Annotated in this window: 49 protein-coding genes and 2 tRNA genes (2 of these 51 running past the window's edge); 35 read left to right on the top strand and 16 right to left on the bottom strand. The window is 46.8% G+C overall.

Translation table 11 applies throughout. From position 1 onward, the window contains the following. Positions 1–665 carry the 3' portion of an AraC family transcriptional regulator gene (locus QFZ51_RS29770; protein WP_429051102.1) on the top strand. Its footprint begins 175 nt before the window's first position, so only the last 665 of its 840 coding nucleotides appear in the window; its start codon lies beyond the left edge, outside the window; the stop codon is at positions 663–665. A gap of 68 nt (positions 666–733) precedes the next feature. Here the strand turns inward: QFZ51_RS29770 and QFZ51_RS29765 are convergent, their stop codons facing one another. Then, on the bottom strand, positions 734–1,834 hold the full coding sequence (locus QFZ51_RS29765) for a fatty acid desaturase family protein (protein ID WP_370912216.1): 1,101 nt from the start codon (positions 1,832–1,834) through the stop codon (positions 734–736). Between the two features lie 185 nt (positions 1,835–2,019). Between QFZ51_RS29765 and QFZ51_RS29760 the strand changes: the two genes are divergently transcribed. Both QFZ51_RS29760 and QFZ51_RS29755 read left to right on the top strand, forming a co-directional pair. Continuing rightward, positions 2,020–2,817 (top strand): TerC family protein, encoded by a 798-nt coding sequence (locus QFZ51_RS29760; RefSeq protein WP_429051100.1) that lies wholly within the window; start codon positions 2,020–2,022, stop codon positions 2,815–2,817. Positions 2,818–2,869: 52 nt separating this feature from the next. Continuing rightward, entirely contained in the window at positions 2,870–3,262 is a 393-nt protein-coding gene (locus tag QFZ51_RS29755) for an acyl-CoA thioesterase (protein WP_370912218.1), read from the top strand. 2 nt (positions 3,263–3,264) lie between these two features. Here the strand turns inward: QFZ51_RS29755 and QFZ51_RS29750 are convergent, their stop codons facing one another. From QFZ51_RS29750 to QFZ51_RS29740, 3 genes are read right to left on the bottom strand one after another with little or no spacing between them, the layout of a single operon-like run. After that, positions 3,265–3,660, bottom strand: a complete 396-nt coding sequence (locus tag QFZ51_RS29750) for a DUF1634 domain-containing protein (protein WP_429051099.1) — start codon at positions 3,658–3,660, stop codon at positions 3,265–3,267. Positions 3,661–3,670: 10 nt separating this feature from the next. After that, on the bottom strand, positions 3,671–4,504 hold the full coding sequence (locus tag QFZ51_RS29745) for a sulfite exporter TauE/SafE family protein (protein WP_429051098.1): 834 nt from the start codon (positions 4,502–4,504) through the stop codon (positions 3,671–3,673). A gap of 10 nt (positions 4,505–4,514) precedes the next feature. Then, positions 4,515–5,168 (bottom strand): FadR/GntR family transcriptional regulator, encoded by a 654-nt coding sequence (locus tag QFZ51_RS29740; protein ID WP_429051096.1) that lies wholly within the window; start codon positions 5,166–5,168, stop codon positions 4,515–4,517. A 244-nt stretch (positions 5,169–5,412) separates the two neighbouring features. Here QFZ51_RS29740 and QFZ51_RS29735 point away from each other — a divergent pair, with 244 nt between their 5' ends. The 9 genes from QFZ51_RS29735 to QFZ51_RS29695 all read left to right on the top strand — a co-directional run bounded on the left by QFZ51_RS29735 (position 5,413) and on the right by QFZ51_RS29695 (position 18,893). After that, positions 5,413–7,056, top strand: a complete 1,644-nt coding sequence (locus QFZ51_RS29735) for an FAD-dependent oxidoreductase (protein ID WP_429051094.1) — start codon at positions 5,413–5,415, stop codon at positions 7,054–7,056. 94 nt (positions 7,057–7,150) lie between these two features. Beyond that, entirely contained in the window at positions 7,151–7,627 is a 477-nt protein-coding gene (locus QFZ51_RS29730) for a DUF4126 family protein (protein ID WP_429051093.1), read from the top strand. Between the two features lie 50 nt (positions 7,628–7,677). Further along, positions 7,678–7,748: transfer RNA gene (locus QFZ51_RS29725), tRNA-Gln, on the top strand. 361 nt (positions 7,749–8,109) lie between these two features. Continuing rightward, a complete protein-coding gene (locus QFZ51_RS29720) occupies positions 8,110–10,560 on the top strand; it encodes a gliding motility-associated C-terminal domain-containing protein (RefSeq protein WP_429051091.1) in 2,451 nt (816 codons plus the stop codon). A 127-nt stretch (positions 10,561–10,687) separates the two neighbouring features. Next, complete coding sequence (locus QFZ51_RS29715) at positions 10,688–11,260, top strand: RNA polymerase sigma-70 factor (RefSeq protein ID WP_429051089.1); 573 nt, start codon at positions 10,688–10,690, stop codon at positions 11,258–11,260. Between the two features lie 60 nt (positions 11,261–11,320). Beyond that, positions 11,321–12,298 (top strand): FecR family protein, encoded by a 978-nt coding sequence (locus QFZ51_RS29710; RefSeq protein WP_429051087.1) that lies wholly within the window; start codon positions 11,321–11,323, stop codon positions 12,296–12,298. Positions 12,299–12,461: 163 nt separating this feature from the next. Then, positions 12,462–15,803 (top strand): SusC/RagA family TonB-linked outer membrane protein, encoded by a 3,342-nt coding sequence (locus tag QFZ51_RS29705; RefSeq protein ID WP_429051086.1) that lies wholly within the window; start codon positions 12,462–12,464, stop codon positions 15,801–15,803. 29 nt (positions 15,804–15,832) lie between these two features. Then, positions 15,833–17,458 (top strand): RagB/SusD family nutrient uptake outer membrane protein, encoded by a 1,626-nt coding sequence (locus QFZ51_RS29700; RefSeq protein WP_429051084.1) that lies wholly within the window; start codon positions 15,833–15,835, stop codon positions 17,456–17,458. A gap of 37 nt (positions 17,459–17,495) precedes the next feature. Next, entirely contained in the window at positions 17,496–18,893 is a 1,398-nt protein-coding gene (locus tag QFZ51_RS29695; RefSeq protein ID WP_429051083.1) for an alpha-L-fucosidase, read from the top strand. Between the two features lie 65 nt (positions 18,894–18,958). Here QFZ51_RS29695 and QFZ51_RS29690 read toward each other — a convergent pair whose 3' ends face one another. The 4 genes from QFZ51_RS29690 to QFZ51_RS29675 form a co-directional block, all read right to left on the bottom strand. Continuing rightward, complete coding sequence (locus QFZ51_RS29690) at positions 18,959–20,560, bottom strand: NAD(P)/FAD-dependent oxidoreductase (protein WP_429051081.1); 1,602 nt, start codon at positions 20,558–20,560, stop codon at positions 18,959–18,961. A 289-nt stretch (positions 20,561–20,849) separates the two neighbouring features. After that, positions 20,850–21,698 (bottom strand): hypothetical protein, encoded by an 849-nt coding sequence (locus tag QFZ51_RS29685; protein WP_429051079.1) that lies wholly within the window; start codon positions 21,696–21,698, stop codon positions 20,850–20,852. 352 nt (positions 21,699–22,050) lie between these two features. Beyond that, on the bottom strand, positions 22,051–22,476 hold the full coding sequence (locus QFZ51_RS29680) for a hypothetical protein (protein ID WP_429051077.1): 426 nt from the start codon (positions 22,474–22,476) through the stop codon (positions 22,051–22,053). A gap of 24 nt (positions 22,477–22,500) precedes the next feature. Next, positions 22,501–22,740 carry a hypothetical protein gene (locus tag QFZ51_RS29675; protein ID WP_429051075.1) on the bottom strand — a complete coding sequence of 80 codons (240 nt, stop codon included), beginning with the start codon at positions 22,738–22,740 and terminating at the stop codon, positions 22,501–22,503. 216 nt (positions 22,741–22,956) lie between these two features. Between QFZ51_RS29675 and QFZ51_RS29670 the strand changes: the two genes are divergently transcribed. The 6 genes from QFZ51_RS29670 (at position 22,957) to QFZ51_RS29645 (ending at position 29,026) form a co-directional block, all read left to right on the top strand. After that, the gene (locus tag QFZ51_RS29670) at positions 22,957–25,791 is read left to right on the top strand and encodes a SusC/RagA family TonB-linked outer membrane protein (protein WP_429051074.1); all 2,835 of its coding nucleotides are present in this window, start codon (positions 22,957–22,959) and stop codon (positions 25,789–25,791) included. Further along, positions 25,758–26,153: a hypothetical protein gene (locus tag QFZ51_RS29665; protein ID WP_429051073.1), complete on the top strand. Its 396-nt coding sequence runs from the start codon at positions 25,758–25,760 to the stop codon at positions 26,151–26,153. Before QFZ51_RS29670 ends, QFZ51_RS29665 begins: the two co-directional genes overlap by 34 nt. A gap of 103 nt (positions 26,154–26,256) precedes the next feature. Then, positions 26,257–27,597: a SusD/RagB family nutrient-binding outer membrane lipoprotein gene (locus QFZ51_RS29660; RefSeq protein WP_429051610.1), complete on the top strand. Its 1,341-nt coding sequence runs from the start codon at positions 26,257–26,259 to the stop codon at positions 27,595–27,597. 209 nt (positions 27,598–27,806) lie between these two features. Beyond that, the gene (locus tag QFZ51_RS29655; protein ID WP_429051071.1) at positions 27,807–28,172 is read left to right on the top strand and encodes a DUF6088 family protein; all 366 of its coding nucleotides are present in this window, start codon (positions 27,807–27,809) and stop codon (positions 28,170–28,172) included. A 1-nt stretch (position 28,173) separates the two neighbouring features. Beyond that, the gene (locus tag QFZ51_RS29650) at positions 28,174–28,563 is read left to right on the top strand and encodes a nucleotidyl transferase AbiEii/AbiGii toxin family protein (protein WP_429051070.1); all 390 of its coding nucleotides are present in this window, start codon (positions 28,174–28,176) and stop codon (positions 28,561–28,563) included. A 28-nt stretch (positions 28,564–28,591) separates the two neighbouring features. Beyond that, positions 28,592–29,026: a nucleotidyl transferase AbiEii/AbiGii toxin family protein gene (locus tag QFZ51_RS29645; RefSeq protein ID WP_429051069.1), complete on the top strand. Its 435-nt coding sequence runs from the start codon at positions 28,592–28,594 to the stop codon at positions 29,024–29,026. Between the two features lie 307 nt (positions 29,027–29,333). On the opposite strand, the gene QFZ51_RS29640 is transcribed toward QFZ51_RS29645, so the two are convergent. Both QFZ51_RS29640 and QFZ51_RS29635 read right to left on the bottom strand, forming a co-directional pair. Beyond that, positions 29,334–29,930, bottom strand: coding sequence for an RICIN domain-containing protein (locus tag QFZ51_RS29640; protein WP_429051068.1), 597 nt, complete (start codon positions 29,928–29,930; stop codon positions 29,334–29,336). Positions 29,931–30,376: 446 nt separating this feature from the next. Then, positions 30,377–30,447: transfer RNA gene (locus QFZ51_RS29635), tRNA-Gln, on the bottom strand. 167 nt (positions 30,448–30,614) lie between these two features. On the opposite strand from QFZ51_RS29635, the gene QFZ51_RS29630 reads away from it, so the two are divergent. The 8 genes from QFZ51_RS29630 (at position 30,615) to QFZ51_RS29595 (ending at position 43,985) form a co-directional block, all read left to right on the top strand. Continuing rightward, on the top strand, positions 30,615–32,153 hold the full coding sequence (locus tag QFZ51_RS29630; RefSeq protein ID WP_429051066.1) for a hypothetical protein: 1,539 nt from the start codon (positions 30,615–30,617) through the stop codon (positions 32,151–32,153). An 83-nt stretch (positions 32,154–32,236) separates the two neighbouring features. Then, the gene (locus QFZ51_RS29625) at positions 32,237–35,281 is read left to right on the top strand and encodes a S41 family peptidase (protein WP_429051064.1); all 3,045 of its coding nucleotides are present in this window, start codon (positions 32,237–32,239) and stop codon (positions 35,279–35,281) included. Positions 35,282–35,294: 13 nt separating this feature from the next. After that, positions 35,295–35,846: an RNA polymerase sigma factor gene (locus QFZ51_RS29620; RefSeq protein WP_429051063.1), complete on the top strand. Its 552-nt coding sequence runs from the start codon at positions 35,295–35,297 to the stop codon at positions 35,844–35,846. 92 nt (positions 35,847–35,938) lie between these two features. Beyond that, on the top strand, positions 35,939–37,024 hold the full coding sequence (locus tag QFZ51_RS29615; protein WP_429051062.1) for a FecR family protein: 1,086 nt from the start codon (positions 35,939–35,941) through the stop codon (positions 37,022–37,024). A gap of 108 nt (positions 37,025–37,132) precedes the next feature. Then, the gene (locus QFZ51_RS29610) at positions 37,133–40,486 is read left to right on the top strand and encodes a TonB-dependent receptor (RefSeq protein WP_429051061.1); all 3,354 of its coding nucleotides are present in this window, start codon (positions 37,133–37,135) and stop codon (positions 40,484–40,486) included. 12 nt (positions 40,487–40,498) lie between these two features. Next, complete coding sequence (locus tag QFZ51_RS29605; protein ID WP_429051060.1) at positions 40,499–41,896, top strand: RagB/SusD family nutrient uptake outer membrane protein; 1,398 nt, start codon at positions 40,499–40,501, stop codon at positions 41,894–41,896. Between the two features lie 56 nt (positions 41,897–41,952). Then, complete coding sequence (locus tag QFZ51_RS29600; protein ID WP_429051059.1) at positions 41,953–42,930, top strand: cyanophycinase; 978 nt, start codon at positions 41,953–41,955, stop codon at positions 42,928–42,930. 23 nt (positions 42,931–42,953) lie between these two features. Beyond that, the gene (locus QFZ51_RS29595; RefSeq protein ID WP_429051057.1) at positions 42,954–43,985 is read left to right on the top strand and encodes an isoaspartyl peptidase/L-asparaginase family protein; all 1,032 of its coding nucleotides are present in this window, start codon (positions 42,954–42,956) and stop codon (positions 43,983–43,985) included. A gap of 52 nt (positions 43,986–44,037) precedes the next feature. On the opposite strand, the gene QFZ51_RS29590 is transcribed toward QFZ51_RS29595, so the two are convergent. The 4 genes from QFZ51_RS29590 to QFZ51_RS29575 form a co-directional block, all read right to left on the bottom strand. Next, on the bottom strand, positions 44,038–44,307 hold the full coding sequence (locus tag QFZ51_RS29590) for a hypothetical protein (RefSeq protein ID WP_429051055.1): 270 nt from the start codon (positions 44,305–44,307) through the stop codon (positions 44,038–44,040). A gap of 105 nt (positions 44,308–44,412) precedes the next feature. After that, a complete protein-coding gene (locus QFZ51_RS29585; protein ID WP_429051054.1) occupies positions 44,413–45,381 on the bottom strand; it encodes a hypothetical protein in 969 nt (322 codons plus the stop codon). Between the two features lie 120 nt (positions 45,382–45,501). Then, positions 45,502–45,975, bottom strand: coding sequence for a PRC-barrel domain-containing protein (locus QFZ51_RS29580; protein WP_429051052.1), 474 nt, complete (start codon positions 45,973–45,975; stop codon positions 45,502–45,504). Between the two features lie 36 nt (positions 45,976–46,011). Next, positions 46,012–46,215, bottom strand: coding sequence for a hypothetical protein (locus QFZ51_RS29575; protein ID WP_429051050.1), 204 nt, complete (start codon positions 46,213–46,215; stop codon positions 46,012–46,014). Positions 46,216–46,671: 456 nt separating this feature from the next. On the opposite strand from QFZ51_RS29575, the gene QFZ51_RS29570 reads away from it, so the two are divergent. Then, on the top strand, positions 46,672–48,009 hold the full coding sequence (locus QFZ51_RS29570; protein ID WP_429051048.1) for an alkaline phosphatase family protein: 1,338 nt from the start codon (positions 46,672–46,674) through the stop codon (positions 48,007–48,009). A 77-nt stretch (positions 48,010–48,086) separates the two neighbouring features. Here the strand turns inward: QFZ51_RS29570 and QFZ51_RS29565 are convergent, their stop codons facing one another. Further along, positions 48,087–48,839: an SOS response-associated peptidase gene (locus QFZ51_RS29565; RefSeq protein ID WP_429051047.1), complete on the bottom strand. Its 753-nt coding sequence runs from the start codon at positions 48,837–48,839 to the stop codon at positions 48,087–48,089. Between the two features lie 63 nt (positions 48,840–48,902). Beyond that, complete coding sequence (locus QFZ51_RS29560; protein ID WP_429051045.1) at positions 48,903–49,322, bottom strand: LexA family protein; 420 nt, start codon at positions 49,320–49,322, stop codon at positions 48,903–48,905. A gap of 380 nt (positions 49,323–49,702) precedes the next feature. Between QFZ51_RS29560 and QFZ51_RS29555 the strand changes: the two genes are divergently transcribed. The 8 genes from QFZ51_RS29555 to trpD form a co-directional block, all read left to right on the top strand. Then, a complete protein-coding gene (locus QFZ51_RS29555; protein WP_429051043.1) occupies positions 49,703–50,383 on the top strand; it encodes a hypothetical protein in 681 nt (226 codons plus the stop codon). 285 nt (positions 50,384–50,668) lie between these two features. Further along, a complete protein-coding gene (gene hisG, locus QFZ51_RS29550; protein WP_370912255.1) occupies positions 50,669–51,523 on the top strand; it encodes an ATP phosphoribosyltransferase in 855 nt (284 codons plus the stop codon). Positions 51,524–51,538: 15 nt separating this feature from the next. After that, positions 51,539–52,831 carry a histidinol dehydrogenase gene (gene hisD / locus QFZ51_RS29545; RefSeq protein ID WP_429051041.1) on the top strand — a complete coding sequence of 431 codons (1,293 nt, stop codon included), beginning with the start codon at positions 51,539–51,541 and terminating at the stop codon, positions 52,829–52,831. Between the two features lie 10 nt (positions 52,832–52,841). Beyond that, on the top strand, positions 52,842–53,915 hold the full coding sequence (gene hisC, locus QFZ51_RS29540; RefSeq protein WP_429051040.1) for a histidinol-phosphate transaminase: 1,074 nt from the start codon (positions 52,842–52,844) through the stop codon (positions 53,913–53,915). After that, complete coding sequence (hisB, locus tag QFZ51_RS29535) at positions 53,912–55,048, top strand: bifunctional histidinol-phosphatase/imidazoleglycerol-phosphate dehydratase HisB (protein WP_429051039.1); 1,137 nt, start codon at positions 53,912–53,914, stop codon at positions 55,046–55,048. The genes hisC and hisB overlap by 4 nt, the downstream gene beginning before the upstream one ends. Positions 55,049–55,536: 488 nt before the next feature. Continuing rightward, positions 55,537–56,949 (top strand): anthranilate synthase component I family protein, encoded by a 1,413-nt coding sequence (locus QFZ51_RS29530; protein WP_429051038.1) that lies wholly within the window; start codon positions 55,537–55,539, stop codon positions 56,947–56,949. A gap of 1 nt (position 56,950) precedes the next feature. Next, entirely contained in the window at positions 56,951–57,520 is a 570-nt protein-coding gene (locus QFZ51_RS29525) for an anthranilate synthase component II (RefSeq protein ID WP_370912260.1), read from the top strand. A 60-nt stretch (positions 57,521–57,580) separates the two neighbouring features. Then, positions 57,581–57,671: the start of an anthranilate phosphoribosyltransferase gene (trpD, locus tag QFZ51_RS29520; protein WP_370912261.1), read on the top strand. Its footprint extends 905 nt past the window's final position; only the first 91 of its 996 coding nucleotides appear in the window; it begins with the start codon at positions 57,581–57,583; the stop codon falls past the right edge of the window.

The raw sequence follows: 57,671 nt of genomic DNA, 5'->3' as shown, positions 1-57,671 counted from the left end.
TGGCGCCCTGTGATGCACATCATTTTGAGATTACCGTGCCTACGGAGTTTACCTTTATCAAATTTACCAATGTGTACCTGCATGGCGCCGGCAATATGCGGCTGCAGCAAAGCTGGAACCAGGAGCTGGATCAGTTGTTATTGCAGGCACGGCAAAAGAAAATGATGAAGACAGGTATTCAGCGTATGGAGCCATTGATACAGCTGGTGGCGGCAGAGTGGAAAGCTGCCGGGCAGGAAAGCAGTGATACTGTTTTCTTTTTGTTGCAGGCGTTGTTTACCATGATCAAACAGGTGGCGGATCACGAATTGTTGGAGGCAGGCCCGAAAAGCGGTGCGCGGGTAACGCATATCCTGAACTATATTCACGAGCATATTCACCAGGCGGATGATATCCAGGTAGAGCAACTGGCGGAGTTGTTTGGGTTTTCCAAACATTACCTGGGGGCTTTTTTTAAGGAGCAAACCGGCACTACGCTGCGGGATTATGTGAACCAGTATAAATTACAATTGCTGGAAAACAGGTTGCATTACAGTGTTTTTTCTTTGAAAGAAATCAGTTATGAACTGGGATTTAACGATCAGAGTCATCTGAATAAATTTTTCAGGAGATATCATGACATGAGTCCTTCTGCTTACCGCGAACAGGTACAGGGGCTGGCGTAATAGGAATATAAATAAAATGGGGAGTACCGGTGGCGGTGCTCCCCATTTTATATTTAATGATGGCATATTTAATGACGGCCCAGTTTTTTGAGCATGCGGGCATGTTCCCACAGGGCGCGTATAAAGGTAGGTTGAACCTGGTAAGGTATGTTAAAGGCTGCCGCCTGTTCTTTAACAATAGGCGCCAGTTTCCGGTAATGCACGTGGCAGATGCCGGAAAACAGGTGATGTTCTATCTGGTAGTTTAGTCCACCGATACACCAGGATAATACACGGCTGCGCGGTGCATAGTTGGTGGTGTTTTCCATTTCATGAATGGCCCAGCTGTCTTTCATTTTCCTGTCTGCATCGGGAGCGGCATACCCGGAAGAGCTCATAACATGCGCCGGCTGGAAGATACAGGCAAGCAGTAATCCGGCGGTGAAATGCATGAGGAAGAATCCTGCCAGCACCCAATACCAGGGCATTCCGGAAAATATTAACGGCAACACCAGGATATATCCGTAGTAAAATACTTTGAATACGGAGATCCTGAACATGGCCTGTTTTAACGTAACTTTTTGTTTTGAGAGCAGACCATGACTTTTATAGCGCAGTACCTGCAGGTAATCTTTTGCTGTCATCCAGAAAAGGGTCATGAGCATGTAAAAGCCCCATGCGTACATGTGCTGGTAACGGTGATACCAGGCGCGTGGCTGATTAGGGGAAAAGCGCAGCAGTTTAATACTGTCTATATCTTCATCCAGACCGGACACATTGGTATACGTGTGGTGGAGCACGTTGTGCTGTATTTTCCAGGTAGGCGCATATCCGCCAATAATTTCCAGGATATGTCCCATCATATTGTTGATGCTCTTTTTGGGAGAGAAGGAGCCGTGATTGGCGTCATGCATAATGGATGCGCCGATGCCTGTAACACCCAGACCACTGAGCAGCCACAAACCGAGGTACAGCCATACGCTTCCTGCGCCGAGGCCCACCACCATCAATGTATAGGGTACAAAATATAAGGCGAGCATTACGATCGTTTTAATCCACATTTCCCTGTTGGCATACACAGAGATGTTGTTAGCGGAAAAATAATCCTGTACTGCGGCCTTAGCAGATTCAATAAAGCTGTTGTTACCGCGCGAAGCAAAGCGCACTATATGCCATTCCTCTTTTTTCATATTATTATTTTAATCAGAAAACGTGTTGTGATACAGAAAACGAGCAGGAGGGGAGAAGTGCTGATCAGTGTATGTACCTGCAATTTACGACAAATGTTTTTAGCACGTGTTTAGCAGATTTCATCACTATCAAAAAAGGAAGTATATTCGGGTTTGCACATACATAATCTATATAACTGTCAATTATGGAACACCTGCTTACCGTTGACTCGCTCGTCAGCCTGTTAACGTTAACCGCCCTGGAAATAGTGTTGGGGATCGATAACATTGTGTTTATTTCTATCCTGGCGGGGAAACTGCCGGAAAATAAACAAAAGAAGGCCCGTCGCCTCGGGCTGGGACTTGCCATGTTTGTACGTATTTTATTGCTGCTGTCGATCAGCTGGATTATGTCGCTGACAAAACCGCTTTTTAATATCGGCGACTGGATTGGTGTGCAGAATACGGAGTGGCTTGGAAAGCTGGCCATTTCAGGTCGTGACCTTATTTTACTGGTAGGAGGTTTATTCCTTATTTATAAAAGTACTGCGGAGATCCATGAGAAACTGGAAGGAGATGAACACGGCGTCGCCAACGCCAAACCTATGAGGTTTGGACAGGTGATTGTGCAGATCCTGTTACTGGATATTGTGTTTTCGCTGGATTCGGTGATTACAGCGGTGGGAATGGCAGATCATGTTGAGATCATGATTGCTGCGGTAGTGGTATCAGTAGGCGTCATGCTGCTGGCATCAGAATCTATCAGCCGTTTTGTGAACACGCATCCTACGGTGAAAATGCTGGCATTGTCGTTCCTGTTGCTCATAGGCGTTTCGCTTTTAGCGGAAAGCTTCGATCAGCATATTCCGAAAGGGTATATTTATTTTGCTATGGCATTCTCTGTATTTATCGAGGTGCTGAACCTGAAGGTAAAATCGCGTTCCGAGAAACCAGTGAAGCTGCATAATGAGGCTGAAATGCCTCCGAAGGGGGAAATAAAATAACGTTATCATCTTCCAAAAAAATAAGAGAGAAAGATATAAAATTATACGGGTCATGAATTTTTATACACGGAAATGGGTAAAGCCGGAGGATCTGAATGCGCACGGCACTTTATTTGGCGGCAGTTTGCTGCGTTGGATCGATGAAGAAGCTGCTATTTATTCCATCATCCAGTTAGGCACCAACCGATGTGTAACCAAGTACATGTCTGAAATTAATTTTATCAATTCTGCCCGTCAGGGTGATATTGTGGAATTGGGTATTAAGGCCACGCATTTTGGCAGAACATCTCTTACACTTACCTGCCAGGTGCGGAATAAGATTACACAAAAAACCATTCTTACGGTGGATAAAATGGTATTTGTAAGTGTGGATGAACTGGGAAAGCCGGTTCCCCATGGCAGAACAGCCATTACGTATACCGATGAACGGTTGAGAGAAGAATAGTATTATATTTTCAGTCCGCCGAACATACTGAACAAAATAATCCCCAGCACCAACGTAGTAATAAACACATACAGCCTGTCTTTTTCCACGGCAAACGCTATCAGTGAAAAAAAGATGCGGAGGATAGGTGTGGCCAACAGCACCAGTACACCCAGTTGTATAAACTCGGTGGCGCTGCCCGTAGCTACCCCGTGAAAAATTCCCCGGAAAGAAGTGTATTCCGCGTCTTCTCCTTTAAAGTGCGAATAGTCAGGTACGCTGGCAGCGCCCTGTTGCACGAGGTAAAAGATGCCTCCCAGCAATGCAATGCAGCTGGCGGTAATTACCCCGGTTCTCAGTTGTTTACCGATGAGTAATTCGATATCGCGGTCGCCGAGCATTTTCTTAAATATATTCATAACATCCTCATTAAAACTGGTGATTTAATCCGTTATAGATCATTTCCAGCGCAACAAATGTGATGGCTGCGCAGAAGATGATCCGTAGCGTGCGTGCGTTGATGAAGGTAAGCAAACGGGCGCCGGTAAAGGCTCCGCCCAATACGCCCAGTACCACCGGGAAGGCCATACCGGGATCGATATAGCCCCGTTGAAGGTATACCACCGCACTGGCTGCGGCGGTAACGCCGATCATAAAATTGCTGGTAGTGGTACTTACTTTGAAAGGAATGCGCATGGTGCTATCCATGGCCAGTACTTTTAATGCACCTGATCCGATGCCCAGCAGGCCTGATAACACACCTGCTATCAGCATGATACTAAAGCCACCGGCTACATTTTTAAGTTTGTAACTCACTTCCCCGGTGGGTGTTGGATAACTGCTGTTTAGTTTTAAGAGATAAGATAATTTACTGCCCGTTTGCTCCGCATGTTCATGCTTTTTCCGGATGGTCATAGCGGCGGAAAATATCAGCACTACCCCAAGCAAGATGGCAATAGTATTTACGGGAGTGAATATTGCCAGCAGCGCACCTCCCACCGCGCCCGCCGTGGTGGCTATTTCCAGGAACATGCCCAGCCGGATATTGGTGATGCCTTCTTTTATGTATGCCGTGGCTGCGCCGGAAGAATTAGCGATAGAGGCCAGCAGGGCTGCGCCGATGGCATAGCGGATATCTACATGAAATACGAGGGTGAGTAATGGAATCAATATCACGCCGCCGCCCAGGCCGGTGAGGGAGCCTAAAAGCCCGGCCACGTAGGCGCCCGCCAGGAGTATTAAGCTAAAGATCAGGATATTCATCTGTTGATATTTAATAATTATTGTCCAGTATGTCTTCCATTACCTGCCGGGATAATTTGGCGTTGCCACTTTTAATGGCTTTGTATAATTGTTCATGCAGGTGGTGGCTGATGGCAAAGTGACTGATACTTTGCGTATCGCGTTTAGTGAAAAAGTCGCGGATTACAGCAGTGAAGCTGCGAAAGAGATCGGCCAGCACATTATTACCTGAAGCGTTTGCTATAGCGGTGTGAAAGGCGATGTCGGCATCCAGGCATTGCTGGTACTGTTGTTCCAGGATGGCCTTTTTGCGTTGTTCCAGTAATGATTTCAGCTGGTGGAGATCTTCTTTGGTATGGTTTTCTGCGGCCAGTTTCACCATTTCATAGTCGAGCATGCGCCTTACCTGGTTAATTTCTTCGAAGTCGGCCCGCCTGAGCCGCTGGTCCAGCGATTCCGCCTGCACGGTTTCATTAACAAACGTACCCGCGCCCTGCTGCACCCGCAGGATGCCCATCATGGCGAGTGTTTTAATGGCTTCACGAACGGTAGAGCGGCCTACCGCGTATTGTACCATCAGCTCGGGTTCTGCAGGTATTTTCTGGCCGGGTTTATATTTCCCCTGGGAGATATCTTTCTGGATGGCGTTGATCACGCGGTCCGACAATTTGGATGGTTGCTCCATAAATTTATATTTACCCTACAAAGGTATGATGTTTATTTAAACATCTGATGTTTTATTTTTTTCGTCATGATAATTTAGCTGGTTGCAGGGTACAGCGTGAAATTGTAAATTTAGCTTTGCCGTTTACTTTCCACGCGAGTTGGATTCCACGTGAAGAAATTATAATACAGTGGTTATTTGTTGCCATTCCGCGTTTAGTATCAGGAAAGAAAAGTTATCCCGCATATCTTAAAAAATTTATGACATGAGAAAAATAGTCCTGTTAGCAACGATCCTGGTGATCCCTTATTTATTTTCCCGGGCAGGAGCGCCGGTGGATAAGGCCGACGTAATTATTTATGGCGGCACTTCGGCCGCGATTGTGGCTGCGGTGCAGGCGCATAAAATGGGTAAGACGGTGATCGTGGTATCGCCGGATAAACATGTGGGCGGTCTTTCGGCCGGCGGACTTGGTTTTACCGATACCGGCAATAAATCAGTCATCGGGGGGCTGGCCCGCGACTTTTACCACCGCATCTGGCTGCACTACCAGCAACCTGCCGCCTGGAACTGGCAACAGCAGGCGGAGTATGGCAATAAAGGCCAGGGCACGCCGGCAATGGATGGTACGGAGCGCACCATGTGGATCTTTGAACCGCATGTAGCAGAACAGGTATTTGAAGATTATATCCGGGAGAATAATATTAAGATTTACCGCGACGAATGGCTGGATCGCCAGCAGGGCGTAAAAAAGGAAGGAGGAAAGATAACGGCGATTACTACCCTGAGCGGGCATACCTATAGCGGTAAAGTATTTATTGATGCCACCTATGAAGGCGACCTGATGGCGGCTGCCGGCGTAAGCTACACGGTAGGACGCGAAGCAGTAGCCACTTATGGCGAAAGCTGGAACGGCGTGCAAACCGGTGTGTTACATCACGGGCATCATTTCAAGCAAAACATTAGTCCGTACCGCATTCCCGGTGATGCGAAAAGTGGATTACTGCCCCGTGTTTCCGGCGAAGACCCCGGTGAAAAAGGAGCGGCAGATAAAAAGATCCAGGCATATTGTTTCCGTATGTGCCTGACCGACAAACCTGCCAACCGCATTCCTTTTCCAAAGCCGGAGGGATATGATGCCACGCAGTATGAATTACTCATCCGTGTGCTGGACAGCGGTTGGAACGAAGTATTCAATAAGTTTGATCCCATCCCCAACCATAAAACAGATGTGAACAATCACGGTCCCTTTAGTTTTGATAACATTGGCATGAACTACGATTATCCTGAAGCTACGTATGAACGCCGGAAGGAGATTATCCATGAGCATGAAGTGTATCAGCAGGGCTTATTATATTTCCTTGCACACGATGCCCGTGTGCCGGCCGCTATTCAGCAACGCATGCAAACATGGGGATTGTCGGCCGATGAATTCCGTGACAACAAGAACTGGCCGCACCAGTTGTATGTGCGCGAGGCAAGGCGGATGAAAGGCATGCATGTGATGACGCAGCAATCGGTACTTGGTGAAAGTCCTGTGCCGCAATCGATCGGGATGGGTTCCTATACCCTGGATGCGCATAATGCGCAACGTTATGTGAAAAAAGACGGGTATGTGCAGAATGAAGGCGACATCGGTGTGGATATTAAGGAGCCTTACCAGGTATCTTACGGATCCATACTTCCGCAGCGGGAAGAGTGCAGTAACCTGCTGGTGCCGGTATGTATGTCGGCGTCACATATTGCCTATGGCTCTATCCGGATGGAGCCGGTGTTTATGATCCTGGGTCAGAGTGCTGCCACGGCGGCGGTATTGGCCATTAACGGAAACAAGGCGGTACAGGAAGTGGATTATGCGCAGTTGAAGGCACAACTGGAGAAAGACCATCAGCGCTTATCAGCGCGATAGCTTACTATTTCAATGGCCATCCATGCCGCAGCGGGCAGAAGCAAAGCGGCATGGATGGCACAATGATTGCGGCTGCTGCGGTATGAAAAAAGCTATGATACCTACTATTTGCCGGGCTATTGGCCTGGGTATTGTTACCGGAATGCGCGGCGCGATGGGCCCCGCTTTTGCCAGTTATTTTGTTAGCCGGCAACCTTCGGAAAAGCTGCGTAAGTCGCCTTTGGGGTTTATGCAAAAAAACGTGACTTCCCGTTATTTACAAACCATGGCCGCCGGGGAACTGGTGATAGATAAAGCACCGGGTACACCAAATCGTATAGCCGCTACCGGTATTACGGGCAGGGCGCTTTCCGGTGCATTGGCAGGAGCTACTATATACCAGGCGCGAGGTGAGAAAGCCTGGAAAGGGGCGTTGATTGGCGGCGTGACAGCAGTAGTCGCAGCATACGCATTTTTCTATTTACGCAAGGCTACCGGCAGGAAACTCCATATACGGGATGCAGCGGTGGGCGGGCTGGAAGATGCTGTAGCAGTGGGTATCGCGGCATTGTCTATCAGGAGGAAAAGATAAATACTTGTTTTCATAGAGAAAAAAACTACATTTGCATCCCCATTGAACAATGCCTAATAGTATAATGGTAGTACGACAGATTTTGGTTCTGTTTGTCTAGGTTCGAATCCTGGTTGGGCAACAATAATTGAAAGCCGCTACAATTTGTAGTGGCTTTTTTATGTTTGGGATTACGGTGATATGATCACATGGTTTTTAGAGCGGGCTTTTTTTATTCAGAAAGGTTGAGTAGCTTGAGTTAAATTTAGCCCAATAGTTTGATGCGTATATCCCTGTATTTTTTTTGTATCATAGTTTTTAACCTGATAACCAATCAATTATTTGGCCAGGCCAGTTTCACTGCGCCGGATACCGTTTGTGTAAATATGCCCGTCAAGATAACTAACACTTCTGTTGGAGGAAATACTTTTCTATGGAATTTCTGTTCAGGCGGGTTATATAATCCACCACAGGTTACAAATCTGGGAAATATTGGAGGGCTAATGAATTTACCTGTGTTTTTGGTGACTGCGAAAGAGGGGCCTAACTACTATGCTTTTTACACCAATAACATTGGTAATTTGGTGAGGCTATCGTTTGGTACCAGTCTGCTGAATACGCCGGTTTCACAAAATCTTGGAACTTTTGGAGGATTGCTGACCAATACTACCGAAGGATTGCAGGTGGTGAAAGATGCTACTGGCTGGCATATAATAATAGTAGGAGGCAATGATCCCAGCACGGCAAAAATCGTAAAACTGGATTTAGGTAACTCACTGGCTAACGCGGTGACTGGCCAGACAGATTGGGGAAATATAGGTTCGCTGAATTACCCGGTTGACTTGTATATCACACAGGAAAATGGAAACTGGTACGGATTTACAGTAAATTATTATAACAATACGGTTACCAGGTTTGAATTTGGTACTTCATTCAGTAATATACCGGTGGCTACTAATTTTGGTAATCTTGGTGTAATGGATCATCCCACCGGCATTTTTGCCATGAAAGAAAACGGAGAGTGGCATTTGTTTGTTACCAATGAAGGATCTTCCTCCATTACCAGGCTGGATTTGGGTACTTCCCTTTCCAATACTCCCACCGGGATAAATCTTGGTAATCCCGACAATGTACTGAATAGTCCCCGCGATCTGTCCCTCATCCATGATTGTGGTAATATATTCGCGCTTGCAGTAAACAGGGGAGACAACAGTATGGTAAGAATTGATTTCAAAGATGGAATCAATAGCCAGCTGCCGTTCGGATTAACCGGAACATCCATCGCCGCCAATGGAAATTTCAGTTTCCCCCATTCGATTTCTACCGTTTTCCGGGAAGGAAACAACCTGTATGCTTTTATTACCAATGCCTATAACAATACCTTGTCCAGGCTGGTATTCAGTAATTGTAATAATTCCAGCATTCCCTCTGCCAATACAAAACAGCCTCCGGTGTTCTCCTATAACCAGCCCGGTACCTACACCATTAATCTGCTAAAGGATGAATTTACGCTAACAGAAAGCGCCTTTTGTAAAAATATAGTAGTATTGCCAGTGCCGGTAGTCAATCTGGGTGCCGACAAATTAGTGTGTGACGGCACAGTGGTAGAGTTAGATGGCGGCGCCGGATTTTCTTCCTATAAATGGAATACCGGTGAAACCAGCCAGAAAATTTCAGTTGATCAACCCGGTGTTTATGAAGTGGAAGTAAGTAACGGGGGATGCACCGCGAAAGACCAGGTACAGGTAGACGTTTATAAGATAGCTGTTAGCGGCACTATTACAGATATTGATTGTAATGAGAAGCAGGGCGCAATAAAACTGGCCGCCACCGGAGGAACAGCCCCTTATACATTTTCCATTGATGGCGCCACTCCGGGAACAGACCCTCTTTTTGATCAATTGCAACAGGGTAGTTATACTTTTAAGGTAACGGATAAAAACGGTTGTGCTACTACCAGCACCTTAGCGGTTAATATAGCGGAAGACAGACTACTCAAAACAACAGCTTCCTCCACACCACCCACCTGCAATGGCACAACAGACGGCACTATTACCATAAATGTACAAAAAGGAGTACCGCCTTTTGAGTATGCTATCAAGGGGCAACCTTTTCAATCGCAACCTGTTTTAACGGACATGGCTCCCGGTAATTACATGGTGTATACCCGCAACGGGATTTGTTTGGATAGTGCCTACCTGGAGATAGTGGCTCCCGGGGTAATAGATTTGAAGGTACTGACAGAGGATGACCTTTGCGACAGGAAGATAGGAAAGGTACTAACTGACATAAAAGGCGGCACACCTCCATATGATTTGTACTGGGAGGGTATGCAAACAACGGCTCCTATTGAAAACTTAGGCGCCGGCAGTTATGATTTAAAGATCCTGGATGTTAATAAATGCAGTATGGACACCATCATCAACCTGGTGAATAATATATATCCGCGTGTGCAGATCCTTAATAACGATATAGCCATAAATATGGGAGAAACGATTTCGCTTACTGCGGTAAATGCGCCCGATTATGAATGGACGCCCGCGGAAAGTTTAAGTTGTGCTACCTGCCCCAATCCAATTGCAATGCCTTTACAGAATACCACCTACATTGTAACCACCAAAACAGGGCTGAATTGCATTAAATCAGATACCTTGAATGTAACGGTATCCAATATAAGAACCTTATACGTTCCCAATGCCTTTACACCTAATAATGACGGAATAAATGATGTTTTCAGGCCAAGAATAAATGGAGTAGCCAAATATCACCTGGCCGTTTATAACCGCTGGGGTGAAATGATATTTGAAACGAATAATACCAAAACTGGTTGGGATGGGCGTTACAAAAGTATATTGCAGCCAATAGGTGCATATGTATATTTTATTCAGTATTCGTATTATGGTTTTGAAAACCAAATGCTTCTGCAAAAAGGCGCCTTTACGCTTTTGAAATAGTCCGCATAATTAAAAATGCCCCAGCCGGCGCGAAATAACCACTCATCTTTTTTGCCCAAAGCATAATCATTTAAACTCTATATTTACCCCGGGATTCCGCCTTCACCATAAAAAATAAATATCAGCCATGCCGGCCATAGAGGGGCAAACAGATGAAGAATTGTTGTTGTTGCTGCAGTCGGGTAATGAACAGGCGCTCACCCTGTTGTATAAGCGGCACTGGGAACCGCTGTTCTTGTCGGCCTACCAGGTGCTGAAAGATAAAGAAGCCTGTAAAGACCTGGTACAGGAGCTGTTTACAGAGCTGTGGCAAAAGTCCCATCGCATTCAATTAACCGTTTCCCTGAAAGCTTATCTTTCTGCCAGCATCCGTTACAAGGTATTCCGGTATATCCGGCAAAACCCGGTGAGAGAGGAGTTGTTTGATCATATGATGGAGCGGATGGAAGCTGCTTCGCCGGAAAGTAAGCTCGCCGTAAAAGAGCTGCAATCCCTGCTGAATACCCTGATAGACACCTTGCCGGAGAAATGCCGGATCATATTCCGGATGAGCCGGGACCAACATCTTTCCCACAAAGAGATCGCCACACAGCTGAATGTTTCGGTGAAAACCGTTGAAAACCAGATCAATATTGCCATCCGTAAGTTGCGGTCCGCCCTGGGCTATGCTTTGCTGCTTCTCCTGCTTGTTAATAAATAATTTTTTGCCCTGCTTTGGGGGTAGGCCTTGTTTTTTGTCACTAGTGATAAAATACCCGGTATGAACAGACAGGAGTTTTTTTCATTGATAGATAAATGGATGGACGGATCGGCGAGCACGGAGGAGATGCAATCATTAATGAATTACTATCACAGCTTCAAGGCTACCACCGAATGGGATGAAGCGCAGCTTGGCGCTAAAGCCCTGCTGGAGGCAGAAATGGAGCAGCAGCTATTATTGCGCATCAGAACCTCGCAGCCGGAAACAGCGCCGGTAAAACGCATCTGGTGGGCTAAGGTGGCCGCGGCAGCAGCCGTTGTGCTGGTGCTGATAGCCACCGGCTGGTGGTATTTCCAGCGCCCCCCGGTGCAAACGTCCGCTCATTCCCAACAGCAATTAGTAGCCACTAAAGCCGGAGAACATAAAAAGATGCTCCTGCCCGATAGTAGCATTGTTTGGCTTAGCCCGGCCTCCCGGCTGGAATATACGGATGCTTTCGGGAAAGAACGTCGTGAACTTACACTAAGTGGCGAAGCCTTTTTTGAGGTAGCTACCAATGCGGCGCAGCCTTTTATTATTCACAGCGGACGTGTAGATACGCGGGTGTTGGGCACTTCCTTTAACATCCGGGCATTTGATGCGCAGCCGGATGTGGCGGTAACGGTGTTAACGGGTAAAGTGGCGGTAGGCAACGCAGATAGCGCGGTGCATGTATCTCCCAGCGAGCGGGCAGTGTTTAGCAAGGCAACGGGGAAGATCACGAAGGAAGACGGGGTAGCCACCGGCAATTTATTGAGCCGGCGCGAGGGCATCCTGAAATACGACCGGGCGGGCCTGCGTGAAGTAGCAGCCGAGCTGGGATATTATTACAATGTAAAAATTGAGATCACAGGAGATATTTCCAACTGTTTTTATTTCGGGGAATTTAATACCAACGGCACTTTGGAGAAAGCGTTGCGGCAGCTGTGCCTGTCGCTCAATGCTACCCTGGAGCACAACGGTACTACCTACATCATCAGGAAGGATAAGGAATGCTGAACGTTATGAAATAAACCACCAACCTATGCATAAAGAAGCGCCACCTACATAAAAAGAACCTCCCTTGCGGGAGGCTGAAAGTTAAGTCTTAACGCTAGTATGCCACACTGGCCTGGTAACCGATGGCAGCTAGTTTTTACTCAACCTTAATCTACGTAAAAGTATGAAAAAATGTGTACCTGTAATAGGCATGCTAATGAAAATGTCATTGTGTATTGTAGTCGTTGTATGTAGTACCACACTAACATTGCTGGCCAAGCATACCGAAGCTCAACTGCTTGAAAAAAGAATTACGCTGAAAGTGGAAGGAGGAGCATTGCATGATGCCCTGGATGAGATAGGCGCCAGCGCCAATCTTTCTTTCAGCTATGCGGTTAACAAAGAGATCTTTAACAGCGTGGTAACTATCCGGGCAAAGCACCAGAAAGTAGGCAATGTGCTAAAAGAGCTACTGGCGCCGTTTTCCCTGGAATATTTTATAGCAGATGATAAAGTGATCATCCGCCGCAGCAATGAAATGCTGGCGAATATGCTGCTGGACGCTGATGCCGGCCTGATGTACAAAGACATCCGCGGGAAGGTGGTGAATGAAAAAGATGAACCCCTGCCCGGTGTATCTGTTCGTGTAAAAGATGCTTCCATGGCAGCCGTTACCGATGAAAAAGGAGAATACGTGCTGAAAGGCATCCCTGAAAACGCGGTGCTCATCGTATCTTTTATGGGATATAATACCCAGGAGATAGCCAGCGGTAAGGACACCCAGCTCCGTATCGTACTCACGGAAGACACCAAAAAGCTCGGTGAAATTGTAGTAGTAGGTTATGGCTCCCAGAAAAGGGCCAGTCTTACCAGCGCGGTATCCTCTGTAAAAGGCGCCGCAGTAGCGGAAAGGCCCGTGCCTAACGTGGTAAACGCTTTACAGGGACAAGTACCTGGTTTGTTTATACAACAAACCGATGGTATGCCCGGCACCAACAACAACAAACTGAATATCCGCGGTATCAGCACTTTATCCAGCAACCCCGTGCTGGTGCTGATTGACGGCGTGGCCGGTCAGCTGGAAACCGTAAACCCCCAGGATATCGATAACATCAGTATCCTGAAAGATGCTTCTGCCACCGCTATTTATGGTGCGCGCGCTTCCGGCGGGGTAATACTCGTTACCACCCGCAAAGGTAAACTGAACAGCAAGCCTTCGCTCGCATACGATGCTTACGCAGGCGTACAGCAGCCTACCTATCTCCCAAAACTGGTAGACGCGGTATCCTTTATGCGCAAATGGAATGAATCCCAGCTGAATGATAATCCTGATGCCACCGTGCGTTTTTCTGACGCCAATATCCAGCAATACGCCAGCGGCGAATTGCCCAGCACCGACTGGATCAGTACCATCTTCAAAGAAAACGCACTCCAGATGCAACATAACGTTGGCATCTCCGGAGGAACAAAAAATACAGATTACTTTGTATCACTGGGATACCTGAAACAGGAAGGACTGGTAGAAGGCGTCATGAACGAGCGCTTTACCTCCAGGGTAAACGTGAATACTCAGATATTGGATAACCTGAAGTTTGGGATCAATACCGTGTATATGAATGCCCCTAAAAGCTTTGCAGGCGCCGGTATTTACACTACCGCCATGCACTGGGCGTATATTTTAAACCCTACAGAATGGGCGTATACACCGCAGGGCCGCGACAGAAGCTACCGCGGTGGTTCCCAGCCGGTGGCAATTATCAATCACGGCGGGTTTGAAAATTACAAAGACAATTACTTTAATACCAACCTGACCCTGGATTACGGCATTGCTAAAAACCTGTCGGTAAAAGGACAGTATTCTTATAACAGCCGCGATATCAAGCATAAAATTTTCAGGGCTACCTACAAGCTGTATGATGACGAGGAGAACCTCGTTACCACCCAGCAATCGCCCAATTCACTGAACGACGATTATAATACCACTATTAACCAAACCTTTATTGGTACGCTTAATTATGGATTACAGGTAAAGCAGCACGACTTTAAAGCCCTGCTGGGATACAGCCAGGAAAGCCTGAAATATGACTCCTATTCCCTGGGCCGCCAGGATTTTCTGAATAATGATATTCACGTCATCAACGGCGGCAGTATGGAAAAGGACCAGTGGACTACCGGCGGCGGTGCGTATGAGTGGGCGATCCAGTCGATGTTCGGACGGTTGTCTTACAGCTTTAAAGACCGCTACCTGCTGGAAGTAAACGGCCGGTACGACGGATCTTCCCGTTTCAAGAATAACCGCTGGGGATTCTTCCCTTCTGTTTCTGCCGGCTGGAGAATTTCGGAAGAAGATTTCCTGAAAGGGTCTGATATTGTCAGCAACCTGAAACTGCGTGGCTCTTACGGTAAAGTAGGTAACCAGAATGCAACGGGAACGGATACACGTGGTATCTATTCCTGGGCCAGCCTGATAGGTACCGGCGCTTCTTATTTCAACGATAAGGCGCAAACCACTACCTACTATAACAATACCGCTAACCCGGATCTTACCTGGGAAGAAAAAGTAACCGGCAACATCGGGGTGGATGCAGGATTCTTAGATGAGAAAATTACCCTTACCGCTGATGTTTTTAAAGAGAAGACCACCGGGATTTTATTAACGCCCAGTGTGCCGTCGACCTTTGGCCGTGATGCCCCCGTAATGAACCTGGGGCGCATGAGCAACTGGGGATGGGAAGTATCTGCCGGCTACCAGAACCGCGATAATAAGCTGAAGTATGGCGTAATGGTGAATATCTACGATTCCCGCAACAAGATCCTCGACCTGGGCGGCACACCGGATGTATTGCAGGAAAACCCTGTCATGGTGGGTCAGTCGCGGTGGACCTGGTACGGCTATAAAGCGCTTGGCCTGTATCAGTCCGACGAGGAAGTGAAAGCATCGCCTACCTATAAGCCGCAGAATAAAGCCGGCGATATCAAATACCAGGACACCAACGGCGATGGAAAAATTACCCCGGAAGACCGTGTAATACTGGGTGATGCAGACCCGCATGTGATGTTTGGCGTGAACGCCAATTTTTCCTGGAAGCAGTTTGACCTGAGCATGTTATTCCAGGGGGTGCTGAAAAACAAAACCTATCTCACCGGCTATGCCGTGAGCCCGTTCAACTACGGCGGTTCCTTTACCACCGACCTGATGGACTCCTGGACACCGGAGAATAAAGGCGCCTGCTATCCATTGATGCGTCAGGACCTGAGCGTGAACTACGATCTTTCCGACTGGTGGCTGTATGATTCAAAATATGTACGTTTAAAGAACCTGCAACTGGGATATAATGTGCCCACGCATATTTTGCAGCGTGCGAAGATTGGCCAGCTCCGTTTTTATTTCATGATGGAAAATGCGCTGACGCTGAAGTCGAAACGTTTCCCGAAAAACTTTGACCCGGAAATCGACAACTGGCAGTCGGGTGTAAACTTCCCGCAAATGAAGACGTACACCTTTGGTTTGAACCTGAAATTCTGATGACGCTATCACTGCAAAACAACAACAACATGAAACGACTACACATCTTCACTATATTATGCGCCTGCTGCCTTTTGGCTGCCTGCTCTAAAAATTTCCTCGACCGTGCGCCGCTGGATCAATACTCTGATGACACCTACTGGACCACTGAATCGGATGCGGTGAAGTTTGCTTCCAGGGTATATGAGTTCCTTCCTTCGGCCGACTTTTTTGTTTGCTATGAAGGAATGAGCGACAACGCTTTTTCCAAAACGGCTTCCTGGGGAAATACCCTTCGCAATGCACAGCTGATTGGCAACAGCACTTTTGTAGCCACCACCGGTAATCTTGGTGACGAATGGAAATACGACCAGGTGAGGCATTGCCTCGAATTCCTGGATCGTGTGAACAAAGTACCTGATATGAACGAGGGGTTGAAGAAAAGATTAAAAGCAGAAGTGAAGGTATCGCTGGCTTACCGCTATTTTATAATGGCTACGCTTTTCAGGGATGTGCCTTTGGTGACAAAAGTATTTGCTACTCCCGCGGAGTCGGATGTGCCGCAGGACAAGAAAGCCCTGGTGATTGCCCAGGCCATCAAATGGCTGGATGAAGCTGCGCCGGACCTGCCGCCATCTTACACTGGTGATGATAAAGGACGCTTCACGCAGGGGGCAGCCTGGGGACTGAAAGCACGTGTGCTCTTATATACCGGCGATTATGCAGGCGCTGCTGCGGAAGCAAAGAAGGTAATTGACAGCAAGGTGTATTCCCTGTATCCTGATTATTATAACCTGTTTCAGCAGGAGGGAGATTATTCTGCTGAAAGCATCATCAGTTATATCCACGTAAAAGAGTTACGCCCCAATGGCCTGCGCGATATTGCCGGTGTGAATTCCGTTTCAGGCGGTACGCTTTACCTGAATCCTTTGCCTTCGCTGGTAGATGATTATGAAAGCGCTGCCGGTTATTATCCTTACACCAAAGACCCTGCCTATGATGTGCACGCACCGTGGAAGAACCGCGATCCGCGTTTAAACGCTACTATTTATTACCCGGGCAGCACACTAGCAAATGCCAAGATGTATGATCCTATTAACAGTACGCTGGATAAAATAGGCGGTGATAAAGCAACATACACCGGCTACGCCTTTAAGAAGATCTTCGATAAAACGGAGCTGGAATCGCGCGATAACGGTGGCAACGACTGGAAGATCCTTCGTTATGCAGAAGTTTTGCTTACGTATGCAGAAGCAGCTAACGAAGCTACCGGGCCATCTGCAGATATTACCAATGCGCTGAATGAAATCAGGCGCCGTGCCGGCATGCCCGATGTAGCTGCCACTTTTGCCCTCAACGGATGGAGTATGAGCAAGGAAACGCTGCGTACTTTTATCCGTCATGAGCGCCGGATAGAACTGGCTGGTGAAGGACACCGCTACTTCGATATCCTGCGCTGGAGGATTGGCCAGCAGGCATTGAACGGGCCTATCTACACCATAGATGCGTCTGCCGGTTTAACGGATATTCCTGCCACTGGCGGCAAAACAAATAAGTATCCTAAAACAAAGCTGGAAGACCGGCATTTTACTACGGATAAATTTTATGTATGGCCAATACCACAGGGCATACTGGATCAGGGCCGCAAATTGGCGCAACAACCTGAATGGAAGTAGGTACTTTTTATTTTTTGATATTTTAACTCATTAGCTTGTGAAAAAGAATCAGGTTATCAGCATTTTGGCAGCAGCACTGTTACTTATAACGGGGCGGGCAGGAGCGCAGCAAACGCCGTCGCTGACTGCATTGCAGCAGCAGTTTGTAGATCTGCGTTTCGGTATGTTTATCCATTTCAATATTCCTACTTTTATGGATGATGACTGGGCCGATCCGGAAGCCTCGCCGGCTATTTTTAATCCAAAGAAATTGGATTGTAATCAGTGGGCGGAAGCAGCCAAATCAGCGAACATGTCGTATGGTTGTTTAACTACAAAGCACCACAGCGGTTTTGCCATCTGGGATACCAAAACAACTCCTTACAACGTGATGAACAGCCCGTTGAAAAGGGATGTGGTAAAAGAGTATACCACTGCTTTCCGTGCGAAAGGACTGAAGGTGATGCTGTATTATTCCATCCTGGATACGCATCATAAAATCAGGCCGGGGCAAATTACGAAGGAGCATATTAAGATGATCAAAGCGCAGCTCACTGAACTGCTCACTAATTATGGCGACATTACGGCGTTGATCATCGACGGCTGGGACGCGCCGTGGTCGAGGATTTCCTATGATGATGTTCCTTTTGAGGAAATTTACGGCCTGATCAAAAGGCTGCAGCCCAAATGCCTCGTGATGGATTTGAATGCGGCCAAGTACCCTGCGGAGGCTTTGTTTTATACCGATATCAAATCCTACGAACAGGGTGCGGGTCAGCATATCTCCACTGATAATAACCGTTTACCGGCGCTGTCCTGTTTGCCTATCAATACTGCCTGGTTCTGGAAAGCTGATTTCCCTACTACGCCGGTGAAGAGTGTGGACAGACTGGTAAATGAGAACATTGTTCCTTTCAATAAAGCATGGTGTAATTTCATTTTAAACGTAGCGCCCAACCGGGATGGATTGATTGACAACAATGCGCTGGAAACATTAAAGCAAGTGGGCAAACAATGGAAAAATGACGGGCCGGTAGCGGCGTTACCTGCGTATGCATCTCCCATTATTTCTCCTAATATTGCCAAGCACCAGGCGGCCAATTCCAGCTGGAGCAGTGATATGAACATCATGGATTTTGCAAACGACGATAGTTTCAGAAGCACGTGGCAGTCGAACCCCGCGGTGAAGCAGCCCTGGTTTGAAGTGGAATTCGACCGGCAGCAGGGTTTTAACATGATTGTGATTACGGAAGATAAAGTGCGTCTTAAGCAATACAGGCTGGAGTATAATGAGAACGGGGAGTGGAAGCCATTGCCGTCGGCAGGGGAGAATGCGGGGCGTGTGAGGATTCACCGTTTTCCGCGTGTGTGGGGTAATAAAGTAAGGATACTGATAGACGGTTACGCTGAAACGCCTGCGATTGCAGAGTTTGGCGTGTATAACGAGAAACGGTAATAATGGATGTTGTCCGCAGACTTTGTTCCTGGAGATAATTTCCAGGAACAAAGTCTGCGGATTTTTTATTTTTTCTCTTCATGATATTCCTGTTCTGTGTTGATAGACCATATATTTGATTTGGTGACGATGCCGTTTGAAATATTATCTACTGCTACCATGGCGGTGAGCATAGAGTGGTCGGAGTTATTATATTTGTGCATACCGTTGCGGCCAACCAGGAACAGGTTTTCGAAGGTATCTATATAACTTTTCAGTTCTTCGAAGCGGGCATAGGTGCCCCAGTAGGCAGGATATGTTTTTTCCATTCTGAGTACGGTGGCGTCCAGCACATCTGCCTGTTGGGCCAGTCCTATTTTACAAAGTTCTGTGATGGCTGTTTGGCGGATTTGTTCGTCTGTCAGTTCCCAGAAGTCGTCTCCTTTATTACAGAAGTATTCCATTCCCACCCAGGTGGTGTCAGGGTCTTTCACCATGTAGGGGCTCCAGTTGTTGAATAATTGCAGCCGTCCTACTTTCACATCTTTTTCCTGGATATAGATCCAGGTGTCTTTCAGTTCCAGTGGTTTGTGTTCGCCGGTTTTTTTATCCGCGAAGCTGAGGTTTTTTAACAGGATACCGATGGTGATAAAGTCGCGGTAATGTAACCCTGCCGCGATTTCCCTAACATTACCCGGTACATTTGCTTCCAGGTCGGCTACCAGTTCTTTGATGGGCATGGTAGAAAAGAAGTAGTCGCCTTCCAGGAGCACTACTTCACCGGTGGTGCGGTCCAGCGCTTCGATGGCCGTGATGTTATTACCGGAGGTATGGATCTTTTTCACATCGTGCTGCATGAGCACCGTGCCGCCTTTGTTAATCACCTGGTGGGCTACTTCTTCCCAAAGCTGGCCGGGACCATGTTTAGGGTACAGGAATTGTTCGATCAGGCTGGTTTCTACATTTTTTTGTTTCAGGTCTTTTGGCTTTCCTGCTTCGATAGCTGATTTTACCGCATGCGAAATTGCTTTGCCGATGGAGATGCCTTTGATCCTTTGTGCGCCCCATTCTGCAGAAATGGCTTTACAGGAAACGCCCCACACTTTTTCTGTATAGTCTTTGAAGAAGAGGTGATAAAGGGTAAGACCAAAACGGTTTACCATGAAGTCTTCCAGCGATTTTTCATCTTTCCTGGGAAAGATCTGTGCCCACAGGTATGATACCATGATGCTGATGGTGGTGGAGAAGCCCAGTTTGCGGAGGGTATCTACTGACAGCTGAATAGGGTAGGTAAAGAATTTATGCAGGAAGTAGATGCGTGACAGGCGTTTCCTTACGAGCATGATGAGGTCGGGGTCGGGAGCTACCAGGGTATCGGTGTTATTGCTGTTGCGGGCGGCTTTTACTTCTCTTGTTTTTTGCTGATAGCTGATAGAGAATATTTCCGCGGCTTCTTTGTCCAGCGGCATCATGTTCATCCACCAGTCCATTACGCGGTCTGATTTGGAGAAGAAGCGGTGGCCTCCGATATCGATGCGGTTACCTTTATAGTTTACCGTTTTGGAGATGCCGCCGATGTCTGTGCTTTTTTCCAGTACAATAGGGAGGATACTGGTGCGCTGTAGTAGTTCATAGGCAGCAGTGAGCCCTGCAGGGCCAGCGCCAATGATGATAGCTTTCTTTTGCATGAGCGAATGAGGTTATTGAATAAATGGTTCTGAGGTGAGCTGTTGTGAATTACCTGTCGGAAATTACCTGCCGGAGAGGCATTCCCCGGGCAAAGAAATGGTGGAAGCTGTTTGTTAGTGGCATAGTAGAAAAAATGGTTTTACGACAGGTATTTCCGGGCAAGGGAATTACCTGTTTTTTTTGAGGGTGTATATTATATGGGTTAGCAGCAGATAATGAGGGCTGCCCGCACTATACAAGTATAGACGATGTTACTGAAATGCGACGGCAGCAATAAAGGTTAGCGGTTCAGAATTTCCATTTATAAAAATTTACGGGCGCGTGTTTTCCTTCGCTGATGGTAACATAGCCGCTGTTGTCGGGAAGGATGGTAATGCCTTCGCCTTGTTTCTCGGTTACATAAGGCAGTTCTTTTGCAGGTTTTGACATGGCCTGTTCCACGCTTTCATTGGTATTGCGGTGCCAGTAGTAAACGGTGGTGAGGGTTTTAATAACGATGTGATGGCCGTCTTTGGAGATATCGCCGGAGGTGATCCAGGTGTAGGGGAGTTTTATTAATTTCTCGAGGGTAGCTTTATCGCCGTCTTTGAAGAACAGCTGGCTGGTTTTATACAGGCTTATTTCTTTTTCTCTTTTGCTGAGGATATAAATTTGTTTGCTGATGGGATCAATCATGAGCGACTCTGCATCGCGGGGGCTGTTGGGGTAGTGCAGCGTGAGCACATCGGGGGTAACTTCCACGTGTGCCGCGGGCAGTTTATCGGGTTCCTGGAACCGGTAAATGCGGATATGATTCCGGATGCCGGAGTTATCGCCGATATCGCCAACATATACATAGTGCTTGCCTTTTTCGGGGCCTATACCTTCCGCGATATCTTCCCAGTCGCGGTTCCCTGCATCAGTGAGTTTCACGGTGCTGATCAGCGCCGCTTTACTGTTGAGCAGGTATACTTCTGGTTTATTGCCACTGTCGTTATGCGTCCAGTAGCAGCCTTTCAGGGTGGAGCTGGAGGCGATGCCGGAGGCTTCTTTGATTTTGTCGGAAGACAGGGAGCCGAGCGCTACCGGGGCTACGGTTTGTGCCACGGTGGTGATAGAGGACAGGAGCATGAGTATATAGATAGTGATATAACGCATGCGTTAAATTACGGAAAACTGGGGAAATATTGCGTGTATGCGGTGGGGTGGCTTCGGGGATACGGTGTATATACAGTATACACGCGGTGTACACGGATGGGAGGTGGACTTGAAGCGGATTTTGTCTTAACCAGGATTACGCTGATTATGTTGATTAGTTTTTTGATTGTTTTTTGTTTTTGATTTGATTTTTGATTTGATTTTGATGATTTTTTTTGATTGTTGGTAGTTGGATAGGGGATTTTTGATTTTTTTTGGGAGATGTGTTACAGGGGCGCATGGCGGCTCCATGGAACGATGGCTCCGGGGGGTAAAGGGGATTGTTTATTGATGGTTTGTTTAGGCTTGGGATTCATTCCCGTTGCTGTTTATGGATGGTATGGAATGCAGGAGAGGTGAGTATTTTTTCCTTGCGGAGCGATGGTGCGTAGGGTAATACTTTCCTGACGTCCGGTATGTGTTGTTTCCTTTTGGGAGTTTCTTTTTTAGTTTCCGGTGTGCCGATGAAAAGGATATCTGCGGCCATAAAGCGGCGGTCCCTGGTGAGATCGGCTCCTTTCCGGGCGGTTACCTGCAATACGATGAATAGTATGCCTTTTCCGGGGATAGAGGCATCCAGTTTTGCTCCACTGAAGGGCGCGTTGATATCCACTTTTATGGTGGTGGAATGCTGCCGGGTGATCCGCCGTTCCACGAAGCTGATTCGTGTGGCAATTACTGTTATTTCGAGGTGTGTAAGGGCGTCTTGCGGCGGTAGTGTTTGGGCGGGTATTTTCAACCTCCCGTTTTGTATGACCGGCTGCTATGGGAAGAACTTATCGATTCCCGTGTGTTTGTTGAACCGGAAGCCCTCTATTTGTTTCCACTGATCTTTTCCGGCGGTAATCAATGCTTTGTTGAGGCGGTTCACGAGGGCGCCGTCGCGGTTGATTTCCAGTTGAGGCGTAAAGGCCTGCCGGATAAGCTTTGCTTTCCTGCTGGCGATCCCGAAATTACGGGATGCCTGCCGCGTGGCGGCAGTTTGTTTTACAGTGACCGGCATGGTACGTACAAATAGCTCCCATTTCTCCGGTAACCGATCACATTATCCAACTTACCGGTGAATTGGAATAACCCAGATTGTTTTGCCATATCGATTTGTTTTTCTACTGAAAATACGAAGAAAAAGCGAAAAAGGAGCTTCCCCCTGCTATTGACATTAAGAGATTAATATGCTATTTTGTATAGTATATCTTAACCAAAATCTAACCTCTATTCAATGAAAAAATTCTTCACTATCCTATTAGTGTGCTGTACCTTTTCCTTATCCTCCTTTGCGCAAACAGGTATTATTACCGGCAAGGTAACAGGGGAAAAAGGGGAAAGCCTGCCCGGCGTGAGCGTACAGATAAAGAACACTAATAAAGGCACCTCCACAGACACCGATGGCAATTTCCGGCTGGACGCCGGCAATACGGATGTGACACTGGTTTTCCGGCTGGTGGGCTATCTTACAACAGAAGTAAATACCGGCGGGAAGGGCAGCATTACCGTTACACTAAAACAGGACACCCGGAACCTGGACCAGGTGGTGGTTACTGCGTTGGGTATCTCCCGTAAAGAAAGAGCAGTAGGTTATTCTGTACAGGAAGTAAAAGGCAGCAACCTTACACTTACCAAAGAACAGAATGTGCTGGGCTCCCTGGCGGGTAAAATAGCCGGCGTGCAGGTAGTAGGTGCATCCGGCGCCAGTATGGGCGGCACGCAGAAAATAAAGCTCCGGGGAATTAACTCCATCAACGGGCAGGAAGAGCCGTTGATAGTAGTAGATGGAACGCCCATTTCCAATAATAACTTTGCGGGCAGAAACGGTCCGGATCTGGGAAACCTGGCGCAGGACATTAACCCCGAAGACATTGAGTCCGTGAATGTGCTGAAAGGTCCGGCTGCTTCTGCGTTATATGGATTGAGGGGACAGTATGGCGTGATCCTGATCACCACCCGGCAAGGCGGCCGTAAGGGAAACAGAAAAATGAACGTGGATGTTAACTCCGCTTTTTCTGTGGAAAAAGCCGGCAACTTTATGCCGTTGCAGAACATCTATGGCGCAGGCAGCAGCCAGCAATTCAGTACTATTACCGTGAACGGGCAGGAGCAGTTGGTGGCTTCCGGCACAGATGAAAGCTGGGGCCCGAAAATGGATGGAACACCGGTGAGGCAAATGTATAGTTTCTATCCTGCTGATCCCGATTATGGCAAGCTGACGCCGTTTAGTCCGCATCCCGATAATATCAAGGATTATTTTGTAACGGGTACCACTTTTAATAACAACATCAGCATGTCTGGTGGCGGTGAAAATACCACTTTCCGGTTGTCGTTCAATCATACGGATATCAAAGGTATTGAGCCTAATACCTATCTCAAAAGAAATAACCTGGGCTTCAATGGCTCGCTGAACCTGACGCCGAAACTAACGGTGACTACCAGCTTCAATTACGCCAACAATAAAGGCTTGCGCCCGGCCCAGGGATATTACCAGGGTTCGCGCAACTTTTATCAGTGGTTTGAGCGGTCGCTGGATATGAACCGGTTAAAGCAGTATAAATATCCTGACGGTACTTTTTATCACTGGAATCATGAAGATATTGATGATCCTGATTTCCTGAAGAAGCCGGGCAGCGACTGGAACAACCCTTATTTTGAAGCATACGAGAATCTTAATCACGATACGCGCGACCGCTTCTTTGGTAATGTAGGACTAAGCTATGATGTATTACCGGGCCTGAAAGTAAGCGGCGCCGTGAGAGGTGATATGTATACGCAGAGCATTGATCAGCGCAAGGCTTACGGGGGCAGGGATATCAATGAATACTACGAAGCGAAATTTGAGAATAAGGAAATGAATTACGAGCTATTGGCGCAGTATAATAAAACATTTGATAAACTGAGTTTTAACGCTAACGTGGGCGGTAACCTGCTTACGCAGCGTTATAACGGCATCCAGGGAAGAACGCAGGGTGGTTTATCTGTTGTTAATTTCTATAATCTTTCCGCGTCCATCGACCGGCCGGATGTATCCAATTATCTTCGCAGGAAGGAGGTGCGCAGTGCGTTTGCAGCTGTTTCGTTTGGCTATGATAACATTTATTACCTGGATGCCACGGTACGTAATGATATTTCTTCCGCTTTGCCGGCAGGTAATAATTCTTATTGGTACCCATCTGTTTCTTTTAGTATGGTATTTAGTGAGTTGCTGCAATGGGAGCCGCTCTCTTATGGAAAGGTCCGTATCAGTTTAGCGAAGGCCGGATCAGACCTGGACCCTTACCAGATCTATGAATCTTATATATTGGAAGCGCCGTATAAAGGACGTGACGATAACACCTACCTCCCCATGCACCTGCCTACCACGCTTAATAACCCGGAGATCAGGCCATCGCTGGGTAACTCCTTTGAAACAGGGTTAGACCTGAAGGTGCTGAAAAACCGTTTAGGGCTTGCATTTACTTATTATAACCAGCAGAATATTGACCAGGTGCTGAGCATACCTGTGTCGGGTGCTATTGGTTATGAGAATACAATCATTAATGCCGGTAAGATCCAGAATAAAGGCGTGGAGCTGAGTTTGACTGCCATGCCTGTACAAACAAAAGTGTTCAACTGGAATTCCACGCTGAATGTGAGCAGGAACAGGAGCCTGGTAAAGGAATTGTATCCCGGTATAAATACCCTGCAGCTGGATGTGAATACCTATTCGCGGGTAAGCGTTTACCTGAATGCGGATGTAAACGCTGCATTTGGCACCCTGGTAGGGAATGCTTATCGGCGGGATGCTAAAACGGGTAAAATATTACTGGATGCGGCCAATTTACCGATGTTTGAAGAGAACCACAATTTTGGCAGCGTGGTACCGGATTTCACCGGCGGCTGGCTGAATAGTTTCCGTATCGGCCGGTTTGATGTATCGGCGATGATTGATTTCCAGTCGGGCGGACAATTTTTCAGCTGGACAAAAATGCTGAGTGTTAAATCCGGCCAGGCAGAAGAAACAGCAGCCATTAATGATAAAGGAGAAAGAATGTGCGTGATCCGCTGGCAGATGGCGGCGGTGTGAAAGTAAATGGTATTTCCAGTGTAACAGGGGAGGAGGTGACTGCTTATGTAGACGCAAAATCGTATTACCGTACGGTGCTGGGCACATCGGTATATGAAGAATGGTTGTATGATGCCAGCTATATTAAAATGAGGGAACTCCGTGTAGGCTATACGTTTAGTCGTGAGGTGCACCGGAAAATGCCTTTCAACAGCATTAATGTAGCGCTTATTGCACGTAATCCTTTTATGATTTACCAGCAGGCGCCGAAAGGGCTTGATCCTTCCGAGCTTTCCACCGGGCGGTCGTCTATCAGCTGGCTGGAAACAGGTCAGTTAGCCACCACCCGCTCTTTTGGCATTAATCTTAACATTTCGCTGTAAACCCAGACTATCATGAAGAAGCTATTATATATTGTTATCGTACTTGCGTTTACGTTAGTATCCTGCACCAAGTTTTCAGACAGTATTAACCGCAACCCCGAATCTGCCGGATACTTTTTCCAATCCGAAGTTGCTTACCTATGCCATCCTTAGAATGGATACTACCATGGCCACTCCTTATGGGTTGTTGTATGTGCAGCATCTTTCAGAAAAAGTGTATACAGATGCTTCCCGTTATATCAACATCTCCTTTGAATTTTCCAGCTTCTATGCGGACGCTTTGATGAACCTGAACAAGATCATTAAAACCGTTCACTTTAATGAAGATGAAGGGTCCGCTAATAATCAGAAAGCAGTAGCGAGGATACTCCGGGCTTATTTTTTCTGGTTCATTACAGACCGCTGGGGAGATGTACCGTATAAAGAAGCACTACTGGGACGTGAAAAAATAGATCCTGCTTACGACAGCCAGAAAGATATTTATACAGATCTGTTTAAGGAATTAACCGAAGCTGCCGCCCAGCTGGAAGACAGTAAAACTGCAGCAGCAGGCGATGTGCTATATTATGGTGATATCAGTAAATGGAAACGCCTGGCAGGCACCCTGCATGCGCTGATGGCACTGCGGCTATCGAAAGTAGATCCTGCCTGGGGCAAGCGTGAATTTGCGGCAGCACTGAGCGATGGCATTTTTACCAGTAACGACGACAACGCTATTTCACAGCACCTGGGAGAAGCAGCTTACCAGAACTATTGGTATTACGTGTATTCTGTGCAGGGCCGCAGATGGTATTGCATCAGTAAGCCACTGGTAGATTACATGAAGCCGCTGGGCGATCCCCGTTTGAAAGTATATGCAGGCACCACCGGCAGTGGCGATTATGTGGGCATGCCTTACGGCCTCCAGGGAAACGAGGCGCAGAATATACCAGCGGGCAATGTGTCTTTCCAGGGCACGGCTATCCGTAAACAGGATGCTACGGTTTATTTGGTGACCTATGCGCAGGCGCTGTTTGCCCGTGCAGAAGCAGCGAAGCTGGGATGGGTCCCCGGCGGCGATGCCGCTGCATTGCTGGATTACAATGCCGCTGTTACCGCCTCCATTAATCAATGGACGGGCTCTTCCACCGGTGTTGCCGCTTATCTCGCACGCCCGGAAGTAGCTTATAATCCCGCTACTGCCATTAAACAGATTGCGTATCAGCGTTGGGTGCATTTGTATATGAATGGCTATGAAGCATGGGCAGAATGGCGAAGAACAGGCTATCCTGTGTTGACGCCTGCGCCGGACAATAATAACACGCCTATTCCGCGGAGACAGGGATACCCGCTTTCGGAGCACAATGTGAATACCAAGCATGTGGAAGATGCTATTGCCGCGCAGCCGGGGCTGCATGGCAAGGATGATTTGACGGGGAGAGTATGGTGGGATGTGGAGAGGTAGGAGGGCTTTGGAATATGACTGCGGATAATAGCTCCTTTATTCGCCACTTATTTTGCGGCGAATAAAGGAATTACCAGCTATTTATTTAACAGGGATCTTACTTTTATTATATAACAAACCTGATAATATTCATACTGTATCTGTAAATAACAGCTTTTAATAAGCTGTTATTGTTCTACCTAGTTTCAAATGTTTGAAGGATTTGCGTATTGACCTTGAAGTCCTTTTTGGGTTCGTTATTTTCTCTATCTCAGGCGCTGCACAAATTAGGGCTTACTACTCAAGTGCCAACAAAAATGACCTATTTAACAGACGGGGAGCGCAGGCAAATCAAAATGGGCAATTTGTATATTGAGTTTAAACCTACTACTCCCAAAAAGATGGCATTTGAGGGTGAGTTAAGTAGCCTTGTTATACTAGGTCTCATAGAAATTGGAACCAAAAATCTCTCAGCAGAATTTGAAAAAAGAATTAAGGAAATTCTTCAAACCGAGAAAAGTGAGGCACTGACAAAAGATTTGGCTTTAGCTCCTGCCCAGGTTTATGACTTTATTATACATCTATTAAGCGATTAGAATGATCGAATGGCTAAATCTTACAGATGCCCAAAGACGAACTTCACTCAACCAGGCTGCTGTTAAATCGGGAGTGATTCCTGTTGCAATTGAAAAGGACTGGTGGGTAACCCTGGTACTTAAAGCACTTTTTACAACCCCCAATGAAGGACATTTTATTTTTAAAGGTGGTACATCCTTAAGTAAAGGGTTTGGATTAATTGAGCGTTTTTCTGAAGACATAGATATAGCCCTGTCCCCGGAAGCTTTTGGTAAAAAGTATAAGGATGAGCCTACCCATAGTTATGTAAAGGGATTGAAAAGGGAAGGATGTGCATTTACTACGGATACTATAATTAAAGAATTGGCAGTCAGTCTACAACAGGGCAGGATTAGATCTTGCCAACATTGAATTGTTCGCCGAAGCAATAGATCCTCTAATGCGGGACAAAGATCCTCAAACAATTTATGTACGGTATCGCTCTTTATTTGAGCCCCACCCTTATTTGAAAAATGAAGTAAAGATTGAGTTTAGTGTAAGATCCCTGACTGAACCATTTGAGACAGTGGACATTCAATCTCTTCTTTGGCAACATTTTCCTAATCCCAGATATGCGGAGCAGTTATCTAAAATAAGAGCTACCCATCCAATGAAGACGCTATTGGAAAAGATGTTCCTACTTCATGAAAAATTTCAAATTATTAATCAAAGGCAGATTTTACCCGAAGATGTTAAGCTGGAACGCGGGTCCAGGCATTTATTCGATCTAATCAGAATGGATGACAAAGGAATTGCAGATCAGCTTTTGACCGATCCACAGTTTATGAAAAACTATTATTACACCGGCGATACTGGATACGTCAGAAAGGGGTGAACTATGATAAACTTCAGACCTCCAGCAGAAATCTTAGAAATTTATCGGGCTGACTATGCCACAATGCGCTCTGAGATGATATATGGTAAGTCGGAGGATTTTGATTCCCTCATTCAAAAACTAAACAATTTAAACGACAAAATTAATAGGATGGTACTACCATCTTCTGTTAGCGGCCACCTTTTGTAAATGCGAGGTATTAATTTTCCCGATGTGCGGGTGTTGCCCTGGTCCAACGTCAATGAAAAGATGCCGGCTCCTTATTGAAGCCGGCATCTTTTAGTTTAAAATAATATAGGTATCTGTATCAGTATGCAATAAACCATTTCTGGCTGTTTGAAGAGTACCATATTTGTGGAACTAATTTAGCACCGTCCCAGGTGGCACCGCCAGCAACACCGATCGATCTGCCACTCAGAGCATGTACGATGGAGTATTGGTAGTTACCCAGGTCATTTACTATCCACCACTGGGATACTAAATTCGCCCATTCTTTCTGAATGATTTGTCCACCTTCGGAAGGAAAGACATTTGTAGTAGTGATGGCTTTACCGCTGTGTACCGCTGTTATTTTATAATAGCCATTGTTCAGGTAAGTAAACTGCCAGTGTTGGTTATCACCGCCGTTCCAGGTAAACTGTTGCAGAGGGGTTCCATCCTCCATGGAGAAGCGATCTACATCCATGGCTTTGCCGCTGTGAACTGCCTTTAACTGATAAATGCCATTTGCAATGGACTGGCTCGGGTACCCGAGTAATGATCCATCGGGGGATGTTTTACCAGTGTTGTTTACCAGTGGGGTCTCTTCAGGAGTTGGTGTTGCTATTTCTTTCCGGCAGGATGTCATCAGGGATTGTCCGGCAACAATGGCCAACACTAAAATGATTTTGCTACAATAATTCATGGAATTTGTTTAGAAAAATTAATGTTGATTATAGTTAACATGTACAATAAGTTGCTATGACTGGGTTCTTGTCATAGTACATAGGATCACATGGAGATTTTTATTTTTTAAATTGGTTACCTATACACCTAATGTAATTATAAACCGGAAGAATTTTCAATAAATATTCTGCTTGATAATTACTATACAAAACCAATCCAGAGCTTCATCATCACTGATCGCGCCATCCACACCAATGGGGCTGCCTACGATCAAGTTTTTGTGATTTTAGCCGGCTGTTGTCTTAATTTCCCCGATTTTCTCTGAAATAGAGACAATGAGTTGAAGAATCTGGTGGGTAATCTGATATGGAGGCGTCATCTTTAGCGGTATTGATAGTATCACGTGATACTATCAATACCGCTTTCCCCAATAAAAAAGGTCCGCTGTCATAGCGGACCTTTTTGTTGCCTGACCTGGATTCGAACCAAGACAAACAGAGTCAGAGTCTGTCGTACTACCGTTATACTATCAGGCAATAGTAAATCAGGACCGCGAAATTATGACATTTCTGATAATTACCAAATTTTTAATCCTTTTTTCTCAAAAAAAGATCCTTAAAGCACTGAAAATCATATACTGACGCGCCAATTCAGTGGCTTCTTTTATACTTGCAGCTGTAAGTCAAATCCCTCAAAACAGGCTATGTTATTACTATCTCCCCGGTCCCTTGTTGCCCCTGCTCCCGGTTTCGGCGCCTTTGTATTTGCCAGCCGGCGTAATGGCCTGCTCCTGGCAGCTGCTATTATTGTTGCGGTGATCAAGATGGTGGTATTCAAACATTTTTTCCCGTACATAGATTTTACATCAGATACCGGTTCTTATATGGAAACGGCCCTGCAGAACAGGAATTATAATCTCTGGCCTATAGGATATTCCAAATTCCTGTGGTTGTTTCACCAGTTTTCCCGCTCAGAAACGATGCTCACCGTGGTGCAGTTTGTATTGCTGGAAACCAGTGCGTTTTTCTTCTATTTCAGTGTATGTTATATTTTTAATCCACAGAGCTATTTCAGGTATGGCTTTTATGCTTTCCTGCTTATTAATCCCTTGTTCCCTTTCCTGAGTAATTATTTTATTTCAGATGCGCTGTTCCTTTCGCTCGGACTTACCTGGATTACTTTGTTGCTGTGGATCCTGCATAAGCCAACTACGTTGTTGCTGGTATTTCACGGGCTATTGCTGGGCTATGCGTTTACGGTGCGCTATAATGCCATGTTTTACCCGTTGGTGGCGCTGATCCCGATTTTATTATCTGCTTACCGGCCGTGGCAGAAAGTGGTAGCTGTTTTGTTGCCGGTAATGCTGATCGTTTCGTTTGTACTGTTTACCCGTCAGAAAACAGCAGAGCATTCCGGGGTGAAAATATTTTCTGCTTTCAGCGGCTGGCAGATCATGAATAACGCGATGTATATGATGCAGTATGTGCCGCTGGATTCTGCGGGCGTGCCGCCACAGTTTGCCAAAACACATAAGGCGGTATATCACTACATGATGGCGCTGAAGAAGCTGCCGAGGAAAATAGTGGTGTCAGACGGATCGTATTTTATGTGGGACATGAACGGGCCGCAGAAAGGATTGCTGAGAGATTATGGGTTGGAGCATCAGGGTAAAGATGTATATGCGGGCTGGTGTGGCGTGGCGCCTTTATGCAGTGATTACGGCAATTATATGATCCGGAAGTACCCCTGGGATTTTGCCCGCTATTATTTGCTGGGCAATGCAAAGCTTTATTTGTTGCCGGAACTGGAAGTGTTAGGCGGATATAACCGGCCTGTTATTAACCTGGTGAATAAAGAGGTAGCCACTTTTTTTAAAGATGGGGACAAGCCTAAGCCGGAAGGTAAATATAATAACTGGCAAAGCACGCTGATGTCGCTGTTCCCTTCTTTGATCGTGATTTGTCATTTGTTGTTTATAGAAGAAACGATCCGCTATCTTATTAAAAAAGGTACCCGGAAAACCAGCCATAAATTTAATATTGCGCTGTTGTTGTGCTGGGCTTTCATCGGGCTGAATTTTGCATTCAGCGTTTTTGCCGCGCCTATTGTATTGCGGTACCAGGTATTGCTGATCGTGTTGTTGCTGGGGTATACCCTGCTGCTCACAGAAATAACCGATGCGCCACATGTGTCGCAGGCAGAAGCCGAAGCGGAGGAAGAGCGGGTGATGCTGGGCATTTAGCAGGATGTAGAGTACCCGGAAAATATGAATTATATATTTGTATCTTTATCCGGGCTGTTACAAACTGCATTCATGCACTGCGAATGAAAAGACTGATCATTATTTTACTCATCTTGTTTTGGGGGGAATATATTTTTGCCCAAAGTTCTCCCTGCTGGTTGCGCTATCCTTCTCTTTCTCCTGATGGAAAAACAATTGTATTTACTTATAATGGCGATTTATACACCGTTGCTGCCAGGGGTGGTGCTGCTGTACAGTTAACGGCTAACTCTGCGGAAGAGTGGATGCCTGTATGGAGCCATAATAGCAGCAGTATTTCTTTTGCATCTGACCGTTATGGTAATGCCGATATTTTCCTGGTACCCGCAAAAGGAGGAACTGAAAAACAACTCACCTTTCATTCGGCAGATGAGTATCCCTATGATTTCAGTGAAGATGATCAGCAGGTGATTTTTGGCGGCTTGAGAATGGATGCAGTAAACAACCGGCAGTTTCCTTCAGATGCGCAGCCCGAGCTATATCGTGTATCCGTAAACGGTGGACGGGTGATGCAGTTACTAGCCGTTCCTGCAGAAGATGCAAAGCTGAAAGGTCCATTCATTGTTTATCACGATAAGAAGAACCGGGAGAATCCCTGGAGAAAGCACCAGGTATCTGCTGCGGCGAGGGATATATGGCTGTATGACACGCAAAACGATACGTATAAGCAACTGACAGATTTTCGCGGGGAAGACAGATCCCCGGTATTTACCGATAAAGGGAAATCCATTAGTTATTTGAGTGAGGAGAGCGGCAGTTTTAATGTGCACCGTTTGTGGCCCGGTCGTCCCGGCGCATCAGAACAACTGACAGCATTTAAGCAATTCCCCGTCCGTTTTTTGAGTGCATCCCGCAATGGGACACTGTGCTTCGGTTTTAACGGAGATATTTATTTACAGGCGCCGGGCACTGCGCCCAAAAAAGTAAACATACATCTTACCAGCCGGGTTACGGAAAATACAACCGTAGTGCCGGTAGCGGATCATATTAAATACGGGGTGGTTTCACCGTCCGGTAAGGACATCGCGTTTATTTTCAGGGGAGATGTATTTTCCGCCGGCATGGAACACGGCGTTATCCGGCAATGGACGCATACTCCCGGGGAAGAAGCAGACCTGAGCTTTTCACCGGATGGTACCAAACTGTTGTATGCCAGTGAAAGCAGCCATGGCTGGCGGCTTTGTGAAATGGATCTGCTGCATGGAAAGGAAACCGTGTTGCTGGCCAACAACCAGGAAAACTATCAGCCTTTATATTCACCAGATGGAAAAGAAGTAGCTTATATCGAAAACAGGGTAACGTTAAAAATATATAACATCGCTTCGGGAAAAAGTCGCCGCATTGCGTCGTTGTTCAGTCGCAGGGATCATGATCAGTATTTCCGCTGGAGTCCTGATGCCCGGTATCTCCTGCTTCAATACAACCAGCCGGGCGCCGGCAACCAGGAAGTGGGCCTGGTAGCAGCCGATGGTAGTGGTAGTGTACAAAATATTACGCAAAGCGGCTTTTCCGATGAGGCGCCACAATGGGCAACGGACGGAAAGATGATGATCTGGAAAAGCGACCGGAACGGACTCCGGGGTTTTTCCACGAGCAGCAGCCGGCAACAGGACGTATATGCGTTACCGTTTTCCGGCGGCAGCTTTAAAGATGCAGAACAGATTACAAAACTGACGCCTTCAGCCGCTATGCTGGCAGATGTATTACTCAATAAAAGCGGCAACAAATTATATTACCTGGTAAAAGCCGGAGCGGCTTACCAGTTGTGGATAACAGATATTCCCACCAAAACGTCCACGATGCCTTTGTCGGTGAAGGCAGAAGATTGCTCGCTGCAATGGGACGCTGCACAACAACAACTTTTCCTGCTGGCAGACGCCCGCATCCTGCAATTGGATACTACGGGGCAAACGCGGCATAGCATTACCATTAAGGGTTCCATGAAAATAGACCTGGCAGCAGAGAGGAAGGCGATGTTTTCCCATATCTGGCGAAGAACAAAGGAAGCGTTTTATACCGCTGGTTATCACGGCGCCGACTGGGAAGCGTATGGCCGGAATTATGAAAAGTTCCTGCCGCATATTGCCAACAACTTTGAACTGGCAGAAATGGTGAGTGAAATGCTGGGTGAGCTGAATGTAAGTCATAGTGGCGCAATGGGTAGCTATGTGGTGAAAGAAAAGGAAGAAACAGCTTCCCTGGGTATTTGTTACGATGTATCTTACAGTGGCGACGGTGTGAAAATAAGTGAAATACTTCCTGGTGGCCCGCTGGATCAGGACGCATTTAATCTGAAGCCGGGCATGTTTATTACGGCCGTAGATGGTGAGGAGATTACGGCAGATAAAGATCTTTCGCAATACCTTAATCACCGGGCAGGTAAAAATACCCGGCTGCGTATTGATGATGGTGGCCAGCGACGGGATATAGTGGTGACGCCGGTTACGCCGGAAGCAGAAAACGACCTCCTGTATAAAAGATGGGTAAAACGTAACAGGGACGAAGTAACACGCCTCAGCAACGGACAATTGGGATATGTACATTTATACCGGATGAACGACGCCGCCTACCGCAATGCCTACAGCGAAATAATGGGCAGGTACGCCGGCTGTAAAGGTATTGTAGTGGATACCCGTTTTAACCGGGGAGGCGATCTGGCTTCAGACCTGGGCATGATGCTGAGCGGCACGGAGATCAGGAAAAATACAACAGACGAGCAGGTGGAAAGCATAGAGCCTGGCTTCCGCTGGACAAAGCCGTCGGTGGTGATTGCCAACGAAGCCAACTATAGCGATGGCAGCTGTTTTGTGTTCGATTATCAGTATCTCCATATGGGTAAGCTGATAGGGATGCCAGTGCCTGGCAGTTGTACCTTCATGACCGGGGAAACATTGCCCGATGGTAACCTCCATTGGAGCGTGCCTTCACTGGGTGTAAAAAGCCGGGAGGGCTATTACCTGGAAAATCATCAAACGGAACCGGATATACGTGTAAGGAATGCGCCTGAAGAAATAATTAAGGGAAGAGATCAGCAACTGGAAGCAGCCATCAGGGAATTGATGAAGGAAACTGCTCCATCAACATTATAACGACCTGCATTTTATGTCTTATGAAGAAGACAATAATATTCATTGGGAACGCCTGAGAAACGGCGATAAGCAGGCGTTGTTTGCACTGTATAATAATACCTATTCACATCTGCTGAGGTTTGGATTGAAAACCTGCGGCAGCGATGAACTGGTAAAGGACTGTATCACACAATTATTTTTGCAGCTGTGGACCCGGCATCAAAGTCTGCGCCCGGTAACCAACGTGCCGGCCTATTTATTTACCGCGCTGAAAAGACAGCTACTGGATCAGTTGGCGTACCAGTCGAAGATCCATGCAGCTATTCACCGGATGACTGATAAGGAAGCGGAGCGCGAATTATCTTATGAAGAAATTATTATCCAGGTACAACAGGACGAAGAATTAAAGCAGCGGCTGCAGCAGGCGCTGAAAGCGCTCACTCCGCGACAGACAGAGCTGATACGGCTTAAGTTTTTTGAAGGATTGTCGTACGAACAGATTGCTGCACAAACTTCACAAACGGTGAAAACGGCTTACAATACTATTTATGATGCCATCAAAGCATTAAGGAAAATGCTGAAATAAGCCCGGCTTTCCCATCTCCCGAAAAAAAATTTATAAAACCTTTAGGAAAAACGATTGATTTTGCCGTCTGTATAGTCAAAGGCATTATCTACATGAATTTCCAGGATTTCGAAGCCGCCGACTTTGCATGTGATGAATCTTTCCAGCGCTATTGCCTGGAAGAGAATGACAGCGATATATTATTTTGGGAGAGCTGGATAACCCGCCATCCTGAAAAGAAGGCTGTTGTACAGGAGGCCCGGTATATGATTGAGGTATTGTCGGCCCGGCAGGGTAACCGCCTGGAGCAGTTGAAACACCTGAAAGATGGTATTTTACAGTATGATCTGCTCCATTCGGCCCTGGAAGAGCCGTTGGGGCAAAATACACCTGCTCCCGCCAGGAAAACCGGTCCGTTATTTAAATATGCTGCCGCATTGGGGGGCATCCTGCTACTGGCCGGCGCCATTTACCTGTTCAGCCGTACCAACACCGTTACTGATATCACCTCACCCAAAACAAGCATGGTTGTTATCAATGCCGGCAACGATCCCCGTAAAACCGTGGTGCTGCCGGATGGCTCTTCCATTATTTTACGGAAGAACAGTACCGTGGAACTGGCGGAGGGATTTAATGAGGCCAACAGGAAGCTAACCCTTACAGGGGAGGCTTTTTTTGATGTAACGCAGCATGCGCAGTATCCTTTCATTGTACATACTGCCGCTTTTGATATTAAGGTATTAGGTACCGTTTTTAACGTAAGTGCCTATGCCGGCAGCCATCAGTCGGAAACCGCTTTGTTTAAAGGCAAGGTGGAGGTTACGCTGGCCAATAAGCCCGAAGAAAAGATCATATTACAACCAAACCAGAAGCTAACGATGAATGTTGCCGGGCTGCCGGCGCCGGTCAATCCTTTTAAAGTAATGCCACTGGACGCAGATCCGGTAAATCATAAAGCCAGGGAAATAGCCTGGGTAAGAAACCGGCTGGAAATTGAAAATGAGCCGCTGGAAGTGATAGCGGGCAAGCTGGAAAAATGGTATGGCATCAAGGTCACCTTTGCGGATGAAGAAGTAAAGCATTACCGGTATTCCGGCACCTTTGAAAGTGAAACGATCCTGAAAGCATTGGATGCCCTGCAGTTATCTTATCCATTCAGTTTTAAAATGGTAAACGGTCAGATTATCATCAGTAAATAAATAATTATACATCAACCAAATAAAGAAAGGGGAAGTGCTGGAACACTTCCCCCGGAATTAGGCTAGAAAATGTCCTGAATGATCATTAACTAAACCAACATCAAAGGTATGTTAAAACTTGTATTCCTGGAATGGAAGGGGAAACCTGTTCCCACCGGCAAATTGCTGCTTACTATGAAATTAACTGTTCTTCTTTTTTTGACCTGCCTTCAGGTGCAGGCTATTTGTTTCGCGCAGGAGACCATTACCCTGCAGGTAAAAGAAACAAGTATCAAACAATTGCTGAAAGCACTGGAGCATCAAACGGCCTACCGCTTTGTGTTCCATGATAAAACACTGCCTGAAAACAAAAAGGTGACGGTAGCAGCAAAAGAAGCCACACTGGATGCGGTGCTTTCACAGGCATTTGCCGGTACCAACCTGGCATATACACTGAAAGAAGATGGGCTGGTGGTAGTATATGCAGGCACAGAAAGTACATCTGCCGTAGATATTACGATCAGGGGAACGGTGAGGGGAATAGATAACCTGCCTTTACCGGGAGTTACCGTTCGTGCCTCCGGCACCACCGCCGGTACGCTTACCAATGAAGATGGCGCTTATACGCTCATCGCCCCGGACAATGCCACCACGCTCCAGTTCTCACTGGTAGGGTATCTCAGCCAGCAGGTAACTATTGGCAACAGACGTGAAATCAATGTGGTACTAACAGAAGACATCAAAACGCTGAATGCCGTAACGGTTACCGGGTATACGAATTATACCAGGGATAAATCTACCGCAGCCGCCGGCGTAGTAGGCGCTGATAAGATTACGCAGGTACCGATGGCTACCTTCGACCAGATATTACAGGGACGGGTTCCGGGAATGGTGGTATCTGCCGGCTCCGGCCAACCAGGTACCGCTGCAACGATTACCGTACGGGGCGTTGGTACCATCAATGGCAGCTCCTCCGTTTTATATGTAATGGATGGTATTCCCATTGAGGCAGGGCAGTTCCAGGGCATCAACCCTTCAGACATCGCTTCTGTTACCGTATTGAAAGACGCTTCTGCTAAAGCATTATACGGATCACGCGGTTCCAACGGCGTAATTGTGATCACTACAAAAAAAGGACAGGCCGGAAGAATAGCGGTGTCGTATAAATCGCAGTATGGTTTTTCCAATATGACCACCCCCAAGTTCCAGATGATGAACTCCGTGCAGCACCTGCAGTTTGAAGAAGAGATTGGCCTGGAAACCGGCGCTAACCTGGGACCGGGTTGGGAGTTCTCCAATAAAAATCCTGACTACCTCAATAAAACACCACAGGAACAACAAGAGGCAGATCATATCATTGATAGCTTAAGAGGTGTTAATACCGACTGGAGAAAAATTTTCCTTCAGACAGGTAAATTCCAGGAACAACAGCTGAGTGTAAGCGGCGGTAATGAAAATGTGCGGTTTTATAGTTCTGTGAATTATTACGATCAGCAGGGTATTGCCAAACGCTCTGAATTGAAACGCTACAGCTTTAAAAATAACCTGGATTTCAATGCGGGTAAATTAACCGCCAATATCAACGTAGGACTGGCCTATTCTGAGTCTTCCTTTATAGAAAGAGAAGCCTCCAGCAGCGGCAGCAACCCGTTGGCAGCGGTATACTACGCCCTGCCTTATGAATATCCTTATGCACCGGATGGCACACTGGTCACCAATTATAACGATGATGTGTACCCGGTATATGATCTGCGGGAAGGCAGTAATGCACTGGAAGCGTTATTAAATACCAGCAGTAAAGATAACCAGCTGAAAAGCATTATCGGTACGTCACTGAATTACATCCTGGCCAAAGGATTGGTGGCGAAAACCAGGCTGGGCATTGACTTTAGGGAAACTACCACAGAGCGTTATGTGAACCCGGATTCTTATTCCGGCTATAAAGTGGATAACGGCGGAAGAGGTAGTTTTGGAGAAGGCGTTACCAGGAACGTTACGCTGGTGAGCACTTCGGGGTTAACGTATTCAAAAGTTACCGGCAAACATGATTTCGAAGTATCCGGTTATTTTGAGTTTACCAGGAATAATTACCGCGCATTTGATTATACAGGTTATGACCTGGACGACAGGTTACCTGCCACTCCTGCCGCCATTACACCCGGTTCGCCCTACAGCGCCTTGCTGGGCGGAGGTCGCACCAAAAGTGCGCTGGCTTCTTACATTGGTGTAGGCCGGTATACTTTCAATGAAAAATATACCCTGAATGCGAGTTACCGGTATGATGGCGCTTCTACCGTGCCACCGGACAACCGCTGGCATGGGTTCTACTCCCTGGGTGTTGGATGGGAAGTAAAGAAAGAGAATTTCCTGAAAGATGTGAGCTTTGTAGATAACCTGCGCTTCCGGGCCAGCTATGGTACTTCTGCCAATCCATTTTCCAATCTCGGCCCCTTTGCTTATTTCCGGACTTATGGAACCGACCAGTATGGCGGTAACCCGGCGATTGTGCCTAACCAGCCGGGTAATCCGAACTACGACTGGGAGTACGCCAAAGAATTTAACATCGGTTTTGACCTGGGTGTAATGAATAACCGCATCCGCCTGGTAACAGATGTATATAATAAAGTAACCAATAACCTCTTTATAGAACAGCCGTTATCTATTACGTCAGGATTTTCCACCATGTTCCTCAATTCCGGCGCTATGCGCAACAGGGGAATAGAAATGGACCTCCAGGGAGATATTGTGAAGGGAAAAGATCTCACCTGGTCGGTAGGTGTGAACTTTGCCTATAATAAAAATGTGATCACCGATCTGGGCGTCTCTGGTGAATTTACGCAGGGTACTACACAGATTGTAAGAGTGGGCTTGCCTTACGGATCTCACTATGCGCCTAAATGGGCCGGTGTGGATCCGCAAACAGGCGATCCTTTGTACTATGACAGGTCAGGTAATAAAACAAGCGATTATAATGAAACGGCTTTGAGCGTAGCCGAATTCGGCACTTATATTCCTCCTTTCACCGGTGGATTTAATACGGCAGTTAGCTGGAAAGGTTTTTACCTGAATGCGCTGTTTACATTTGCAGATAAAACCATGCGGTATCTCAACGAAGATTATTACAACGAGAATCCAAGTTTTGCCAGCAGTAATCAATCGGTACGTATGCTGTATGACCGTTGGAAGAAACCCGGTGATAATGCCATCCTGCCTAAGTTTGATGCCAGCAGGGGATTTTCTTCCAAAGATATCCAGGATGCCTCTTACCTGCGTTTAAGGAACGTAAACATCGGCTATAATTTCCCGAAAGAAATCATGACCCACCTGAAATTTGTGCAGGGCATCCAGGTATTTGCGCAGGCTCAGAACCTGTACACCTGGACCAGCTGGAAGAGTTTTGATCCGGAGAATAATTATGGTGATGGCAGGTTTGATTACCCCAGCGCACGAACCTACACTTTTGGCCTGAACGTTAATTTTTAAATCATTAAGCTCATGACGATCCGTTATATCAAATATACTTTTGCACTCCTGTTGTCGTTGTGTACACTTGCCTGTAATAAGCAACTGGACCTTTCTCCTACCGACAGCATTATAGATCCGGGAAGAACCTTCCGGACTGTCAGTGATCTGAATGGCGGCCTGCTTGGCGCATACGCTGGTCTTACTTATAACACCATCTACGGCGTATCATTGGTGACCGATGAATGTACGTTGCCCAGTGAGAACGGTACTGGCGGCGGTGTAGCCACTTACCGCTGGCAGATAGATCCCAGCAATACCACTATTACTGCTTCTTTTGGGGAGTATTATATTGCCATTGACCGTGCTAACCGCGTATTGGGCGCTATGGGCAATGTTACTGCCAAAGGTGATGAGATAGTTTTGAAAGATCAGTACCGCGGAGAGGCGCTGGCGATACGTGCTTATTGTCATTTCCAGCTATTGCAGAGTTATGCAGTGGCATATGAGCCGGCAGCGATGGGAGTACCTTATATGGATACTTCCGTTAACAGTTTTCCTGCCCGGAATACTTTTGGAGAAGTAGTAGCTGGAATAGAAAGAGATTTACAGCTGGCTAAAACACTGATCCCAGCTGAAGCAGATGATAACACGAGGATTACGGTTCCTGCCATTTCTGCTATCCAGGCGAGAGTAGCTTTATACGCCAAAAAATGGACCGATGCCATCACCTATGCTACAGAAGCTATTGATGCGCTGCCGCTGGCCTCCGCCAGTGATTTTCCCGGCATCTGGAAAGACACCAAGCAATCTGAAGTTATCTGGAAGCTGAAACAGGTAGCAGGTAGTGATGATGAGTTGATCGGCAGTGCTTATTTCGACAGGGATGTAGCGTTATATGTGCCTTCTTTTGAACTGATTAACCTGTTCGATAAAAATAACGATGTGCGTTATCCTGCTTATATACAGTTTGACGATACCCGTGGCGATGGCAACTCTGAATACCTGGTGAATAAATATTTTGGATCTTCCGGCAGCATGGGCCTGGCAGATATTAAACTTTTCAGAACGGGAGAAATGTACCTGATCCGTGCAGAAGCATTGGCGGAAAGTAACCGGGTGGCGGATGGCGCCGCTGACCTGAACGACCTGCGCGCTGCGCGTATCAATGGTTACACGCCGCAGTCTTTCAGTAATAAAGATGCATTGATCACCGCTTTATACACCGAACGATTCAAAGAGCTGGCCTTTGAAGGGCATCGTCTCTTCGACCTGAGAAGAAGGGGACTGTCTGTAACCCGCAACCCGGAAGACGCTATCAACGCACTGGGTGCTGTGTTGCTGAAACCTGGTCAGAAGGGATATGTATTTCCTATTCCTGATGCAGAAACGAAAGCTAATAAAAACATGAAACAAAATCCCGGCTACTGATGAAAAGAATAATAACTGTACTAACCATAACGGCTATATGTTTAAATGCCTGTTATATGCGTATGCCCAAACCGCTGACTATTGCCGGCCGGCCGGCTTCCATCGGGATCATTGGTGATACGGCAGATGTAACCACGCCGGTAAAAGGAGGAGTAGCGTTGATTGGTGGTGGCGGGAATGTGGACGGCGCTTTCCAATGGATGATTGAACGCAGCGGTGGCGGTGATGTAGTAGTGCTTACCGCCTCCGGCAATGGCGGCTATAACCATGACATCGACTCCCTGGGGAAAGTGAACTCAGTAGAAACGCTGAATATTACCAACAGGGAACTGGCCAATAATGATACCGTGGCCAATATTATCCGTAATGCAGAAATGTTGTTTATTGCCGGTGGTGATCAGTCGCGCTACATGCTGCAATGGAGAGGTACCAAAGTAAATGATGCGATCAATTATTTACTGCAGGAAAAGAAAGTGCCGGTGGGCGGCACCAGCGCGGGTTGTGCTATCCTGACCGGGTTTTATTACAGCGGCGAGGGAGGCAGTGCGGTGTCTGATTCGGTGTTGGTCAATCCATATGATTCGCTGGTAAAAGTGTATAACAACGATTTCCTGCATGCGCCTTATCTTCGTGACGTAATCAGTGACCAACATTACCTGAAACGTGGCCGCGAAGGCAGGCATGTTACTTTTATGAGCCGGATCATTAAAGACCAGGGCGTTTTTCCAAAAGGCATTGCGCCCGATGAAAAAACGGCGGTATGTATTGATGAAGCAGGAGTGGCCAAAGTTTTTGGCGTGAGCAAGGCTTATTTCATTATGTCTGACAGTCTTAAAAAACCGGAACTTTGTGAACCGGGGCAACCACTGCAATGGAACCATGGCGGGCAGGCATTGAAGGTATATGAAATCCCTGCCAGCGCTTCCGGCAACGGCAGTTTCCGTGTAGCTGACTTTGATGCCGCAACGGCCAGTGGCGGCGCCTGGTATTGGTGGTGGGTGGAAAAGGGACAGCTGAAGAAAAAAGCAATCTGATTATTTCCGTAATAAAATTTGATATGAAAGGCAGGTTTGGTATTTTATTTTTTCTGATGGTACTTTTTGTTTTGTCTGTAATGGCGCAACAGAAGGCATCATCTTATGTGCTGGTGATCCATGGTGGTGCGGGTACTATTCTTAAAAAGAATATGACCCCTGAAAAGGAAGCCGCATACAAGGCATCTTTACAAAAAGCACTGGAAACGGGCTATAAGATCCTGCAGTCGGGCGGAAGCAGCCTGGATGCGGTAGAAGCGACTGTAAGGGTGTTGGAAGACGATTCACTTTTTAATGCGGGCAAAGGTGCTGTGTTTACCCACGAAGGGCGCAACGAGCTGGATGCCGCCATTATGAATGGTAAAACCAGGGCAGCGGGTGCGGTAGCCGGTGTTACCACCGTGCGCAACCCGGTGAGCGCTGCAAGGGCGGTGATGGAAAAGTCGGAGCATGTGATGATGGTAGGGCCGGGTGCAGAAAAGTTTGCAAAGGAAGCAGGACTGGAAATAGTGGACCCCTCGTATTTCAGAACGGAATCGCGCTGGAGGGACCTGCAGAGTGCCATCAGGGAGGATTCTATTGCTGCGGCTAAATCGAACGCCTATACGAACCCGGGCAAGCTGGGTATAAAAAACCGGGATTATAAATTCGGAACGGTTGGGGCGGTAGCGTTGGACCGGCAGGGCAACCTGGCGGCAGCAACTTCTACCGGCGGTATGACCAACAAAAAATATGGCCGCATTGGTGATTCGCCTATCATTGGTGCGGGTACCTATGCGAACAATGAAACTGCTGCCATATCCTGTACCGGCTGGGGTGAGTTTTACATCCGTAATGTGGTGGCTTATGATTTGTCTGCCCTCATGGCGTATAAAGGACTTTCTGTACAGCAGGCGGGTAATACGGTGATCAAAAAAGTAGGGGATATGGGTGGCGATGGCGGTTTGATTGCCCTGGATAAAAAAGGAAACATGACCATGTCTTTTAACACGGAAGGCATGTACCGGGGCGCCGTTACCAAAGACGGCAAAATTGAAATTTCGATTTACAAGTAAACATTATAACGAACGGATGCGGGGCGTAGTACCCGTATCCGTTCGTATTGTTTTACTCCAGCGGCCTTTTTGGCGCATCATCTTCTTCCAGGCTGTTTTCTGATACATCCTCATCCGTAATATCTTCTTCCTCCAGCAGCTCATCTATTTCCACGTCGTCATCTTCTTCGTCGAGTAATTCATCAGAGTTGTCGTCGCCCCGCCGGGATTGTTCATCCTGGTTGCCTCTCTGCGGCACGGGTTGTTGTTTTTGACTAAAAACATCGTCTGGTTGAAGATCGTCGTTGAGCAGTGGTCCGGGTGTTTTAGGTTGTGTGGTCATAAAGCAAGTTTTCCAGGGAAAGTCCAAACATCGCACCACTAAAAACAGCTTGATTTACAGGCTGCTGTTGCGGAGGGCTGCGTAAATAAATACACAGTTAATGGGTTATTCATTCACCACTTTACTTTTTCTGAAAACGGCGCTCCATTTGCTTACGAAGGCGGCCGACAAAGTTTCTGTTTTTTGGGCAATGAAAATGGCATGAAAGGATCTGGGGCCCTGTATCACATAATACAGCTGCGATTCCGGACTTCCGGCGCCGGGTGTTTCCACTTTAAACAGTGCCCAGCGCCGCTGGGGAATATTTTCTTTTCCAAGCAATGTCACCTTTGCCTGTGATGCTTTACTCACAGCGGCTTCCGAGAAACTTTTTACAGCGAGATCAATGTTATCGACCCGTGCATTTTCCATGGTCATATTGTTGATCAGCAGGGTCCATTGCTGCGCCGTTTCATTGGCAGGCAGGAACTGACGGGTAGCGAGATTGTCCACTTCAGTATCGGTGATCGTTGCCCATTTTACATTGGCCGGCAGCGCTATTTTAAGGCGTTCCTTTCCCGCCGCTTTGCCTGTTTTGAAGGAATTGCCAATTTCATGAAATAAAGGTTTAAAACCGGCTGAAAATGGCAAAAGGGTGGTGGCAGTCAACAGGTAGGTTTTATTGTTGGAATACGCAATGAAGATGCTGGCGAATATGGTATCGGTTCTGCTTCCCTCCAGGTGGATTTCATCCAGCCAGATCATCCGTTTGCCGGAGCTGACAATACTGCCGGAATCCAGTAATTTGAAATAAGGATTGCGGCCGATATAGTACAGGAGCTTTTTTGCAACGGCATCCACATTGGAACGGGGTTCATCTACAACGTTGACCGTAAAATTTTCCGGCGCTACCAAGGCACTGTCGGCCCGCTGCGCCATGAATTTCAGGGAAAGGATCTGTTTGTTTTTTATTATCTGCCATCCGTCGGGAATTCCTACGGAGAAGTGGTTCGCCGTATCGCGGTAGTTCACAAGGTTCTGGCCGTTGGCAATAAAAGAGAGTAACACGAGGCCACACAGCAAAGCATATTTCATCCGGAGCAATTTGTGGTACAAATAAAACATATTTAGTGTTAGCCTGCAAAAGAGAAAGCCTCCGACCGGAGGCTTTCTCTTTTGCAGGCTAACATCAACGGACGATTATTTAGGCAAGTATTATACGCGGTTATCCCGGGGCGCCCTTGTTCCATAAAATCTATCCTGGTCAAACTGGTCGTGGTTGTAAAAGTCGTTATCAGCGATAGTTGAATCCGGCGACACAAACACATTCCGGATATCCCGTTCTGTTTCGGGGGTAACGATCACACCTTTTTCATAAAAAGGAAGGATGCTGATCTGTAAAGGAGTTATTTCCGGCAGCAATACGGTATCATCTTTTTCATGCAGGATGGCTACACCTATAGGAAACAGTACTTTCCGTTCGGTGAGTCCTACCCGGTTCCCCTTAAGGTTGATAACGAGATAGCGTACCCTGCGTGAAGCGGGATTGAACAGCAGGTCATCTACTTTTCCGAATCTATTGCCTTGCAGATCTTCCACCCCCCAGTTCCTGATATCGGGCTGTCCGTCTACAATCTCAAATCTGCTGCCGCTTAATTCTTCAAGACGATTGGTTTCAGTGATAGACATAGTAATATTTTTTGGATAAAGAATAGGTGAAAACCTTTACGGTTGTGCGCCGGGAGTATCTGCCGCGGGTGCAGCGTTGCCGGTAGTACTAACAGTATCAGTAGTGGTAATTACGTCCCGTTGATGGTTATTACTGCTGCGCATCAGAAAAAACAGGATCGCAGCGATGATGATAAGTCCTAAGATCAGCCATAGCCACGCCGGGTTTCTTTTCCTGGGTTGAACTTCTAAGTGTGCCATAGTTGTATGGTTAAGGTAGATAAATATCCCGGATGAGTTTTGTCCGGAAGGTTCATTCACTATTCGGCAATCATTATACCAATGCACAGAAAAAATGTGAGGAGCGCTATTTTCCTTGTCTATGGCTTGTTATAAGGGGATTTAGGTACTGATTCCGGGGAGTTCAGCCATTTTTTTGTTAGGGGTCTTTTTCCTACGTATTGCGGAATTATAGTCCGCTGTATATACTCACTGCTACGAGTACAGAGATGCGGTCTTTGTCCCGTTTCCCGAATGTTAACGAAAGCGTAATACACGCTGTATTGCCGGAGATACGCCGCGAAAGAGGCGTTGAGCTGATCCCGGAGGGCTTCCGTTTTTACATTCTGGTACGCTGCGGACTTGGCCCTTTACCTTTGAAGCCTTATATTGGCTGGTATGGCTGGTATTGAAACCGGCGTTGAAAAAATATATTGTATGAAGAAGATTACCGGTATAGCATTGTTGCTGATGATAGGATTCACTTCCTATGCACAGCGCGCCTCGCATGTGGTGCTGATTACCATTGATGGCTTCCGGCCAGAGTTTTATACAGACGCTTCCTGGGGTATGGTAAACCTGCGGGCCATGAAAGACAGCGGCGCTTATGCAGACGAAGTAAACAGTGTATTCCCTACCGTTACCTATCCCAATCACACGTCGCTGATCACCGGTGTAACACCGGCGCGGCATGGTATTTATTATAATACACCTTTTGAGCCTAATGGCGCCAGCGGCATCTGGTACTTTTATTACGACAGCATCAAAACGCCTACGCTGTTTGATGCGGTGCATAAAGCCGGGAAAAAATCGGCTAATGTAATCTGGCCGGTATCTGTGGGCGCACCGATCGATTACAATATACCGGATGTATGGTCTATTGGAAAAAAAGACAGGCGGGAGCTGATGGCTACCGTCACCAATCCTGGGTCGTTATGGCAGGAAGTACAGGAATATGCCACGGGTAAGCTGGGTGAAAAGGATTTCACGATGGAGGATGAAGAAATGATCCTGGATGAAAATGTGGCGCGTATGTCGGCCTACCTGATCACTACCTATAAGCCTGCTTTTACCACGCTGCATCTGGCCTGTACAGATCATTATGAGCATGAACAGGGGCGGGATGGCCTGCTGGTAAGAAAGGCGGTAGCGGGAGCAGATAGGGCGTTGGGTACTATTATTGAAGCGCTCAAACGCGCAGGCATATACGAAAATACGACCGTCATTGTTACCGGCGATCATGGTTTTGTGAATATCAGCAAAAGCTTTTCCCCGAATGTATTGCTGGCGCAAAATGGTTTGCTGAATAATATCAAAACGGGTGATTGGAAAGCGCAGTTCCATTCTTCCGGCGGGTCGGCCTTCCTGCATCTCAAAGATCCGAAGGATGCAGCTACACAGCAGAAAGTACTGGCGTTGCTGAAAGCACTGCCAGCGGCACAGCAGCAAATGTTCCGGATTATTGACCGCAAACAGCTGGATGCAGTGGGCGCTGATCCGCATGCTGCTTTGGCCATTTCCGCCTCTGATGGCGTTACCATTGGGGGTGGCTCCACCGGGGAACTGGTAATGGCAGCCAAAGGGGGCACACATGGTTATTTCCCGGATTTTAAAGAGATACAAACCGGCTTTGTGGCTTCCGGAGCAGGGATAGTGGCAGGCGGTCGTGTGAAAGAAATGAATGTAACAGATGTGGCACCGCTGGTAGCGCAACTGCTTGGATTATCATTGGATAATACTGATGGTAAAGTGCCTGCGGGCGTGGTAACTAAGTAAGCATTGAAACGTAGCAATACTGATCGGACGCCTTGTGAAAGGGGCGTCCGTTTTTTTGTGGTGCCTGGGAAGCGATATTACATCTGCAGGGCAGGTAAATGCTCATATGCTGCAGGGGCTATTACTGCTGCGTCATCAGGCTTTGCTTTTCTGACAGAATTTACCGGCCAGCATTCCAGTTGTGTTGCGGGCAGTTCATACTGTATAATTGATCGTATATCCGTATCAGTTAGTTCAGGTTGCAGCCATTGTTCTGCGAGTCCGGGAGTAAGCATCATGGGCATTCTGCCGGCGTTGTCGCCGCCGTTATGGATCTGTGCCATCAGTGGGTTAGCGGCACGGGTTAGCAGGGTGAACGCGGGAATACGTGCGGGTTTATCTACATCCCAGGAATTAGACATTGCCCACAATCCGGCTATAAAAAAGAGTTCCTGTTCTTTGGGTTTGATATAATAGGCCACTTTATTTTTCCATCCGGGAATGTGCCGGTATTCAAAGAAGCCGCTGGCCGGAACGAGGCAGCGCTGGTGCCGGATGGCATTCCACATGGTGCCGTTTTCAAGTACTTTTTCGCTGCGGGCGTTGAGGAAAAGTTGCCGCTGGCGTTTTACTTTTTCCAGGGTGTCCAGCATTTTAGGTATGGGACCCCAGGTGTATTTTTCAAGTTTGATGCCGTTGTTGTTAGTAACTACGGGCCATTGCGGATAAGACATCCCGATCTTGTGCCAGGTAGGGTCGAAGTCGATATCCAGTTTGCCGCCGGGTTTAAGTCGCGGCAGGTATTTGAAAATGCTCTCTATGCTGGAGGTAAAGGCAATATCGTAACACATATTATCTGTCGTGGTATTATAATCGGATAAAGGTACTTTTATTTCTGTATCTGTCCCGGTGCGCTATTTCCGCATATCTACAATGACGGCGGTTACAACGCCCCATACCTGGAAGTCGGCGTCTTCTGTGATAACAATAGGTTTATAAAAAGGATTTTCGGGATGTAGTACCCAACTGCGACCCGCTTTTACGAGCCGTTTTACGGTATATTCCCCATTGAGTGCCGCCACTACAATATCTCCCGTGGAGGGGCGGATAGAGCGGTCTACAACCGCCATGCAACCATCGGGAATGCTGGCATCAGTCATGCTATCGCCCTTTACCCTGATAATGAAGGAGGTAGAGGGATTTGGCTGCAGGATACGGGAGAGATCAATCTGCTCTTCTTCATAATCCAGGGCAGGAGTAGGAAGCCCTGCAGGGACACTGGTATTAAAGAATGGCAGGGTAATGTGCGGGTCACTCAGTTTCAACACTTGCATATAACTATCGTTTTTGTAAATACTAATATTATTAGCAAAATAAAGCTAAAATTATTAGTTTATGAAATCCATTAACACATCGTTTGCAAAAGATGGAAATCCGCTGCAGGAGAGGGGAGAAGTAAGTGCCGGGAGATCAGTGAGCTATGAATTCTGGTTGCTAAAACAGGCGCAGTAAGATTTTTTTTGACAGAAGAGAAGATAATGTATCCAGTTCAATATTTATCATTTATTGGCCGTTTATATTAATGTTAATCACTTGTTATTCAGTACATCCGGATTTTTTTTCTACACTCCCTGTATGTCCCACACATAATTTTATGCGCCGTTAAATTTTGCGCGGTGAAAATATTGTAAACCTCAGATAATCCTTATTTCTTATGGGCATTCAAATGAAAGCACTCCTTTTCTGCTGCCTGGCAGCCTTCACCTTCTTTGCACCCAACGATGCAGCTGCAAAAGTTAAATCCAAAAAGATCGTTATTAATACGGAGAACGACGCACGGATCTATGTAGATGGAAAACTGGTCAATAACACTTCTACAGAAATCAAGGTAGCAGCATACGCGCAGGTAAACATCCGTGTGGAAAAGGTAGGTTTTATTACACAGGAGCGGAACTACATCAATGATGGAAAGCATACATTGCCTTCTACAGATTATATTAAGCTGGAGAAAGATGATGCGTACGAAAATTCAATGGTAACGAATCTTGCTAACCAGGATATCGATGTACGGACCAGTCATGATGAAGAAAATTCCTGGAAGCTGATCAACCGCATCATTACCGGTTATTTTGATGTGATTGCGGTTACCGATAAAGCGACGGGATACATGTGCACTGCCTGGGTAGTAAAATCTTTTAAAGCAGCTACTGTCCGTACCCGTCTTATCATTAAAACAGGGAACACAGACCCGCTTACCTACAAGGCAAAGCTGGTAAGTGAAATAGCTCCTCCTGGTGTATCTGCAAGCTCTGATGAATCATTCCGTAACTGGGACCGGCTGCTGCGTACGTTTGAAAATGTAGTGCCTGAACTGCAAAGCAGGCTGGCGAAATAAGCAGGCTGGAATGCTGAAAAGAGATATTGGCAAAGGTTTATTATACCAGTGATTATATATAAGCGCTTATATTTAAATTTCCCGTTAATTCCAAAAAAAACCTTTGTTATTTCATTTTACTTCCTATTTTTGCACCTGAAATTATGATTACAAACAAACATACACATCACCACCATCATATCTTACCACAAGGGTAGGCAGGGGGATGATTTGTGTATATCACCATATTACATCATCAACAGGGGCTTACCGCAGAGGTAAGCCCCTTTTTTTATTTTATCAGGGATGAAACTGAAAATTGCAATCCAGAAATCCGGCCGCCTGCACGACGATTCCATCAAACTTTTGAAGGAGTGCGGCATCGACATCAACAACGGTGTTAATAAACTGAAAACAGAGGCCACCAACTTCCCGCTGGAAGTGTTTTTCCTGCGTGATGATGATATTCCGCAATACATTGAAGATGGTGTGGCAGACATAGGAATTGTAGGAGAAAATGTAGTGCTGGAAAAACAAAAGCAGGTAAACATTGTTCAGAAACTGGGCTTTGGAAAATGCCGTTTGTCTATGGCGGTGGAAAAATCGGTGGATTATACTTCCGTGAAAGACCTGCAAAATAAACGTATTGCTACCAGCTATCCTGTAATAGTGGAAGATTTCCTGCAACAAAACGGTATTACCGCAGAAATCCATGAAATCAGCGGCTCCGTGGAAATAGCGCCAGGTATTGGTTTGGCAGATGCTATCTGCGACCTGGTGAGCAGCGGATCTACCCTGTTCATGAATGGTCTGAAAGAAGTGGAAACGGTGCTGAAGTCGGAAGCAGTGCTGGCAGCCTGCCACAACCTGAAGCCGGAACAACAGTTGTTGCTGGACAAACTTTTATTCCGTATCCAGGCAGTAAGGAAAGCAAAAAATAACAAGTACATCCTGCTCAATGCACCCAATGATAAACTGAATGAAATTATTGGTTTGCTGCCGGGCATGAAAAGCCCTACAGTACTGCCTTTGGCTGAAGCCGGCTGGAGCTCCGTTCATTCGGTACTGAATGAAAATGATTTCTGGGATATTATCGAAAGTTTGAAAGAAGCGGGTGCACAAGGCATCCTGGTAGTACCCATCGAAAAAATGGTGATCTGATAAACTGAGTAAACAATGCAAACAACCAGATTTCCCGATAAAAGTTCCTGGAATACGCTGCTGCAAAGACCTGTAATGGATACCTCCACGCTCGAAAAGAAAGTGAATGATATCCTGCAGGAAGTACGCACCGGCGGCGATGCCGCCATCAGAAAATTTGCAGCTGAATTTGATAAAGTAACGCTGGATAATTTACAGGTGCCATCTGCGGCTTTCGCAGCTGCAGAAACTACGCTGGAACCAGCACTGAAAGCGGCTATCCAGCAGGCGGCAAAAAACATTACTACCTTTCACTGCGCACAGCAGGAAAAGGTACAGGTGATAGCCACCATGCCCGGCGTACAATGCTGGCGCAAATCAGTCGCCATACAAAAGGTAGGCTTATATATTCCCGGTGGTTCCGCGCCACTGTTTTCCACGATCCTGATGCTCGGCATACCAGCCATGATAGCAGGTTGTAAGGAGATAGTGCTCTGCACGCCCTCCCTGCATCCGGCGATCCTGTATACTGCCCAACTGATAGGCATTGAAAAAGTATTTACCATCGGCGGCGTACAGGCCATTGGCGCAATGGCGTATGGTACGGAAAGCGTGCCGCAGGTATATAAGATCTTCGGTCCGGGTAACCAGTATGTTACCTGTGCAAAACAGCTGGTGAATAAAAGCGGCGTGGCCATAGATATGCCGGCTGGTCCTTCTGAAGTGGCCGTGCTGGCGGATGATAGCTGTGTGCCGGCTTTTGTGGCAGCCGACTTACTATCGCAGGCGGAACACGGCCCCGATAGCCAGGTGGTATTGGTTACCACAAGTGAGCAGGTACTCACCAATGTAACCAATGCGTTGAATGCCCAGCTGGACGAACTGCCCCGCAAAGGCATTGCCACAGCGGCATTGGAAAACAGCAAGATGATCCTGGTGAAAGATATGGATACTGCCATTGACATGCTGAATGCCTATGCGCCGGAACACCTCATCCTGGCCTGTGAAGGCGCAGAAAACCTGGCAGATAAAGTAACAGATGCAGGTTCTGTTTTCATGGGAAATTATACCCCGGAAAGCGCAGGTGATTACGCCTCCGGCACCAATCACACCCTGCCTACAAACGGCTATGCCAGGGCTTACAGCGGCGTGTCGCTGGACAGCTTCGTAAAAAAGATTACTTTTCAGCAGATATCTCCCGATGGGCTGCGGAATATTGGAAGTACCATAGAAGCCATGGCAGCAGCAGAGGGACTTGATGCGCATAAAAACGCCGTTACCGTAAGATTAAAACAGCTGGAATACACCGGCTCACTTATAACAGATTAATTAATGCAATATGTTTAATCTCGATACCCTGGTAAGGGAAAACATAAAAAAACTGGTGCCTTATTCTACTGCCAGAGATGAATTCAAAGGAGAAGCATCCATCTTCCTGGATGCGAATGAAAATAATTTCGGATCCCCGTTGCCGGTGAATTACAACCGCTATCCCGATCCGATGCAATGGCAGCTCAAGTACAAAATTGCTGATATCAAAGGTGTGCCGCCGCAAAATATTTTTATTGGTCACGGCAGCGACGAAGCCATAGACGTGCTTTACCGCTCTTTTGTGAATCCGGGTGTGGATAACGTGATCCTTTGTCCGCCTACCTATGGCATGTACGAAGTAAGCGCGCACATCAACGATGCTATTATCCGCAAGGTAACGCTGACAGAGGATTTTCAGCTGGACATCCCGGCGTTGCAACAGGCCATAGATGCCAACACAAAGCTCATCTTCATCTGTTCTCCCAATAACCCTACCGGCAATTCTATCAACCGCTCGGACATAGAACTGTTGTTGAATAATTTTGATGGTATTGTGGTGATAGATGAAGCATATATCAATTTCTCCCGTCAGAAAACTTTTATACAGGAACTTACCGAATACCCTAACCTCGTGGTGATGCAAACACTGTCGAAGGCATGGGGATTGGCCGGACTCCGCATCGGGATGGCTTTTGCCAGTGAAGATATTGTGAACACCTTCAACAAGGTGAAGCCACCCTATAATATCAGCCAGGCCACCAATGAGCTGGCGCTCCAGGCATTGGAAAATGTAAGCCAGGTAAATGAATGGATCCGTGAAATAGTGATAGAACGCGACCTGCTTTCCGGGGCGCTGATCCAGTTGCCGGAAGTACTGCACATTTATCCCAGTGATGCGAGCTTTATCCTGGTGAAAACCACCGATGCAAAAGGCATCTACAATTATCTCATTGAACAGGGAATTGTAGTACGCGACCGTTCCAAAGTGGAACTGTGCATGGGCTGCCTGCGTATCACCATTGGCACGCCGGCCGAAAACCTGCGACTGCTGGAAGTATTGAAATCTTTTAACCTGAAAACAGCCACAACTGCATCTGCATGAAACGAGTGCTCTTTATAGACCGTGATGGTACCCTGATCAGGGAAGTGCCGCCAACTTACCAGATCGATAGCCTGGACAAAGTAGAGTTTTATCCCAAAGTATTTGTGAATATGGCGCGGATCGCCGCTGAGCTGGACTATGAGCTGGCAATGGTTACCAACCAGGACGGACTAGGTACTGCTTCCTTCCCGGAAGATACCTTCTGGCCTGCGCAGAACATGATCATGAAAGCGTTTGAAAACGAAGGGATCAAATTTGATGAGGTGTTTATTGACCGCTCTTTTCCCGCCGATAATGCGCCTACCCGCAAACCCCGCACGGGCATGCTCTCCAAATATCTCGATGGCAGCTACGACCTGGCCAATTCTTTTGTGATCGGCGATCGTATCACCGATGTGGAGCTGGCAAAAAACCTGGGCGCAAAAGCTATCTGGATGAATGAAGGCGTTGGTTTGGGAAGTGCCGAAATCAGCGATAACGCAGCTGCGCTGCAATCCGTGATTGCCCTCGAAACCACCGACTGGAACCGGATCTATGAGTTCCTGAAACTGGGATTAAGAACGGTAACGCATGTACGGAAAACCAATGAAACAGATATCAATATTGAACTGAACCTGGATGGAACCGGTAAAGCGGATATTCATACAGGGCTGGGTTTCTTTGATCATATGCTCGACCAGATTGCCCGCCATGGCGCTATAGACCTGAAGATCACCGCCAAAGGCGACCTGCATATTGATGAGCACCACACCATAGAAGATACGGGCATTGCCTTGGGAGAAGCCATTGCCAAAGGCTTAGGCGATAAACGCGGTATCGAAAGATACGGTTTCTGCCTGCCGATGGATGATTGCCTGGCCCAGGTGGGTATTGACTTTGGCGGCCGTAACTGGCTGGTATGGGACGCGGAGTTTAAGAGGGAAAAAATAGGGGAGATGCCTACCGAGATGTTCTATCATTTCTTCAAATCCTTCTCAGATGGCGCCAAAGCGAACCTGAACATTAAGGCAGAAGGCGAAAATGAACATCACAAGATAGAAGCCATCTTTAAAACCTTTGCCAAGTCTATTAAAATGGCGGTAAAGCGGAATCCGGCTAATATGCAGCTGCCTTCAACGAAGGGGGTACTGTAGCGGACGGGCGGCGCCTTCGGCGCCTTTTGTCTTTCTGCAGGATTACTGGATTAATCGTGATTGCACTGATTTTCCCGCCTTTTGTTTTAATATATTTTGGGGAGATAGGAGCGGATAAGATTAATTGATTGCAGAAGATATAAGCGTATTTCGCTTTTATCTCCATACAATAACTCCAACAAACTGTGGGAAAATCAGTGCAATCACGATTAATCCAGTAATCCTGCAGAAAGACAAAAGGTGCCGAAGGCACCGCCCCCCACAAAAAAAATTTGCATTTTCTAAAAAAATGTTTCATTTTTGTTCTCGCTATGCAAAATATCATTACAAACAAACATTGGTGGTGGCACGGAATCAATTCCTGATCTGTGTTACAGTGCCATGTTTCGTTTAGAAATATATTTGGAAGGCCCGCTGTTACACAGCGGGCCTTCCGCTTTTTCAGCCCTTCCCATTTTAAAAAAAACAAATACTTCACCCAATACATCATGCGTACCATCCAAGTAAAAACGAGATCCAAACAGATGCTGGCAGACATTTTCACGCCAGTGGGAATATATCTGCGGCTGCGCGATAAATTCCCGGGTTCTATCCTCCTCGAAAGCACTGACTACAGGGCCAGTGACAACAGTTATTCCTTTATTTGTGTGAAGCCCATTGCAGGTATCGAAGTTACTTCCACGTCGCACTTCGAATTTAAGTATCCCAACCTGCCCGTAGAAAAGAAAGAGCTGAAAAATAAGCAACAGGTGCTGGATGAAATGGAGCAGTTTCTCGGCAACTATTCTTTCTCCGGCAAACACCCGGTACCAATGGCACAGAGCCTCTTCGGGTATACCACTTTTGATGCCGTACAGTTCTTTGAAACCATTGAATTCAATAAAAAGAAACAAGAGGCCGGTAATACCATCCCGTTGATGCGTTACCGCTACTATCAATATGTAATAGCGATCAATCACTTTAAAGATGAACTTTATCTTTGTGAAAACCAGATAGACGGCATCGATAGTGAGTTTGAGCTACTGGAGTCGCTTATCCGGCACAAAGATTCCCCCGGGTATCCGTTTGCCACTACCGGGGAAGAGAAAAGCAATATGACGGACGCGGAATATATGCAGATGGTAGAACAGGGCAAACAACACTGCTTCCGCGGAGACGTTTTCCAGGTAGTACTTTCCCGAGCTTTCCAACAATCCTTCAAAGGCGATGAATTCAATGTTTACCGCGCGCTCCGCTCCATCAACCCCTCTCCTTATCTTTTCTTCTTCGATTACGGCGATTATAAATTAATGGGTTCCTCACCGGAAGCACAGATCGTGATTACAGATGGCAAAGCCACTATTCACCCCATTGCAGGTACTTTCCGCCGCACCGGGGATGATGAACAGGATAAACTGCTGGCCAATAAACTGCTGGAAGATCCGAAGGAAAACGCAGAACACGTGATGCTGGTAGACCTGGCCAGGAATGATCTCAGCAGAAACGCCACAGAAGTGGAAGTAGCTTCTTACAGACAGGTGCATTTCTATTCACATGTAATTCACCTGGTAAGCGAAGTAACCGGAAAGGTAGATCCGAAGCTGAATCCGTTCACGCTGCTGGCTTCTTCTTTCCCGGCAGGCACACTGTCCGGCGCACCAAAATACCGTGCCATGGAAATTATTGATCAGTATGAACCCACTGCACGTGGCTTCTACGGCGGTTGTATCGGCGCTGTTGGTTTCAACGGCAACTTCAACCATGCCATCATGATCCGCTCCATACTCAGTAAAATGAATACCCTGTACTACCAGGCCGGCGCCGGTGTGGTAGCAAAATCAGTAGCTTCTTCAGAACTGGAGGAAGTGAACAACAAACTCAATGCGTTAAAACAAGCCATTCTGCTGGCACAAAAAATTTAGTATGAACATCCTCGTTTTCGATAACTACGACTCCTTCACATACAACCTCGTTCATCTCGTGGAAAAAATCATCAACGGTAAAGTAACCGTAGTACGCAATGATGAAATTCCATTGGAGAAAGTAAATAACTACGATAAAATTATTTTATCGCCCGGCCCCGGTATTCCGGAAGAAGCTGGATTACTGCTGCCGCTGATTAAAGAATATGCGCCCACCAAATCCATCTTTGGCGTGTGTTTGGGGCAGCAAGCCATCGGACAGGCGTTTGGCGCTTCTCTCACCAACCTGAAGGAAGTATACCATGGCGTTGCTACCAACGTAAATATTATTAAGGAAGATGGACGGCTGTTTAACGGCTTACCACGACAAATACTGGCCGGCCGTTATCACTCCTGGGTAATTGATGAGTCTACCCTGCCTGCGGAACTGGTGATCACCGCCAAAGACGAAGATGGTTTTATTATGGCTGTACAGCATAACAAATACGATGTAAGTGGTGTGCAGTTCCACCCGGAAAGTGTGCTTACCCCGCAGGGAGAAAAGATTGTAAGAAACTGGTTAAGCCTGTAATAACAGCACGACACCCGTTTTAAAATTATCGAACACTCAATCAGCAAAATTCTTCCAAAAATGAAAAAGATTCTTAATTACCTTTTTGAACATAAAACTTTCAGCCGCGAAGCTGCCAAAGATATCCTGATCAGTATTTCCAAAGGCATGT

Origin of the sequence: Chitinophaga sp. W3I9 (assembly GCF_050434025.1) — a bacterium.
GTDB lineage: Bacteria > Bacteroidota > Bacteroidia > Chitinophagales > Chitinophagaceae > Chitinophaga.
The sequence above is the reverse complement of the archived record's forward strand: the minus strand, read 5'-3'. Positions and strand labels throughout refer to the sequence as shown.

What these genes read in the sequence shown, in the direction of transcription:
- QFZ51_RS29610 (WP_429051061.1), top strand. Translation starts at nt 37,133, where the DNA reads ATGTTAAAACTTGTATTCCTGGAATGGAAGGGGAAACCTGTTCCCACC.
- QFZ51_RS29745 (WP_429051098.1), bottom strand. Translation starts at nt 4,504, where the DNA reads ATGAATATCCTGATCTTTAGCTTAATACTCCTGGCGGGCGCCTACGTG.
- QFZ51_RS29640 (WP_429051068.1), bottom strand. Translation starts at nt 29,930, where the DNA reads ATGAATTATTGTAGCAAAATCATTTTAGTGTTGGCCATTGTTGCCGGA.
- QFZ51_RS29565 (WP_429051047.1), bottom strand. Translation starts at nt 48,839, where the DNA reads ATGTGTTACGATATTGCCTTTACCTCCAGCATAGAGAGCATTTTCAAA.
- QFZ51_RS29735 (WP_429051094.1), top strand. Translation starts at nt 5,413, where the DNA reads ATGAGAAAAATAGTCCTGTTAGCAACGATCCTGGTGATCCCTTATTTA.
- QFZ51_RS29590 (WP_429051055.1), bottom strand. Translation starts at nt 44,307, where the DNA reads ATGACCACACAACCTAAAACACCCGGACCACTGCTCAACGACGATCTT.
- QFZ51_RS29630 (WP_429051066.1), top strand. Translation starts at nt 30,615, where the DNA reads ATGTTATTACTATCTCCCCGGTCCCTTGTTGCCCCTGCTCCCGGTTTC.
- QFZ51_RS29755 (WP_370912218.1), top strand. Translation starts at nt 2,870, where the DNA reads ATGAATTTTTATACACGGAAATGGGTAAAGCCGGAGGATCTGAATGCG.
- QFZ51_RS29765 (WP_370912216.1), bottom strand. Translation starts at nt 1,834, where the DNA reads ATGAAAAAAGAGGAATGGCATATAGTGCGCTTTGCTTCGCGCGGTAAC.
- QFZ51_RS29720 (WP_429051091.1), top strand. Translation starts at nt 8,110, where the DNA reads ATGAATTTACCTGTGTTTTTGGTGACTGCGAAAGAGGGGCCTAACTAC.
- QFZ51_RS29580 (WP_429051052.1), bottom strand. Translation starts at nt 45,975, where the DNA reads ATGTCTATCACTGAAACCAATCGTCTTGAAGAATTAAGCGGCAGCAGA.
- QFZ51_RS29530 (WP_429051038.1), top strand. Translation starts at nt 55,537, where the DNA reads ATGCGTACCATCCAAGTAAAAACGAGATCCAAACAGATGCTGGCAGAC.
- QFZ51_RS29675 (WP_429051075.1), bottom strand. Translation starts at nt 22,740, where the DNA reads ATGCCGGTCACTGTAAAACAAACTGCCGCCACGCGGCAGGCATCCCGT.
- QFZ51_RS29595 (WP_429051057.1), top strand. Translation starts at nt 42,954, where the DNA reads ATGAAAGGCAGGTTTGGTATTTTATTTTTTCTGATGGTACTTTTTGTT.
- QFZ51_RS29730 (WP_429051093.1), top strand. Translation starts at nt 7,151, where the DNA reads ATGATACCTACTATTTGCCGGGCTATTGGCCTGGGTATTGTTACCGGA.
- hisB (WP_429051039.1), top strand. Translation starts at nt 53,912, where the DNA reads ATGAAACGAGTGCTCTTTATAGACCGTGATGGTACCCTGATCAGGGAA.
- QFZ51_RS29750 (WP_429051099.1), bottom strand. Translation starts at nt 3,660, where the DNA reads ATGAATATATTTAAGAAAATGCTCGGCGACCGCGATATCGAATTACTC.
- QFZ51_RS29570 (WP_429051048.1), top strand. Translation starts at nt 46,672, where the DNA reads ATGAAGAAGATTACCGGTATAGCATTGTTGCTGATGATAGGATTCACT.
- QFZ51_RS29690 (WP_429051081.1), bottom strand. Translation starts at nt 20,560, where the DNA reads ATGCAAAAGAAAGCTATCATCATTGGCGCTGGCCCTGCAGGGCTCACT.
- QFZ51_RS29705 (WP_429051086.1), top strand. Translation starts at nt 12,462, where the DNA reads ATGAAAAAATGTGTACCTGTAATAGGCATGCTAATGAAAATGTCATTG.
- QFZ51_RS29615 (WP_429051062.1), top strand. Translation starts at nt 35,939, where the DNA reads ATGAATTTCCAGGATTTCGAAGCCGCCGACTTTGCATGTGATGAATCT.
- QFZ51_RS29625 (WP_429051064.1), top strand. Translation starts at nt 32,237, where the DNA reads ATGAAAAGACTGATCATTATTTTACTCATCTTGTTTTGGGGGGAATAT.
- QFZ51_RS29685 (WP_429051079.1), bottom strand. Translation starts at nt 21,698, where the DNA reads ATGCGTTATATCACTATCTATATACTCATGCTCCTGTCCTCTATCACC.
- hisG (WP_370912255.1), top strand. Translation starts at nt 50,669, where the DNA reads ATGAAACTGAAAATTGCAATCCAGAAATCCGGCCGCCTGCACGACGAT.
- QFZ51_RS29560 (WP_429051045.1), bottom strand. Translation starts at nt 49,322, where the DNA reads ATGCAAGTGTTGAAACTGAGTGACCCGCACATTACCCTGCCATTCTTT.
- QFZ51_RS29760 (WP_429051100.1), top strand. Translation starts at nt 2,020, where the DNA reads ATGGAACACCTGCTTACCGTTGACTCGCTCGTCAGCCTGTTAACGTTA.
- QFZ51_RS29575 (WP_429051050.1), bottom strand. Translation starts at nt 46,215, where the DNA reads ATGGCACACTTAGAAGTTCAACCCAGGAAAAGAAACCCGGCGTGGCTA.
- QFZ51_RS29620 (WP_429051063.1), top strand. Translation starts at nt 35,295, where the DNA reads ATGTCTTATGAAGAAGACAATAATATTCATTGGGAACGCCTGAGAAAC.
- QFZ51_RS29700 (WP_429051084.1), top strand. Translation starts at nt 15,833, where the DNA reads ATGAAACGACTACACATCTTCACTATATTATGCGCCTGCTGCCTTTTG.
- QFZ51_RS29645 (WP_429051069.1), top strand. Translation starts at nt 28,592, where the DNA reads ATGCGGGACAAAGATCCTCAAACAATTTATGTACGGTATCGCTCTTTA.
- QFZ51_RS29710 (WP_429051087.1), top strand. Translation starts at nt 11,321, where the DNA reads ATGAACAGACAGGAGTTTTTTTCATTGATAGATAAATGGATGGACGGA.
- QFZ51_RS29525 (WP_370912260.1), top strand. Translation starts at nt 56,951, where the DNA reads ATGAACATCCTCGTTTTCGATAACTACGACTCCTTCACATACAACCTC.
- QFZ51_RS29740 (WP_429051096.1), bottom strand. Translation starts at nt 5,168, where the DNA reads ATGGAGCAACCATCCAAATTGTCGGACCGCGTGATCAACGCCATCCAG.
- QFZ51_RS29605 (WP_429051060.1), top strand. Translation starts at nt 40,499, where the DNA reads ATGACGATCCGTTATATCAAATATACTTTTGCACTCCTGTTGTCGTTG.
- QFZ51_RS29715 (WP_429051089.1), top strand. Translation starts at nt 10,688, where the DNA reads ATGCCGGCCATAGAGGGGCAAACAGATGAAGAATTGTTGTTGTTGCTG.
- QFZ51_RS29670 (WP_429051074.1), top strand. Translation starts at nt 22,957, where the DNA reads ATGAAAAAATTCTTCACTATCCTATTAGTGTGCTGTACCTTTTCCTTA.
- QFZ51_RS29585 (WP_429051054.1), bottom strand. Translation starts at nt 45,381, where the DNA reads ATGAAATATGCTTTGCTGTGTGGCCTCGTGTTACTCTCTTTTATTGCC.
- QFZ51_RS29600 (WP_429051059.1), top strand. Translation starts at nt 41,953, where the DNA reads ATGCGTATGCCCAAACCGCTGACTATTGCCGGCCGGCCGGCTTCCATC.
- QFZ51_RS29650 (WP_429051070.1), top strand. Translation starts at nt 28,174, where the DNA reads ATGATCGAATGGCTAAATCTTACAGATGCCCAAAGACGAACTTCACTC.
- QFZ51_RS29555 (WP_429051043.1), top strand. Translation starts at nt 49,703, where the DNA reads ATGGGCATTCAAATGAAAGCACTCCTTTTCTGCTGCCTGGCAGCCTTC.
- hisC (WP_429051040.1), top strand. Translation starts at nt 52,842, where the DNA reads ATGTTTAATCTCGATACCCTGGTAAGGGAAAACATAAAAAAACTGGTG.
- hisD (WP_429051041.1), top strand. Translation starts at nt 51,539, where the DNA reads ATGCAAACAACCAGATTTCCCGATAAAAGTTCCTGGAATACGCTGCTG.